This window comes from Subdoligranulum variabile, from assembly GCF_025152575.1.
GTDB lineage: Bacteria > Bacillota > Clostridia > Oscillospirales > Ruminococcaceae > Gemmiger > Gemmiger variabilis.
In genome coordinates this window covers 454,951-509,578 of record NZ_CP102293.1, presented here as the reverse complement: position 1 = coordinate 509,578, position 54,628 = coordinate 454,951, and the positions used below count along the sequence as shown (strand labels likewise).

The following is a 54,628-nucleotide window of genomic DNA, read 5'->3' as shown; positions in this document are numbered from 1 at the left end:
TTTACCGATTGCGGCGTGGAAGCACGGCATTTCTGGGGGTCCAGCGGCTACGGCGTCTGGGATGACAGCCGCAACAAGCTGGAAGAGGTCTTTGCCCGCTGCATGGGAGCAGAGGCTGCGCTGGTGCGTCCTCAGTTCATGAGCGGCACGCACACCCTGACGGTAGCGCTCTTCGGCCTGCTGCGCACCGGCGATACCCTGTTGGCAGCTACCGGCCGCCCCTATGATACGCTGGAAGGGGTCATCGGCATCGGCGAGGCCGGCAAGGGCTGCGGTACTCTGCGGGAGTACGGTGTGCAGTACGATGAATGCCCGCTGCTGCCGGACCATACGCCGGACTATGACCTGATTGCCCAAAAGGCCAAGACGGCGACGGTGGTGCACATCCAGCGCAGCCGCGGTTACACCCAGCGCAACGCCTTTGATCTGGAGACCATCCGTAAGGTGGCAGAAACGGCCCGCCAAGCCAACCCCAAGGCGATTATCTTTGTGGATAACTGCTACGGGGAATTCACCCAGACCCAGGAACCGCTGGCGGTGGGCGCGGATCTGATCGCCGGCAGCTTTATCAAGAATCCTGGCGGTGGCATCACCCCCACCGGCGGTTACATCGCCGGTCGCGCCGACCTGGTGGAAAAATGCAGCCACCGTTTCACGGCGCCGGGCATTGGCGCCGACCTGGGCTGCACCCAGGACAGCCTGCGGGACACCTTCCTGGGCTTTTATTACGCCCCCGGTGTTGTATGTGAGGCACTGAAAACGGCCATCTACGCCCAGTGTCTGCTGGAGCTGGCGGGGGTCCATCCGGTGCCCCGCTATACCGAGGATCACAACGACATTGTGACCTGTTTCGATTCCGGCAGCGCCGAGGCTCTGACCGGCTTCTGCGCCGGTATCCAGCACAACAGTCCCATTGACAGTTTTGCTTCTCCCGAACCGGCCGATGAGCCCGGCTATACCGATCAGGTGGTTATGGCCTCCGGCAGCTTTACCGAGGGCAGCACCATCGAGATTTCCTGCGATGGTCCGCTGCGCGCGCCCTATACCTGCTACCTCCAGGGCGGCGTCAACTTTACGGCGGGACGCGCTGCGGTGCTCAACGCCGTACAGAATGCCTTCTTTGCGTGATCAACCATAAAAAATCCCGTGTGCTGTCACAGCACACGGGATTTCTTTTTTTGGAGGATATTACCCTTTGACGTAATCGCGCACCAAGGCCTGCAGCAAATCGTCACGGTCAATGCGGCGGATGATCGCACGCGCATTTTTATAGGTCGTGATGTAGGTCGGATCCTCGGACAGGATGTAGCCTACCAGCTGGTTGATGGGGTTGTAGCCCTTCTCTTCCAGCGCGCGATAGACCTGCAGAACAGCCTGTTTGATTTCCATATCACGATCATCGCGGATGGAAAATACGGCAGTCGGCTCAGAGATCGGCATATCCAGTTCCCCTTTCTCAGCGTAATAATACCTATATTATAACAAAAGAGTATACAATTTGCAATGGCCTTGTCACAAATTTTTATACAAAATTGTGAATACTGTCAGTCGCTAATCACTTCACCCTTGCGGATGACCTGCAGAATGTTGAGCTTCTCGTCAGCCAGGATCACATTGCCCCAGCGACCGGCGTCCAGACTGCCGTAGTCAGCATCCACGCCGATGCTGCGTGCCGGGTTCAGGGAGGCTGCCCGCACAGCGCTGGCCAGGGGTACGCCCATCTCCAGAACCGCATGTTTCATGCAGTCATACAGGCAGGTGGCGCTGCCGGCGATGGTCCCGGGCTGCTCCGTGAGTGTGGCGCGGGGACCACGGACCGTAACGGCCTGACCGCCCAGAGAATACTGGCCATCCGGCAGACCGCAGGCCATCATGCTGTCGGCAATCAGGATCACGTGATCGTCGCCGAAGGTATTGAAGGTGAAGCGCACCACGGCGGGATGGATGTGCACGCCGTCGGTGATGAGCTCCACTTCTGCACCATCCTCCAGCGCCGCGATGATGGGGCCGGGGGCACGGTGGGTGATGCCGGGCATGGCGTTGTACAGGTGGGTCATGTGGGAGGCACCGGCCGCAAAGGCGGTTTTGGCGGTCTCATAGTCCACGCAGGTGTGGGCGATGGAAATCCGTACCTCGTTGTGGCATTCCTTGATGAAGTCCAGATTGCCCGGTACTTCGGGGGCTACGTCCACCAGCCGGATCAGTCCGCCGCTGCGCGCCTGCAGGCGGCGGAACATTCCGGCATCTGCGGCCATCACATACTTGGGGTTCTGGGCACCCACCTTGTCGGGGCTGATGTAGGGTCCTTCCATGTTGATGCCCACGAGGTCTGCACCTCGCTCGTTCTTGTGGGCAGCCGCCACATCCATGATCCCGTTGAGGATCTCCTCGCTGAAGGTCATGGTAGCGGGGCAGATGGCCAGCACGCCTTTGCTGGCCTCAAAATCGGCGATGGCCTGCAGGCCGGCTTCGTCGGCATCGCAGAAATCGTGTCCCACGGCGCCGTGAAAGTGGATGTCCACCAGACCCGGCAGGGCATAGGCGCCTTTGGCATCAATAACTTCCTCGCCTTCCTGGGGGGCTGCACCGAACACAATGCGCCCGTCGCGGATGACAAGATCCTTCTCCACAAAACGGCAGCCGTCGGAGAAGACCTTCGCATTACGGATAATCATATGGCTGTTCCTCCTGCCCTCAGATCAGGCTCAGGGCTTCCTCATCGCCGACCAGGATGAAGTCGGGATGCATCTGCAGGATGCTGGCCGGGACTTCCGGCGTAACGGGGCCAAAGAACGCCTTCTTGACGATCTCGGCCTTGTCCTTGCCGTTGGCGACCATCAGGACCTTGCGGGCCTGCATGATGGTCTTGATGCCCATGGTGTATGCTTGCTTGGGGACCAGATCCTCATTGCCTTCAAAGAAGCGTTTGTTGGCCTCGATGGTCTCGGGTTTCAGGTCCACGCAATGGGTGCCCAGCTCGAACGCCTCGCCCGGCTCGTTGAAGCCGATGTGGCCGTCGTGGCCGATGCCCAGCAGCTGCAGATCAATGCCGCCTACCCGTTTGATGACGTAGTCGTAGCGGGCGCATTCTGCCTCGGCATCCATATTGGTGCCGTCGGGCAGGTTGATGGAAGCGGGGTTGATGTTGACCAGGTCGAAGAGGTTGCGGTGCATGAAGCTCCAGTAACTCTCGGAATGTTCGCGGGGCAGGCCGCGGTACTCGTCCAGGTTGACGGTGGTCACTTCGGAGAAGTCCAGATCGCCCTTGTTGTACCAGTCCACCAGCTGCTTGTAGGTACCCACGGGGGTGCCGCCGGTAGCCAGGCCCAGCACGCAGTTGGGCTTCATGATGACCTGAGCGGAGATGATGTTGGCCGCCTTGCGGGACATATCATAATAATCTTTTGCACGGATGATTTTCATACGAAATACCTCCTGATGATGGTGGGGGAGAGGAGCCTCCTCCATACTTAATGCCAGTATAGCACAGAACCGTGAAGAAAGCATGTCCAAAGGGAACTGCTGCGAAAAAATGCCGGGGACAGGCTTCGCGCCCGCCCCCGGCGGAGGTGATAAAGGGAACCAGTACCTTTATCCTGGCGCTGTAAGAACTCTTACAGCATCTTCTTCAATTCGTCGTAGACAAACTGGACCTTGGGGCCGATGACGACCTGGCAGGCGTTCTTGCTGGGACGAATGACACCGGCAGCGCCGGCGGCCTTGACAGCCTTCTCATTCACAGCGGTGCTGTCCTTGACCTCAAAACGCAGGCGGGTCGCGCAATAGTCCACGTTGGTGACATTGCCCTTGCCGCCGATGGCAGCCAGAACGCCGCTGGCGATGGCAGTGAAGTCGTTGTTGGCGAGGGTGATATTGGCTTCGGCAGCATCGGCGTCCTCATCCTCACGGCCCGGGGTCACCAGGTTGAACTTGGTGATGGCGAAGCGGAAGACCACGTAGAAGACCACGAAAGCGGCAATGCCCAGAGGAATGATCATCCAGGTGTTGGCATGAGCCGGCAGGGAAGCGGAGAAGACCAGGTCAGTGGCACCGGCAGAGAACATGAAGCCGGCGCGGAAACCAACGTAGTAGGTGATGACGGTGAAGATACCGTACAGCAGAGCGTACACAACGTACAGGGGGAAGCAGAGGAACATGAAGCCGAACTCGAAGGGCTCGGTAACGCCGCAGACGAACGCGCAGATAGCAGCGGAGGTCACGAGGCCGATGGCAGCCTTCTTGTTCTTGGCGGTGTGGACCATAGCCAGAGCCGCACCGGGGATACCGAACATCATGCAGGGGAAGAAGCCGGACATGTACATGCCGAGGCTCCAGCCCACGTCGGCGGAGGTTTCACCGGCCCAGTAGTGGGTCAGGTCGCCAAGGCCGATGGTGTCGAACCAGAACACGTTGTTCAGAGCGTGATGCAGGCCGGTGGGGATCAGCAGGCGGTTGAAGAAGGCGTACAGACCAGCGCCAACGCCGCCCAGGCTGACGATGCCGTCGCCCAGCAGGACCAGTGCATTGAAGATGATGGGCCAGACGAAGAGCAGGATGACGGAAACAACGATGGAGACCAGGCCGGTGACGATGGCCACGCAGCGCTTGCCGCTGAAGAAGGCCAGCCAGTCAGGCAGCTGGGTGCTCTTGAACTTGTTGTAGCAGGTGGAACCGATGATCGCGGCCAGGATGCCGATGAAGGCGTTGCCGGCGGTCTTCTGGAAGGCGATGTAGGTGGAAGTGCCTTCCACGAGGTTCATGAAGGGGAGAGCGCTGACCACGCCGGTGCTCAGCAGCTGGGTCATCATCAGGTAGCTGACCAGGCCGGCCAAAGCAGAGGTGCCGTCATGGTCATCGGACAGGCCTACGGCAGCGCCAACAGCGAACAGCCAGGCCATGTTGTCGATCAGGGCGCCGCCGGCCTTGATCAGAATGAAACCGGCCGTGTAAGCAAAGCCGGTGGTGGCACCTTCAGCACCCATGGCAGCCGGAGCCAACGCGTAGCCCAGGCCCATGAGGATGCCGCAGATAGGAAGCGCGGCGACAGGCAGCATCAAGGCCTTGCCGAGCTTTTGCAGATACTTCATCATAAAAGCATTCCTCCAAAAATCAGATGGATTCCTCTAACGTGGTATGCGGCTTCCCTGGTTCTTAGAACCGCACACTTTGTTGTCACCATATTAACACATTCTTCACAAAAAAGAAAGCAAATTTAAACAATTTGTCAAAAGAACGAAAAAGTAACCTGAAAATTAGTCAAAACGTTAACAAAATAAGAAATTATACCTAAAAAAATAAAAAATCGAAACAATGGAATGAAAGTTATTTTTATAACGTCTTCAAATGGAACAAAAAATGCGTCCTGCCGGCACAGGACGCAAAAGATGAATTATTGCTGCTGGTCATGGAACAGTTGCGGGGCAGCTTTGCAGATCAGAACGGCGGCCACCGTGGTGAGGATGGTCTCGGGCAGCATGTAGCTGCCATTGTAGGTCAGGCTGTAGATCCAGGCGGGCAGACCATCGCTGAGGTTACCCCAGATCAGAACACCGGACAAAAAGCTGCACAGGAACCGCAGGACGCAGACGGCAGCGGTGCCTACCGCGACGCCAACAAGTCGGTTGGAGAATGGCTTCGCAATGGCACCGGCCAGGCCCAGCAGGGTGAAAGCCAGCACATAGTCCAGCAGGATCATTCCTACCAGCGGCAGCAGGCCAGGCGCCGGGGGTGCGTAGAAGCCCAGCAGCATCTGCAGCAGGCTGTTGACAAAGCCGGTGAACAGGCCCCATTTCACGCCGTGCCGGAACGAAATCAGGATGAACGGTAACATGCTGAACAGCGTGATGGAACCGCCGTTGGGCAGCTCGTAGATTTTGATGTTCGCCAGAACGGTGCCCAGGGCGATCATCAGGGCACACTCCACGAGAGTGCGCGTTTTGGAATAGGTCTTGGTCATTGAGATTACTCCTCCCCGAATTAACGGTACATAAAAACAAGAAAAGCGCCTGCAAAAACAGCAGGCGCAAACGCAGTATGACATCTATAGTGGGTCAAACTTCCTACGCCGGCATTATCCGGATCAGGTTCGAGGTGACCCGAAGCTGCGGTTCGCTTCGATCTCAGCCGAGGATGCCCCTCAGCGCCCCTGTTTTTATGTCCAGTACCCAGTATACACGTCCGCAGGCGTTTGTCAAGGCAAAAATCAGGCAATCAAAGTCCGGACTGCTGCTGAACGGACGCCTTATTATAAGGTATAAAGCGCAAAACCCTGCTGCGCAGGGCGAGCGAGCGCTGACGAAGGCGTGGTGGATGTGTACAATACAATCTGTGGTACCTGTATCGGCACAGGGCCCCCACATGGATGAGAAAAGAAGCAAATGTCAGGATTTTTGCCGCCAATTCGTGGGATTCCGTCAACAAAAAATTGTCAAAATTTTACAGCTGTTTCCAGCCGAAACAAGGTGTTTTCCCCTTGCAGAGCCACGCGCCTTTGTGGTATGATTTTACATGTAGTTTTATACCCATTCATTTTTTGATACAAGCAAACGGTGAGGTAAGGATGTTCAACAAGCGGAATCCCATGAAATATTTTTCCGGCAACGCCTTTGCGCGGTTGCCGCTGTACAAGCTGGTGGCGGGCAGTTCTGCGGTGGTGCTGACGGCGAGCATCGGCCTGGGGGTATTTGCGGCCTCCTTTGTGCCGGGCCCGGCGCCGGAAGCCACACCCACCCCGGAACCGGTGGTCACGGCCACACCCACCCCGTCCCCGACGCCCGAACCGGATATCGCACTGCTGGCGGATATCAGTGTGATCCAGCAGGATGTGGGCGTGCAGCTCTATACGATGGAGCAGACAACGGCAGAGAGCGCCCAGACGCCCTCTCCCTCGCCGTCCGCGCAGCCGGAGGAGGAAGCGGCCGGCAAGATCCCGCTGACCGGCGTGGAGGCTACGGTTACTCTGACCGATTCCGAGGGCAAGGCTACCGATTATGCGGTAGACACCGAGACCGGCACGGCACTGGCCGAGGAAGTCGATCCCGGCGACTATACCGTGACGATCCAGCCCATCGACGGGTACGTGGTGCCTGAGAGCACGACGGTGACCGTGGAGGAGAAAGTCGTCTACAAGGCGGATGTGAACGCGGTCAAGGACAAGATCATGCAGTCCAGCCAGGTCAATGAGAGTGCCGAGGACTCTGCGGTGAATACCGCCGGCGCGGCGCCCATCGCCGAAGAAGTGACCGATACGGTCCAGTATGCGGACAGTGCCAAGGAAGAGAAGAGCCGCACCACGGTGTACACGGCCAAGCTGAGCAGCAGCGGACACCTGCTGTTTACCGACGGCAGCGAGTCTTCCTACCTGCCGGTCTACAAGGACGGCACCCAGGAACTGACCGGTGCCAAGCGCGACAGCAGCTATTCCGCCTACAGCGCCATGTCGGTGTGGCTGCCCGGCGCCGCGGATTCCATTGTGAATCTGGGCAGCACCGGCCGCACCATGAGCATGGCCCATCGCACCAGCGAAGGCACCGCCTCCGGGGAAATCGATCTTCTGGGGGAGGAGGGCGAGACCAATGAGACGCCGGCTCCCACGGCCACGGTTGCGCCTACGGAAGTCCCTGCCACTCCGACGCCTACGCCTGAGGCAACTGCCACGGCAACGCCGGAACCCACACCGGAGGTGCCCCCCACCCCGACGCCCACGGCGGAACCCACTCCGACGCCTACGGTTACTCCGACGCCGACTCCGGTGGTCACAGCCACGCCCACGCCGTCCCAGGATCCCACGGCGGGCTGGCCGGATTCCATTGAGGCCAGCAAACTGGCCGAGTACAAGTTTGCCGTCACCAGCACCGAGAAGATCGAGTACGTCTACACCGGCTGGCAGGAAATCGACGGTGCTACATACTATTATGATCCGGCCACCCATGAGCCGGTCACCGGCAACCAGGTCATCCAGGGCGACGTCTACACCTTCGGTGCGGACGGTGCGCTGAACCGCACGGCCCGCGGCATCGACGTCTCCAAGTTCCAGGGCAACATCGACTGGAACGCGGTCAAGGCGGACGGCATCACCTTCGCCATCATCCGCTGCGGTTACCGCGGATACGGCACGGGTGCGCTGGTGGAGGATTCCACCTATCGGAAGAACATCCAGGGCGCCATCAACGCGGGCCTGAAGGTGGGCGTTTACTTCTACAGCCAGGCAATCAACGAGGCCGAGGCCGTAGAGGAGGCCAGCATGGTGCTGAGCCTGGTCAGCGGGTATTCGCTGCCGCTGGGCGTCTACTATGATACCGAATCGGTGGCCGGCGGTCGTGCCAATGCCATCAGCGCCAACGAGCGCACCGCCTGCGCCGTGGCTTTCTGCGAGACCATCCGCAACGCAGGGTACAAGGCCGGTGTGTACTCTTACGCCAGCTGGTTCTACAATGCGTTGAACTTTGCCAACATCAGCAAGTACAATACCTGGATTGCCCAGTATCGGGACACTCTCAGCTTCAACTACAAGTACAACATTTGGCAGTACACCGGTTCCGGCCGTGTGAACGGCATTTCTACCGCAGTCGATATGAATATCGGCTGATTCTGAACACAAAAACGGAGGCCCGAGATTTCGGGCCTCCGTTTTTTGCAGCAACTGGGTAAAGTCATGCCCCGCAGCACCACTTCCGGTGCAGCGGGGCATGGGTGTTTTTACAGAAAATCAGCCGCAGGGGGTCTGCAGCATTGACGCGGCACCGCCGCGGGTCTGACCGTTGCCCTGGATAATATACTTGTAGGTGCAAAGCTCTGCCAGTCCCATGGGACCGCGTGCGTGAAGCTTCTGGGTGCTGATGCCCATCTCGCAGCCAAGGCCGAACTCTCCGCCGTCGGTAAAGCGGGTGCTGGCGTTGATGTAGACCGCAGCGCTGTCCACGCAGGCGGCAAAACGCTGGGCCGCCACCTTGTCTGCGGTGACGATGGCATCGCTGTGATGGGTGGAATGCCGGGCAATGTGCGTGATGGCATCCTCCAGGGATCCCACCACCGCTACACTGAGTTTATAATCCAGATACTCTGTGTCAAAATCTTCCGGCGCAGCAGGAACTCCGTCAATGATGGCGGCGGCCGCGGGATCCAGGTGCAGTTCCACCGGCGTCATCCCGGCGGCAGCCCGGTCATCCACCAGGCATTTCTTCAGCCTGGGCAGGAAGTCGGCGGCTACATCACGGTGGACCAGCAGTGCCTCCTCGGCATTGCAGACACTGGGACGGCTGGTTTTGGCATTCTCCACGATGCGCAGGGCCATATCCAGGTCGGCGGCCGCATCCACATAGACGTGACAGATCCCGGTGCCGGTCTGGATGCAGGGAACGGTGGCGTTCTCCACGCAGGCACGGATCAGGCCGGCGCCGCCCCGGGGAATCAGCAGATCCACCAGCCCGTCGGCAGTCATCAATTCGTTGGCGCTGGCATGACTGGTGTCTTCAATCAGGCTGACGGCGCATTCCGGCAGATGTGCCTTGCGCAGACCGGCCCGCAAGGCCTGCACGATGGCGTGGCAGCTGCCCCAGGCATCCCGGCCGCAGCGCAGCACACAGACACTGCCGGCCTTGATGGCCAGGGCGGCAGCATCGCTGGTGACGTTGGGGCGGCTTTCGTAGATGATGGCGATGACGCCCATAGGCACCGCAGTCTTTTCAATGACCAGCCCGTTGGGACGGACGATTTTGCGCAGCACCGTGCCCACAGGGTCGGGCAGAGCGGCTACTTCCCGGATGCCTTTGGCCATATCGGTCAGACGGCTGGAGGTGAGGGCAAGCCGGTCCAGCATCACATCGCTGATGCGGCCGCGGGCGGCATCCAGATCCTTCCGGTTGGCTGCCAGAATCTCATCCTGGGCGGCAATCAGGGCTACAGCCATGGCTTCCAGCGCCTCATTCTTCACATGGGTGTCTGCCAGGGTCAGAGGCATGCGGGCGCCCTGGGCTAGCTGCAAAATTTCCCGGGTGGTCATTGAAATCCCTCCTTCTTTCCGATAAAACGTGTGCCGACGGGTTTGCCTTCCAGAATGTCATACAACACCTCTGCGTGGGCGCCGTTGGCAATGATCATATCCACACCGGCACTGGTGGCGCGCTTGGCGGCCACCACCTTGGTCAGCATGCCCCCGGTCCCCAGGGAGGAACCGGCGCCGCCGGCCAGACGTTCAATCTCGGGGGTGATCTCCTCCACCACCGGGATCAGGCGGGCGTGGGGATCGCTGTGCGGGTCGGCGGTGTACAGGCCGTCGATGTCGGACAGCAGCACCACCAGATCGGCGTGGATGCACTGCGCCACCAGGGCCGCCAGGGTGTCATTATCACCCAGGGAGTATTCCTCGATGGCGATGGGATCGTTCTCATTGATGATGGGAATCGCGCCCAGCTGCAAAAGACGTTCCAGCGTGCTGCGCAGATTGCGCAGCCGGTTTTCGTGGTCGAAGTCCTCCCAGGTCAGCAGCATCTGCGCCACCGTATGGTTGTACTGGCCGAACAGGTGGTCATAGGTATACATCAGTTCGCATTGGCCCACAGCGGCGGCTGCCTGCTTGGTGGTGATATCCTTGGGCTTCTGGATCTGCAGCTTGCCCACCCCCAGGCCGGTGGCTGCCGAAGAAACGACAATCAGTTCGTGACCGGCATTTTTGATATCGCTCCACACCTTGACAAGAGCTTCGGTATGGCGAATGTTGAGCAGACCGCTGGGATGGGCGAGGGTACTGGTGCCGACCTTGACGACGATTCGCATATGTTTATTTCCCCAATTCCTTCGTTTTTTCGTAGGCTGCCAGAACGGCGTCGGTCACCGCACCGCGGAAAGCCCGCTGCTCCAGCAGGCGTACTCCCTGGATTGTGGACCCGCCCGGGCTGCAGACGGCGTCTTTCAGGGCGCCGGGGTGCTGGCCGCTTTCCAGCACCATGCGGGCGCTGCCCAGCACGGTCTGGGCGGCATATTCCTGGGCCTTGGCACGGGGCAGCCCGGCGGCTACACCGCCGTCCGCCAGGGCCTCAATGAACTGATAGACCCAGGCCGGACCGCAGCCGGATACGGCGCTGGCGGCGTCGATCAGATTTTCCGGAACCTCATCCAGCTGACCGGCAGGAGCCATGGCGCACAGCCATTCCTGCAGCTGCTCGGGTTCCACATCATCGTAGCAGTACTGGATCATGCCGGCCCCCAGGGCGACAGGGGTGTTTGGCATCATCCGGATGATGGGGTAACCGCTGCCCGCCATCTGGCGGATCTGGTGCATCGACAGCCCGGCGGCCATCGTCACCAGTACAAAGGGCCGGCTCTCGGCGCGGGATTCCAGTACCGGGGCCAGCACGTCCAGCATATCTTCCATCATCTGTGGCTTGACGCCCAGAAAGATGAAATCGCAGATGCTCGCCACCTGTTCATTGGTGCCGCAGGCGCAGCCCAGTTCGTCAGCCAGTGCCTGCGCTTTGGCCGGCGTGCGGTTGGCAAGCAGTACATCGCCGGCACCGGCTCCTTTGCAAACGGCACGTGCGACGGCGCCGCCCATATTGCCGCAGCCGATAAACCCGTATTTCATGGCAGTATTCCTCCGTTGTAGTCTGGTGTTTATACGATTTCTACACTATTATTATATCATAATACATTACAGCTGTAATCGTATCGCACCTGTACGGTTTTGTCAATCAAAAGCTGCATGGGGACTGGAATTCCGCGGGAAATTTGCTATAATACAAACGTGAGCAAAAACTGCAAAAAGAGGCGAATCGTATGCAATATGTACAGTTGGGCCAGACCGGTCTGAAGATTTCCCGGCTGGGATTCGGCGGCATTCCCATCCAGCGCATTGACCAGCCCGGCACCCGGGCGTTGCTCAAGGCGGCCCATGAGGCGGGCATCAATTATATCGATACCGCCCGTGCCTACACCGTCAGCGAAAGCTGGATCGGTCAGTCCCTGGAAGAGCTGGGACTTCGGGATTCCTTTGTGCTGGCCACCAAGTGCCGCGCGCTGACCAAGGCTGACATGGAAGCGGAGCTGGCCGCCAGCCTTGCCAACCTGCGCACCGACCATATTGAACTGTATCAGTTCCACAATCCTAGCATGGAGGACCTGAAAAAGATCCTGGCGCCCGGCGGTTCGATGGAGGCGCTGCTGGAAGCCAAGGCCAAAGGTGTGGTGGGGCATATCGGCCTGACCGCCCATCTGGCGGCGGTGTTTGAGGCTGCTCTGGCGGTGCCGGAGATCGAAACCATCATGTTCCCGTACAACATTGTGGAGCAGCAGGGGGCAGAGCTCATCCGGCGCTGTGCCGAAGCCGGCAAAGGTTTCATTGATATGAAGCCGCTGGCAGGCGGTGCCATTGAGGATGGGCGTCTGGCCTTGCGGTACGTGCTGTCCAACCCCGACGTCACAGTGGCCATCCCCGGTATGGCGGCTGTTGAGGAACTGGAAGGCAACGTCAAAGGAGCGGAGAACGTCGCGCCGCTGACCGAGGAGGAACAGGCTGCCTGCCAGAAGGTGCGGGATGCGCTGGGGACCCAGTTCTGCCGGCGGTGCAACTACTGTGCTCCCTGCACGGTGGGCATCTCCATTCCCAACGTTTTTCTCTTCCAGGGGTATCTCAACCGCTACGGTCTGGCAGACTGGGGACGGGCGCGGTACGCGACCCTCCAGGTCAAGGCAAGCGCCTGTGTGCAGTGCGGTGCCTGTGAGACCCGCTGCCCCTACAATCTGCCCATTCGCAGCATGATGAAGAAGGCTGCAGAAGATTTCGGCGAATAAACGTACATTTTTGCCGCGGGACGGTGCTGCGCCGTTCCGCGGCATTTCTGTGCCAAAAAGCGGAAAAAATTTTGCGGGGGCGGTTGTTTTTCGGACGTCGGGCGTGTATAATTTATCCTGTATAATTTTGTGCAAAAATGTGAGGAATCAGTATGCTTTCCGACCCTCAGCTTCATTATCTGGACAATGCCGCAACCACCCGCATCGACCCGGCGGTGACCGAGGTCATCCACGATGCGCTGGTGGAACTGTGGGCCAATCCCAGCAGCCTCTACGACCCGGCGGTGGCTGCACAGGACGGCATCGAAAACGCCCGGGCCCGTATTGCCAAGACGCTGCACTGCCGCAGCGATGAGATCTACTTCACCGGCTGCGGCACCGAGGGAAACAATATGGCAATCTGGGGTGCGGCGATGCCCCGGCGGCAGTGGGGCAACAAAGTGGTGGTGTCCGGGTTCGAACACCCCAGCGTGCAGCTTGCGGCGCGCGCGCTGAAAAACGAGGGCTTTGAGGTAGTGGAAATCCTGCCTGAGGCCGACGGACATCTGGATACGGGGAAGTTCCTGGCCGCGGTGGACAAGAATACCGTACTGGCCTCCTGCATGGCGGTGAACAACGAGACCGGTGCCGTACAGGACATTGCGGCCCTGGCGGCGGGGATCAAGGCGCGCAACAGCCGTACCCATTTCCATGTGGATGCGGTGCAGGCGTGGCTGCGCCTTCCCATCGACCTGCAGAAGTGGGCCGGGGTGGATACGCTGGCAGTATCCGGCCACAAGATCCACGCGCCCAAAGGCATCGGGGCGCTCTTCATCCGGGACAGCCAGCGCCAGACGCTGCGCCCGCCCTACTGCGGCGGTCATCAGGAGCGGGGACTGCGTCCCGGCACCGAGAATACGCCCTATATTGTGGGGCTGGGACTCGCGGCGGCAAAAGGATACCAGGGGATGCGTACCCGGGCCAAGCAGATCGAGTCCCTCAACCGCCGTCTGCGGGAGGGGCTGGCCGCGCTGCCCGGCATCACCATCAACTCCCCGGCGGATGCGGTGCCCGAAGTGCTGAATTTCTCCACCGGCTGCATCAACAGCCAGACCTTCATCAACTACCTGAATACCCGCGGGGTTCTGGTGTCGGGCGGCAGCGCCTGCGACAAGGGCGACCCCAGCCATACGCTGGAGGCCATGGGCTGTGACGAGCGGATCATCCACACAGCGCTGCGGGTCAGCTTCTGTGCCGACAACACCGACGAAGACGTGGACGCACTGCTGGACGGCCTGAAGAACGGTCTGCAGAGTCTGCAGCATATCTGATATGAAAGGCAATACCCTATGAAAGAGATCATCCTGGCCTATCAGGGCGAAATGACCCTCAAAGGTCTCAACCGCGGCAAGTTTGAAGCGCGGCTTGCCAAGATCATCCGCTGGCGGCTGGAGCCGTTGGGCAAGTTCAAAGTATACCAGGCCCAGAGCACGGTTTTTATCGAACCGCTGGAGGACGACCTGGATATGGACGAAGCGTTCCGTCGGGTATCCCGGGTGTTCGGCATCGTCAAGATGAGCCGTGCCGTGGAATGCGGCAAGGAATTTTCCGCCATCTGCGAGACGGCGGAAGCCTACCTGGGCCAGACGCTGCGGGGGCTGCGCACCTTCAAGGTGGAAGCCAAGCGCGCCGACAAGTCCTATCCCATGAAGAGCCCGGAAATCTGCCGGGAGCTGGGGGCTTATCTGCTGGACAAGCACCATCATCTGCGGGTGGATGTGCACCATCCCCAGCTGGAGATCATGGTGGAGATCCGGGACCATGCCGCCTACGTCCACGGCCCCAAGGTGGAAGCGGCCGGCGGTTTGCCGGTGGGCACCAGCGGCCGGGCACTGAACCTGCTGTCCGGCGGCATTGACAGCCCCGTGGCAGCCTGGTGCATGGCGCGCCGCGGACTGGCCTTGCATCATATTCATTTTGCCAGCCCGCCCTATACCAGCCTGCGCGCCAAACTCAAGGTGCAGAAACTGGCGAAGGAACTGGTGGAATACACCGGCAACTGCACGCTGTTCGTCGTGCCCTACACCAAGCCCCAGGAATATATCCGCGATCATGCGCCTGATGTGCTGTTCACGGTTCTCATGCGCCGCAGCATGCTGCGCATCGCCAACCAGGTTGCCAAAAATCTGGAGCTCCAGGCACTCATCACCGGAGAAAGCCTGGCCCAGGTGGCCAGCCAGACGATGGCGGCGCTGGTCTGCACCGACGAGGCGCAGGACCTGCCGGTGCTGCGCCCCTGCATCGGAATGGACAAGACTGAGATCATTGCCCTTTCCCGCAAGATCGGCACCTTTGACACTTCCATCGAACCTTATGAGGATTGCTGCACAATCTTTACGCCGCCCCATCCCAAGACCAACCCCACACTGGCCGAGATTCTGGCGGCGGAGGAAGGAATGCCCGAACTGCGGGCTCTGGAGACCGAGGCAGCTGACGGTGTGGAAAAAATCGCCATTCGTATGGGAGAGGATGATTTGCTGTGACTGCAGAAATCATTTGTGTGGGCACGGAACTGCTGTTGGGAGACATTCTCAACACCAATGCCCAGTTTCTGAGCCGGGAACTGGCGGAACTGGGTATCAGTGTTTTGCATGAGCATGTCATCGGTGACAACCCCGAGCGGCTGCGGGAACTGGTGCGTCAGGCGTGCCGGCGCAGCGATCTGCTGGTGTTTTCCGGCGGTCTGGGCCCCACCGAGGATGACCTCACCAAGGAGACGGTGGCTGAGGCTTTCGGGGACACGCTGCATTTTGATGAGGAAGAATGGGATAAGATTCTGGCATTTTTTGCCCGCACCAACCGCACTCCCACCCCCAACAACCGCAAGCAGGCGATGGTGCCCACCCACGGGCATAAGATTCCCAACGACCACGGTACGGCACCAGGGGCCTGGTTTGAGGACAGCCAGGGACACTGCGCCGTGCTGATGCCCGGTGTTCCCCGGGAAATGAAAGCCATGTGGACCGAGCAAGTCCGCCCAGCGCTGCAGAAGCGTCAGAACTGCACCATCCATTCCCGCACGCTGCGGGTCCTCGGCGGGGAAAGCAGCATTGCCACCAAGGTGGCCCCGCTGTTTGAAAGCACCAACCCCACGGCGGCCATCTACTGCAAGACAGGGGAGAGCGAGATCCGGGTCACGGCGCGGGAAGCCACTGCTGAGGCGGCGGAGCGCGCCTGCAATGCGTATCTGCAAAAATTCCGGGACATCCTCGGCGATGCTGCCTACGATGTGGATGTGCCGGCGCTGGAATACACGGTGGTGCGCGTCCTGCGGGAAAAAGGGCTGCATGCGGCTACAGCGGAAAGCTGCACCGGCGGTATGATCGCCGAACGGCTGACCAATGTGCCGGGATCCAGCGAGGTCTTCGGCTATGGTTTCGTCACCTACGCCGAGGCCGCCAAGCAGAGGCTGCTGGGTGTGGACGCCGCCCTGATCGAGCGGTACAATGTGGTGTCCGGGCCGGTGGCGGTGGCCATGGCCTTCGGTGCTGCCCGGGCTTCGGGGGCCGAACTGGCGGTGGGCATCACCGGTCTGGCAGGCCCCGGCGGGGCGCTGCCCGGCAAGCCGGTAGGCACAGTCTATCTGGCGGGTGCCGATGCCCGTGCCAACACCGGCTGGCTGCTGCGGCTGGCTCTGGGCGGCTATCATGAGCGCAGCATCATCCGCACCAGGGCGGCGCTGTATGCGCTGGACCTGCTGCGTCGGATGGCTCTGGGGCTCCCGGTGCCGGACGGCATGGCGGTCACGCCCCAAACCCCGCCTGAAGAGAGCAATATCTGAGTACGGAAAGAAAGGCACATCATGGTCAACACACAACTCAAAATTCTGCGCGTATTCGGCCCCACTGCGGCCGAAGTGTCGGCTGTGCTGCGGCAGATCCGTGACGACGGCTGTCCGGGGCTGCGTTTGCTGGAGCGGGACGGCGAATTTGCCGTCTGCGTCCAGGTAAGTGCGCCTAACCGTGGGATGGCCGAACAATACTGTGATAAATGGGTGCAAAGACTCCGTGCCAAATTCGGTGACGATGTCTTTGCCACCGGCGAGACAAGCCTGGCCCAGGCAACGCTGGACCTGCTGCTGCAAAAGCGAAAGCTGCTGGTGGCGGTGGATGAGACCACCGGCCGTCTGCTGGGAAATCTGCTGCAGCCGCTGGCACACAGCGAAGCGGTGTTTGATTTCGGTACCGAGAGTTACGCCGACCCGCAGCGGGAACGGCAGATCAAGGTGCCGCAGCAGCTGTTGAAGAAATTCCCCGGCGATGTGGTCCAGGCGGCTGCAGGCAGGGCGGTATCGGCGATGCAGGTCACGGGGGCCGATTATGCGGCGGCCTATATGCCGGCCACCGTGGGGCAATGCCCCTTTGTGCTCATCTGTGACCGGCACGGTGCGGCGGCCTGCGCACTGCCGCCCGAGCTGACCGATGCGGCCATCGGCAACCAGATCCTCGATCTGCTGCGCCGTCGGATGCAGGGACTCCGGCTGACAGATTCCTGCATCACCTTCCGTCCCGGGCGGGAACATCCGTTGCTGCTGGTGTCGGAAGCCGGACGGGAACGCGGCAACACCGTACGGTTCTCCCTGCGCCGCCGTACACCGGCTACGCAGGACGCCGACCATACGGCGGATTTTGAGCCGATGATGGACTTCAATACCGCGGATCCGGTCATGCCGCCGCCGCACACAACGCGGCAGCGTACCGCGACCGCTGCCCCCACGGGAACCATCCAGTTTGAGACTGATCTGGATCCCATGGCGGAAACCAACACCGACCCTATGAACATCCGGACGGCCGGTCCGCAGGCAGCCACGGCCTCGCGCCGCCGCCGCACGCAGGAAACGGAGTCCTACGATACGCCGCTCTACCAGACGGAACGTCGGGAGCCGGCACCGTCCCTGCTGGATGATGAAATTCCGGATTTCTCGGCGGAAATTGATCCCGCGGCGCTGGCAGCGGCTCAGGCGGCGGATGAAGCCGACGCAGCCGCCGGCCGCACGACCACGGCGGAGGATTTCAGCAAGGCGGCCACCCGCCTGTTCTCGGAGGAGGACGAGGCGGAGCTGGCGGCGGCACAGACCAGGCGCCGTCCCGGAAAAACCGAGGCGGCAGCGCCGGCAAGACCCGAGACGCCGGGGGCCGCCAGCATCAAAAATCGCAGCCTGGCGATGATCGAGCGCACCGAGCGCCGCCGTAAGCGCACAGCGACGATCTTTCTGGTGGTGATTGTGCTGCTGCTATTGGTCGGCGCGGGGGCGCTTTGGTGGTTCTTCCGCAACGATCTGGGCACACGGCCGGCTTCCAAAAACTATGGCACTACGGTGTACGATGAAACGGTGGAAAGTTATCTGGCCAATGCGCTGGAAAAACGCCCCGGTGCGGTGGGGTATCTGGGGTGGCCGGGCCTGGACGGTACGCTGGTGTATGCAGCGGGTACGGAACCGCAGACCAAGGAAAATGCAAGCCCCACGGTGCTGACGCGTTTTGCTACGGCCAGCAATCTGGACCAGCCGACGCCCGGCAACACGGTGCTGGAATGCACCGGTGACACCTATGCCGTGCTGGCCCAGGAGGATGTCATCAAGGAGAACAGCGGCTTTACGCTCTATCTGCAAAATGGCACCTATCGCTTCAAGGTGGTATCCGTCTATTATCTGGATCCCACCGAAGAGGGAGAGGGAGCCTTTGACCTCTACGGCAGCACCGACCTGTCCAATTATTACGATTATCTGTCCTTCGTGGCGGGCATTCAGGCGCGCAGCCTGTGGCAGACCAACGTGGAAATCGGGGACGAGTCCCATTTCCTGACACTGACCAGCGCTACCAGTGAGGAAGGGGTTCTGCTCTGCGTAACGGGACGCCTGATTGGCGCGGACGAGGCGGCGGCTTTGGACGGCGCCTCCATCACCGCCACAGAGGAACCGCTGCTTACCGCGTTGCAGTATCAGCGCAAGGACCAGCCGATGCCGGCAGTCAGCAGTCTGCTCAGTGCCAGCGTGGATCGCTATGCCCAGCAGAGTGCGGCCAGCAGCGCCAGCCGCAACAGCGGCACGCAGGGGGAAGAGGAGAGCAGCGGCACGGATCTGGACAGCCAGATCGCAGCCATGCAGTCCCAGACGGATGCCATCCTGGCCAGCACGGATAAATTGCTGGCAGGCCTGACCGATGTGGCCGGTTCCGGAAATGCATCGGAATCTGATCTGAATCAGGGCGCCGAAGGCGGTCTGCCGGAACAGACTGTGACAGTGGACCAGGTGGCGGCCAGCCCCACCCCGGAGCCTACCGAAGTACCCGCCTCGGATTCCGCTTCCAGCGAAGGGGGCGACAGCGCTTCCACGGATTCCGGGAACAGCTCGTCGAGCGGGGAAACCATCAATGTTACCATGAACGGCACGGCCCAGACGATGGACCTTGTTCAATGCCTGGCCATGGTGGCTCAGAATGAGCTGGGACCTAACGCTCCGGCGGAAGCCTACAAGGCACAGTGCGTGGCAACCCATTGCTGGATTCTCAGCCAGTCGGGGTATCCCTCGGTGGCGGGAACCACACCGGGGGCAACGGCATTGGCCGCTGCCCAGGAAGTGGCCCGCGTACTGATTACTTACAACGGCCAGGTATGCTTTACACCCTACTTTGCCTCGGCCAGTACCGGTACTGCGTCGGCGGCCGATGTCTGGGGCAATGATCGCCCCTGGCTGCAGGCGGTGGACAGCCCCTATGACCAGTCGGTTGCTACCAATTGGAACACCAACGGCAACAGCAGCGGTACGGCACGTTTCTCCCGTCAGACGCTGCAGGACCGCATCCAGTCCGAGTTGGGCATTGACCTCTCGGGGGTGGATCCCAACAACTGGTTCAAGATCGTTTCGGCCAACCAGTATGGCTGGGTTGCCAAAATCCAGGTGGGCCCTGACGGCAACAGTCAGACCGTCAGCGGCCGCTGGTTCCGTGAGAATCTGCTGGCCCGCCAGAGCGTGGATGGCCGCAGTCTGCGCAGCCAGTGCTTTACCGTCAGCTATGATGCCGGTGTGGACTGTTTCATCTTTGATGTGTACGGCTACGGCCACGGCTGCGGCATGAGCCAGTGGGGAGCCATCGGCTATGCCCAGAACGGCTGGGGATATCAGGATATCCTGCTGCACTATTACCCCGGCACAACGATCACAACGTATTGATACCCCTATGCCCGCCCGGATCTTCCGGGCGGGTTTGGCGTGTGCATCCCTTGCCGGATGCGGTTGGCGCCTACATCAAAGCAACCGTTTCTGTGCAGCAGATGCTGTGAGAAACGAAAGGAAGTATCCATGATGAAAAAAATACTGATGCTGGCCACCGGCGGTACCATTGCCACTCTGAAAACGGAGGAAGGTAAAGTCCCCCAGCTGACCTCCCAGGAACTGCTGCGCACGGTGCCGGAAATCCGGGAAATCTGCCAGGTGGAAACACGGCAGCTTTTCCAGCTCGACAGCACCAACGTCCATCCTGAACACTGGAAGAAGATCGCCCGCGCCATTCTGGAACAGTACGATGCCTATGACGGATTTGTCATTACCCACGGCACCGATACCATGGCGTACACGGCGGCTGCTTTGAGTTACATGTTGCCCGATGCCCGCAAGCCCATTGTGCTGACGGGCGCGCAGAACTCCATCGGAGAGCGGGAAACCGACGGACGCCGCAATCTGCTGGATGCGTTTCTCTATGCTTCGTCGGATTGCGCCTGGGGGGTGACCATTGTCTTTGACGGTCAGGCGATGCTCGGAACCCGTGCCAAAAAATTGCGGACCAAAAGCTACCATGCTTTCTCCAGTATCGGCTACCCGGAGGTGGCCCGCATCCGGGACCGCAAAGTCTACCCGGTGCTGCCGGTTCCTGAAGGTCTGGGCCGACCGGTGGCCAACCTGGAACTGGACCCGTTGGTTTTTGTGCTCAAGCTGATTCCCGGTATCCAGCCCGATGTGCTGCGCCTGCTGCGTCCCGCTTACCACGCCTTGATCGTGGAGGGATTTGGCGTCGGCGGGGTGCCGTATTACGCCACGGCGGATTTTGCCCGGGAGGTGGGCGCCTGGATCGAGGCCGGCAAGGTGGTCATTATGACCACCCAGGTTATTTACGAGGGCAGCGATATGAGCGTGTACCAGGTGGGGCACCAGATCAAGCAGACCTACGGCGTGATCGAGGCCTATGATATGACGCTGGAGTCGGTGGTTACCAAGACCATGCATCTGCTGCCACGGTGCCGGGACCTGACGGAGTTCCGAACCCGCTTTCTCACACCGGTAGCACATGATATCCTGCTGCCCGCGGAACGCTGATGGCTTGAAAAAGGAGGAAAAGCAACATGAAAATCGTCAAGAATGTCTGCCGATGGATTCTGATCGTCTTGTGCTTGGGGACGTTGTTTTCCTGCGGGCTGTTCTCTGTATCCGGCCTGATGGGATTGCTTGTGGCTGTGCTGGCATTGCCCTTTGCACCGATCCGTGCGCTGTGGAAACGAATTCTTCCGCCGGACGCGCCGCGGTTTGCCAAGAGCGCCATTCTGGCCGCTGCTTTCCTGGTTATGCTGGCCGCTGTGCCGGGGACGGACGCCGAAAACGCCGAACCGCAGGCTACGGTTCAACCCACCGCCACGGCGGCGATCGAGACGCCTGCGCCCACGCCGACCGCGACTGTCACCCCTACGCCTACACCCTCGCCTACACCGTCGCCTTCGCCCACCGCTACGCCGGAGCCTACGCCGATCGCTACCCCGCAGCCCACCGAAGCGCCCGTGTCAACGCCTGCACCGGCCCCTGCGGCAGCCCCGGCACAGCAGGACGCTGCGGTTGCAGATAACGGCGGCGCCGCTGCTGCGCAGGCCCCTGCCGACACAACCTATACGGCTCCGCAAAGCGGTATGGTGTATATTGCAGGCAGTGGCAACGGGAGCAAGTATCACAGCAGCCCGAACTGTAGCAATATGAAAAATCCGGTAGCGCTTACGCAGGCCGAGGCGGAAAGTCGCGGCTACACACCCTGCAAAAAGTGCTACGGCTGATGAAACAGAACAAGAGCCCTGTCTTTTCGACAGGGCTCTTGTTGTTTTCATAAAAAATCAAAACCCGCGAACATCTTGCGATGCATCGCGGGTTTTGTTGGCGGAGTAAGAGAGATTTGAACTCTCGCGGCCCTTTCGGACCCTACGCCCTTAGCAGGGACTAAAATATTACGATGTGTAGATCATTATATGATTTGTGTGCACAATTTGATAACAATAGAATTGTATTTAAAACCAGAATTGATTTTAATTAAAACTTGTGTCCACTGTGGACACAAAAAAAGCCCTGGCTATTTCCCAAACGGAAACAACCAGGGCCACTTTTTAATATTATTCCTGCTGGTCGCTATCGTCCAGCTTACTTTCTGCCAGCTTTTTACCAACGGCCAGCAGCTTTACAAGCCCAGAGGGAACAGGCGCGCCCATTTTGGCGGCGTTCTCGGCAATGGAACCCAACTCGGTAAAAATGTACCACACCAGCACAATGGGCAAAATAAAGGCGCTGAACTGCAGGTCAAGACCCGGGATTTTGGCAATGATAACCTGCACAACGCTGTCAGCCAGGCAAGCCACAACGACCACCACGATCATGCCAGCCTTGTGCCAAACACCAGCATAAGCGGTATCACTGGACCATTGCCCTTTGGAAGCCGCCGCTGCGCTGCCGGTAATCCAGTCGATCACCATGCAGAGCAGCCAAGCCAGAAACAGCCAGCCCAGCCAGCCGAACGCGGCACCATAAGCGCCCATGACGGCCACAACGGCCGCTTTGATTACGAGAAAAATGTTGTTGTTGTCCATAGTTCATTCCTCCAAATCTTCGGCCCACACGCTGCGGTACAGGCCCTGCTTGTCCAGCTCACGCGAGTGGGCAGTTGCCAGGATGGCATCCGCGTCGCCCTGACTGACCGGGCCAATGATGATGCTCTGCGTGGCATGGCTGTCATTGTCCCACTTGCTGGTGTACAGCCCAGCGTCGGTCAGCTTGCGCTCTTTGCAACAAAGCATAATAGCGTTAGCGTCGCCCTGGGTAAGGTTGTCCAGGTAGATAATCTGCAACCGCCCTTTGGCAGGGGCGGGCAGATCTGCGGTATTGCCATAGGTGCCCGCCTTGTTCGGCACGCCTGCATAGGCCGTAGGATCAAGCCCGCGCCCGGTGGACGTGGCCCGGACTTCCAGATGGCAATGCTTGTATGGCGGGCTAGCCAGTGCCGCATTGCCGCTGTTGCCCATAATGGCCAGTTCCTGGCCGCTGATGACTGTCTGGCCCACTCGGACCAGCAGCCGCTCGCAGTGGCAGAAGTACAAGTAATTGACAGCGTCCGGGGTCTGGTTGGCGTCCAGTTTGACGCACACATACCAACCCCACTCCCATGTCAGATTGCCGGTGATGCGGTCTACCATGCGCGCCGTGACAACAGTGCCCCGGATGGGCTTTTGACTTCCGTCTGCCGCCGTGTAATACGGCATGAGAATTGTCGGGTCATCCGCGCCCATCAGGTCAATGCCGCCGTGCCAGGTTTTGCCGCCGCCCCGGGTATAGCCGTAGCAGCCATAAGAGTAGGGGACCAACACGCGGCCATTAAAAATACCAGTTTGAGACATCCGAAATTATTCCTTTCGTACCCAGTTGAAATACACGTTGACAGCCTCGTGCGGCAGGCCCGCATAGGCCACATCAACGGTGCAGATGTACACCTCTTTGTTGGTGGGGTCGCGGTAGTACTTGTCCTTTTCATAAGACATACCCGCCACAGCGTCGATGGGGTCATCCTCTGCGCCAGTCTGCCCGGTGGTGGGCTCGGTAACGGTTCCGCCCGCCTGCTCCACGGCAGCTTTGAGCGCGTCAACCTCCTCTGTCAGGATTTTAACGCTGGTTTCAAGCGCCACAACGCGGGCCAGCGTTTCGCCGTCTGCGGTGTTGGCGGCCAGATTATCCGCCTTGTCCATGAGCGTGTTGTACTCGTTTTCGGTCAGCATCTGCCTAGCGTACAGGTTAGAAATGGTGTTTTTCGCCGACACTTCGGTGTAGGCCCCGGCTTCCATTTGCTGGAGCATAGCGGTGTATGCGGTGCTGTTCATTACATGCCTCCTTGTGCAATTGTGACGGCGGCAGTCACCGCGTCGCTTATTTTTTCGTCAACAGTTTTTTCTTGCTGTGCAGTCTCAGGCGGCGTGCCCTCGACATAAAAAAGACAATCCTCGTATACATCCTCACGGTGCCGCAGCCCGTTGGGTGGGTAGGTTTTAACGCTGCCCTCCATCACCACGTCCCGGGTGCCCACTTTAATGCGGCCGGGGTAGGTGTAACCTTTGGAAATGTCCGGATTTTGGATTTCCTGTGTAGTTCCGGCAATGTATGTTTTCATATAAGCCCTTTATTTGGTAAATGTAGCGTTTCCGTAGAAGAATTTATTATTCCCTCCGGAAAGTCGAATGTTGCATCTGTAAACGTTTTTGACTGAGCACGAAAAACCGGTAACAATGCTGTGGTATTGTTCGAGCTGGTCGCCGTCTTTGCTGTACAGTGTAAGCGCTATGACTGGCCCATTGCCGGTATTAGATCCAAACAAAAAATTTGAATATCCGCCAAAGATATAAATATCTGTCCCTAAATTATTTTGCTCATAACTGCCATAAGTGGTAAGCGCCAAGTTGACAATCAGATTTTTGGGTAAATTTATCCCCCGAGCCGAAATCAACGGGAATTGTCCCATATCACTGCACCTCCGTCTTGAGCGTCCAGATAACCGGTACATCAACCGTCGGTTGCTCTTGTACAATGGTGGTAATTGTGCCGGCGCCTGACGTGCTGTTACCGTTGGCAATGATAGCCAGCGCATCACGCAGCGCGTTGTCCGTTTCAGCCACACCGGTGGGATCACAGCTGATGTACGGTTCAAATTCGCTGTTTTCCGTAACCGGCGGCGCGTTGGGGTTGAGCGGAGTCACCGTAATCGTCTGAGTATATGGGTAGCCGTTTCCCTGGTCCTCGGAGCTGGAAGCTGTCCAGCCGTCCAGGTCATACGTTGCAAGGTATCTATGCGGGATCGGCCCCAGGGCAATGGGGAAAACCGTCTGCAGGCCTGTCACCTGCAGCTGGTCCACCTGATAAGTTGCCATCGGCATCTCATAGATGGTGCCGGAACCGTTAATATCTTCCTGGGTCAACGCGGGCAAAGGTGTCTGCGCTTGTGTGATCCAGACGCCGGGCGCCTCGTCGATGGAAACGTCCAGGTGCAAGATCAGACGTCCATCCACTTCACCGCTGGTAGAAGGCGTGACAGTGATGGTTTCCTGCTGAATTTCAATCATCCGGCCCAGAATAATAATCCACCCGGCCGAGACCTGAATCTGTAAGCCGCCCAGGCTGGTGATTTGGCAGCCCATGATAACGCCGACCGCATTGCCGGACAGATATTCATACAGTTTGCCGTCAGCCAGTGGCGTGACTGTGCTGCCGGTTGCCTGGTATACAGTAATCATCGTTGTCTCCTTTGCAAAATGAGTTTTTTGGTCAACGATACCCGCACAGCACCAAACGTCAGCGTTACAGTACCGGAGCCAACGCTTCGGCCCGTCAGAATACTGGTATACGCAAGGCCGCCGGTATAGATCGTGCAGGGTGTCCCAATCTGCGCCTGTTCCGGGTTTACCAGAGCGTCTCCTGTCTTGTACTGCAGCGTGATTTCGTTATCATACTGCTGCGGGGACAAGGCTTCTACTGCCTGATCCAGCGCATCCTGGTCCCATGTATCGCTGTCGTCCAGCGTGGCCAGCGTCCAAAATACGGGCGTGATCCGGTTGTCGTCGGTGGTGTCTACTGTCCCATCGGGGTGCAGATAAAACACTATCTGCGACGGGTAGGTTACTTCTTCGGTTTCCTGGTCCGTTACTCGCTTGCGGATAATCATCTTGTTGGCACTGCCGTAGCTGTCGCCAAGGGTTACGCTTTTATCCAGGACGTTGTCCAGATCGGCCTCAAAAGTCCGTTGCGCTCCCGGGGGAATGATCTGCACGACAATCTGCATGGCTTTAAAGTCCAGGTGCGCGTCCACATAAATACCGTAGGTGGTCAGCGCCTGGGCCATAATGTCAATCAGATTGAGGGTGTCTTCATCCTCTGCTACCGTGAGCGGGTAAACTGTCCGCACCGTGTTGGCAATGCTGACGGGCCTGTTTTGCAGTGTGTCCGCGTTGGACACAAACTGTGTCTGGATCTGCTGCAGCAGCCAACTGGCAGCGTCGGGTATCTGGCTTGCAAACACATCCACATCAAAAAGAGCCTGCAGCGGCCGCATACTGATACTGACAGTGCCGGTACCGGGCTGCACATCTGAAACAATACAGTCCGCTACCGTTGTGCTATCCTGGGTGATGTGCGCGAAGTATCCTTTCTGGCAGCTCACGGTGGGGGCCGTCACGCTGAATGCGTTAAAAGTCAGATAGTCCAGGTCGATGGTCGGGGCATCAATTTCTACCGCGTCGGCAAAGGTCATTTGCTCGGTAAAAAGCTCCAGCTTATACACGTTTTTTGACCTCCACAAAAGCGTTGACTACACCAATACCGTCCTGGGTAAAGACCACACTGCACGGACCGGGCGGCAGCATAAACAGACGCGCGGTGGTAAAATCGCTGTCACCGTAACGGTTGGCAATAAACTGGTCGTTGCAGGTATATTCCGCAATTTCCATGGTAGCGGGATCGCTGTCAATGACCAGTTTGTTGCCGTCTGGCACGGTCAGATTCATCCGGCCCGTTTGCAATCGCGTGGCGCCCTGGTAAAGCGCCCAGAACGGATTTTGTACCGGCCCGAAGATCGTGATTTTTGGATAGCTTTGCAGCCCGCCGTTGACAATGTCTACGGTTCCCGCTGCGCTGCTGGTGTAAGTGTAGGGATAGGTATAATTGTAGGCCTTGCCGCCGCCTGCTCCGGTGGCCTGATATGTTACCAGCTTTTCATACCAGCCGGAAAGGGCGGTAAAATCTACATCGCACAGCAACTTCAGTGCATCCTTGTCAATTTCGCTTTTGGAGATTGATAGTGACACATCCAGGTAGATCCACTTGCCCAGCGTGTTGTAGCCAAGCGTAAGACCCCCAACCTGGACAAATGCCAAGAACTCGTTGTACTGGGCGTAACCGGCAAAAACCATCTGTCCGGACGGTGCCGGTGTTTGCGGCTCGGTATCCGTGACAACATAGCTTTCACCCACGGCCATGACGGTGGTATCCACACCCCAACCCAGGCCGTCCGGCTCGTTGAAAAACGCATCTTTGCGCATCAGGTCAAATACCTGGCCGTTGGCATTGGTCAGGTTAAACTGTCGTACACTCACATCAATTTCCCCAATTCAATGTCAATCGTTTTTGCCAGGCTTCGGCCGTCCTGCGGTGTGTATCCGTAAAAGTTCATACGCTCGATTGTGATGGCTCGCCCGGGAGCTACGGATTTTTGGCTTGTAGTAAGCGGCTGTACAACCGTGCCGCCGGGGCCGACGGTCAGCAGCTCCGGCCCAGCTTCACCGACAATGGCGCTGCCAGAAAGTACCGTGCCGCCCTTGGCTAGATAAGGGAGAGTCCCCAAATTTGGAATATCAAATCCAAGATGCATACCGCCGACGCCCGGAATTTCATCCGGAACATCAATACTGATGCTGTTCAAACCGTCAATCATGGCATTGATGCCACCAATCACGCCGTTGATCATCCCGATGATGGCATTGAGCGGCGCTTTTGCAATAGCGATAAGGGAATAAAAGACACCCTTGAAGATTTGCTTGATACCGTTCCACGCTTGTGTCCAATTTCCCGCAAAAACGCCCGTAACAAATGTGATAATGCCACCCAAAATGGTATAAATGGAATTCCACAAATTTTGCAGGTTTGCAATAAAGGCATTGATGGTTTCGCCTAAAATGGGACCAAAAATCATTGTCCAGTTTATAGCAAATACATTTTGCAAAAAATCATTTACAGCCTGGAGGGCGGCAGTAATAGCTGCGGCGTTTTGGTTGATGATTACCGCCAAACCAACCACTGCAGCAATAATAGCTGCAATTGTAATCACAATGGGGTTTGCCACAATAAAAGCGAATAGCCCTTGCAAAGCAGTAATAATACCAGGAATAACAGTTCCCGTTATAAAAGTAAAAAGAGTTGTTACTACAGAAGAAATTACCCCTGCAGCTGCGGCAATACCGCTTCCAATCAATCCAACAAAAGAAATGATTCCCGATACAACCGCTCCGATTACAGTAGCAATTCCACCAAATACAGTTGCAATTACTTTTAAAACGGCAGCAAAACCTGTGGCGGCTGCCGGGGCAGTAGTGATAGCTCCAGTAAACAAGGCAATTCCGCTTGATACTGTGCCTATTACGTTTAAAAAGCCACCAACAAAAGTTAGCAAAGCAGGCAGTGCAGCAATAACGGCCCCAACTGCAACAACGACTTTTTGCTGTTCATCACTCATTCCGGCAAACGCGGCGACAAGTTCGGAAATATTTCCGACAATCTCATCAATAATAGGCATTAGTTGCTCACCCAAAGGGGTTAAGATGTCTAATCTTATAGTGCGTCCAACTTCCTGCAAATCATTGATTAGGTTTTCGTATTTTTCTTCTTTGATCTCTTCAAGGTTGTCTTTTGCAGCATATGCCGAATCCGAAATATCGCCCAATGCTAAAGTGGCCGTCGACCCCAAATCTTCCCACATAGTTCCAAACAGATCTACGCCAGCAATATTTTGCTGCACGGGGTCTTCCATAGCAGCCAGCGCAGCAATAGTTTGGTCAAAAGCCTTCCTGGCGGTATCGCCTCCTTGGGCAAACTTTTTGGCCATTTCATCCGCATTTAACCCAATAAGATCAAAACCTTGCTGCGTTGTGTCAGACCCATCAATTACGCGGATAGACAGCTCTTTGATGGCATCGCCCACTTTATCCAGATTAAAAGCAGAGTTTTGAGAGCCGCTTTGCATAATGTTAAAAAAATCATCGGCAGAAAAACCTACTTTTCCAAACTGAACGCTGTACTCGCTGATGGTATCCAGCAGTTCTCCAGAGTAGTCAAGGCCATTCTGAGCGCCAGTGGCAATCAGGTTAAATGCTTGATGGGCGCTTACCCCAAAGTTATCCATTAGCGCCTTGGCAGCCCGTGTGCTTTCGTTTACTTCGTAGCCAAAAGTGTCGCGCAACGCAATGGCATCTTCTGTGAGCAGCTCAATGTTACTGGGGTCAACATCGTCCAGCGTTTTCTGCACGGTAGCCATGGAGTTAGCAATATCTTCAAAGTTTTCTCCATAGTTTTCTTTGTAGATGTTTTCCAGCGCCTGCTTCCAGTCTTCTGTCTGTGATTCAGCGGCGCCGGTCTGCGCCAAAAAGCTGCCAACTGCACTATCAACATCAGAAACAGTTTTTACAGCAAGCGTACCACCGCCAACCACAGCCGCAGACGCCACTTTTGCTTTGCCATTCAGGTTGTCAATGCTGTCCGCTAGGTCATTGGTTCCATCAGCGACGGCTTTTGCTGCGTCACCAATTTTTCCTACAACCGTATTGGTGGTTTTGGCCTGGGTTTGCAAAGACTTAAGCTGATTTTCTGTAGAGACAATCTCTCGCTGCAAAGCATCATACTGGGCTTGGCTGACTTCACCGCGTTCAAACTGCTGCTGGACTTGCTTTTCGGCCTCTTTTAAAGAATCCAGTTTACCTTTGGTTAAGGCAACCGCATCTCCTAAAAGCCGCTGTTTTTGTGCAAGCAGCTCCGTATTGGTCGGGTCCAGCTTCAGCAGCTTTTCCACATCTTTCAGCTGTTTCTGGGTGCTGTTGATGTCCTTATTTACGCCGGACAGCGCCTTGCTCAAACCCTTGGTATCGCCGCCCAGTACAACGGTAATACCCTTGATTCTGTCGGCCATCTTTAACCCTCCTTAGCCAAAAAATGCGTCAATGTCGGCCTGTGTGGCCTTGTAGTTGTACTTCTCGTGGTCGTTGGCCCGTTCGATCAGCATATCGTAGACCATGCCCATGGTCATGCTGTCCAGATCCTCGGCACTAAGACCCAGCTCTGCGCAGCGCAGCATAAAGGTTGCGCCGGTTTCCTCACGGACCGTAGGTCTTATTTTTTTTTAGGCACGCTGGTGGTCTGCTGTGTCAGCTGCCACAGCTCCAAAATCTGGGGAAGCACCTCATAAATGGAAAACGTGCCGTCGATGCTGTCCAGCCATTTGTCGGCGGTGTCCGGCAGCGTGGGATCATACTGCCGGGCCATGATGTAGGAGACATTTTCAAAAATCTCCAGATCCATCACGTCAAGCTGCGCGCTACGGATTGCCTCCTCATACTCTTTTTTCTGCCATTCGGCAGCGTCTTCTTTGGGCGGCTGCAGGTTCTGGACCTCTACGGCCTTTACAAAACTGCGCTGCAGCTGGTTCATATCGCGCACAATGTCGCGGCCCATTTTGTGGCGGTACAGGCGGGGCGTCAGGGCCGTGGCCCTGAACCCCACCTCCTTCCCGCTCACGGTGATGATTTTATCCATGGCGTATCCTTTCTTTGGTTACGTGTCCACTATGGACACATCAGCCGCCCACACCGGCGGCAGCAGGCATATACACAGAATCAAACCATGCAGAGATGACGCCTTCCGTCGTGGTGGACGTGGTGTTAGCGCGCACATTGCCGTCCGGCAGGGGCACGGCCGAGATCGTGCAGGTCTGCGTTTTCGGTTCTTTGCTCTCGTTGGTGGTTTCGCCTTCGATGTTGGGGCGGGTGGCCGTGCAGTTGTACAGGCAGTACAGCGCATTATTCACGTCGCCGTCGATCTGGAAAAGCAGCGCAAAAGGATTGGGCTGGGTGTTGGCGTTTTCAACCAGCACATTGTCGGTGGCCGACAGCGTATCGCCCCAGATGTCCTGATGCATCTTCTCCGGGAATCGGGCCATCTCCAAATCGCCCTCATAGCCGTTGTTGGAGCTGCTCTGATAGTAGACAATGCCGTCCGCGTAGAACTTGGTGATCTCACCCTGCTGCTCCAGCGACAAACTGACAGCGCCGGGAACAGGTACAGGCGTATCCCAGGTGGGCGTAGGGGACAGGGCAGTCAGCACGGCGTAGTGTACATTCTTCAGGTTAAACTGGACTTTGTTTTCACCAGTTGCCATAGTTACACCTCGATTTCATAGATGGTCTGGTAACACTTTTCAGTGTCCAGGTACGTTTGATCTTTCTCCCAATACAAAGAGGACAAGGCCGCTTCGACCTTGCCCTCTGATACGGGATCTTTCAGTTGTGTGTACAGTTCAATCTGCACATGGTTGGCGACAAAATAGGTAGTACCATCTGCCGCAAAGTTGTTGGTATACGGAAAAAGGTATACAAGATAGGGCATCGGCGGCGCAGCACCTTCCTGCCATTGCTGGAATACCACCGGAAGTCCGGTAGTCTCCAGTAGGGCAGCAATCTGTTCAAGGGTCATCCGCGCACCACCACCTTAATGCCGTTTGTCAGCTTTTTTTCAGCTTCCTGTTCGGCCGGTCCAATATGCGGCTTACCGTTGACGCGGCCGCCATTCTGTTTGGCGTGGCCATGTTCCAACAGGTGAGTCAGCTGGGGCTTCTTAGCGTTGTATACCCGTTCTCGGATATCTTCGGCGCTTTCAAACTCGGTTTTTTCCCGCCATCCAGCGGCGTATTGGCCGCTGTCCTTGGGGGAAGTCTGCTTCAGCTCCTGGACCATTTCCTGAGCTACCTGCCGGACCTCTTTCTTGACGCCATCGGCCACATCCTGGTTGTAGTTGGCCAGCTCTTTGGCCACCGCATCCGCCAGGCCGTCAATGCTCACTTTAGACATCAGATGCCCGCCTTTCTTTCCAGGTAAAGCTCGATTGTTTCGTTTTTCCCAAGGTAGGTGCGGTATACACCATACCGGGTGCCGTTCAGCACGGCAATGGTTTCGCCGTTATAGTCCGGTGCAAACATTGTCACGCGCCATTCGGGATTCAAACCCGCCTGTCCGGCGTCAAAAAACTCCTGGGCTGATACGCTGGAAATGTTGCAGAACACATCCCGCGTCGTTTCCTGCGGCACCTGCTGATTGAGAGCATCAGTGATATAGCTCACATCTACCAGGGTAAGCACATTGGATCTATCCATCAGAATGCACCCCCGGTATTTTCCGTGTTGGTGGTATTTCCCCAGTCGGTATACCCGGTTGCAGTCATGAGCTGCGCCTTCTGCTCGTCGTAGGAACCTTTCAGACGGTCGTAGTCATCCGGCTGTCCAAAATGCAGTCTGCAATAGGTGGATACGGCCCGGATGATCAGCGGGTCGGTTTCTGTCAGCGTCGTAACGCCAGCCAGACCAAGGTCAGCCAGCGCAGCAGCAATCAGGTCATTGATTTCGCTGTCAAACGCCGTGGTTGTGATCCGCAGCGCCAGCTTAACCTTGTCCAGCATTCAAATCACCTCGATCAACCCGCGTTGGTGAGCTTCGCAAATGCGGAGCTGATGCCGATGGCAACAGCAAACATGACAACGCCCAGGTACTTGTAGCTGTTGGTGTCGATGTCGTAGCCTTCGCGCACGGTGATGTCTTCGCCCATGGCGCCGATGACCTTGGCCATATCACCAGCCAGAACGGTATCGTCTGCCATGTTGTCATCCACCAGCACATCGTAGCCGTAAACCCGTGCGCTGCCGTAGGTGCCGGTAAAGGTAACAATGTTATTGGTACCGTTATCCTGCAGGGGAAGCAGCTGAGTGTACAGGGTCTTGCGGTTGCAGATAACCGCGACGTCCTCACCTTTGACGGAACCCAGCAGCGCCTGCACACCTGCGGCGTTGATGGTAGTACCGGCAGATGCAGCGACGCCGGAGATTGCCGTAATGATCTGGCCGTTGATGTAGCGGGCAATGGCCTCGCCGATCATGGTGGTCAGCCAGGTGTTGAAAGCCGGAATGCTCATCTGCCGTGCGCTCTCGGAAACCTGCACCATCTTGGTGATCTCGGAAGGGGTCAGAGTCACGGGCGTCAAGGTGTCGGAATCCGGCGTGATCGTCGCGTTATCAGTGTGGGCCTGCGCGGGGTTGATGGTGCCCTCAACATAGTAGGTGATTTTGGACGCGCTGTACACCATGGTGATGCGCTCCATCAACGGGGCGTGATCACGCACAACGGTCATGATGTCGTTGACAACCAGCTGAGAGACTGCGCCATTGGCAACAGTGAATGCACGCTGCTCGGCGGCACTCAATTCCTTGCCCTGCAGGTGCTTCAGCCAGGCAGTGCGGTATTCCTCGGTGTCAACGCCAAACGGCTTTTCCTGGCCGTTGCTGGGATTGAAATCGCGGGTCACAACGCCCAGACCAGCGTTGACTTCACTGCGCAGTTTGCTGCGCTTTTCGGCAGCTTGCTCGATTTCCTGCAGCTCAGCTTTGAGCTTGCGGGTTTCCTCGGTCAGAGCGTCGATGTCGGCGTCGGGGCTATCCACAAGGCCGCGAATTTCGGCCAGGCGGGCTTCGATCTGTTCTTTACGGTTCATGTCATACCTCCAACATGAGAATGAGTTTTTTGCGTTTATTGTCCCGTTCCAGTCGCTCCGCCTTGATGCCGTCGATCACTCCGTCGGCGTATCTCCGGGCACTGATAGACGTCATATCGTTTGCCGGAATGGAAACGGCGCTGACGTCGTACAGCTTTTTGATTTTGGTGATGGTACGCAGCACAGTTTCCACGCCGGTGTTGTAGTCCATGGTGGATGTGCGATGATCTTCGGCCACCACGAAGCCGAAAGACATCTTGTCTGTGTAGCCGCCTTTGATTTCCTGGTACACCTGGCGGCCAATGTCGGTGCCGCCCAGGTCTGCGGTTACTTTCAGGCCGGTGGTATCAACAGAAAGGGCCAGGGTGTTGTTGCGGTTTCTTGCAAACACCCGGCCCTCATGGTCGTATTGCATGATGACGTCGGTCATATCGCACTGGGCAAACGCGGTGGGCGCGACCTGTTCCATAACGCGGTAGTCACGGCCGTCATAAAGCAGATACGGCTGGTTGAAAGTAGTGGCATAGCCTTCCACGATCATGGCGTCGCTGTCGCCCAGCGCCCGCATGGTCATGGCGCGATATTCGCGCCCATCATTCAGGCGGCGCAGCTGTTTGTTGTTAAGTTCCATTTGTCGGTTGACCTCCTTGTTTGGATGCGCTGCCATCGGCGCCCAGCAGGTAATACTCTCCGCGGATGGTATAGGCTTGTCCCTGTCCATCCGGTAGAGGCGGCAAATTCCAGATGGCCCGGATTTCGTCGCGGTTCATGATCCCGCGATCTGCCATTTGGGCCGACACGTTGAGCTTGTCGGCGTTGCTCATGTACTGCAGCCGGTTGGCTGTGGCCATCAAAAAAGAGCCGGAGGCACGCTCCCGCTCTGTAAAAAGCATTTTAGTTGTAACGTCAGAAAATTGGATGGAAAACTGCTCAATAGCGCCTTCGTAGAACGCGGCCCAGGCGTCACCATAGGCTTTATTCTGCAGCACGTCCTCATTGACGCCGAAATAGTTGTAGACGTTGGTCTGGATGAGCTTCATCTGGTCGGCATCTACCACAAACGGTGCGGACTTGATTTGCTGAATATCGCTGTAGGTGTTTGGAAACAGCAGAATACCGCCGTCTCCGGCCTGAAGGTTGTCTTTTGTAAAGCGCTGGCGTTCTTTTGCCAGATCCTCCGGTTTGGTGAAGTTGTTCAGCTTCGCCATGAACCGGTAAGTGGCGGCGCTTTTGACTGCTTCGTTAATGCCCTGGTTCTGTACGTTGATCAGCTCCATGGTCGGGCGCAGGGCGTTGTTGTCTTCGCCAAAAAAGTCGTCCGAGTATTGGAACTTTGTCATAATTCCGCAGTAGCGCATTTCAATGCTGGCATACTGGCCGGCTTGAAACTGATACCGCAGCCACGGCTCTCCGTTGTACTGGACAATCTGGCACTGCGTCGGAAGTACCGGAAAGATGCCGGATACTTCCAAGTAATCATCCATGACCGGTACAATAAACGCAGTATTGTTGACGTCCAGGATCGTAGACAGCCGATAGAGAAACTGTCCCCAGGTCTGCCACTCGTTAGGGCCGGTGCGCAGCTTTGTCTGCAGCTTAGGCTTTGCTGTGCCTTGTACCTGCACCTGCAGCTTACTGATATGCGTTGCCCGGGCATTGATGGCCGCCCGCACAAGCTCGCTTTCATAGATCTGGCCGCCCCAGGTTGTAAAAACTGGGGCATAGGCGGTCAAAGTCTTAAAAAAGCCCTGCGGATTGCTGCGCGGCCCGGGCCGCTTGAAAATTTTGTCAAACAGACCCATTTTGTTTACCTACCTCCACAATGAGCAGCCGGGTGCTTCCGTCTTTGCAGATTTCAGAAACAATTTTTTTATCTTTGTTTTCTTCGAGATACATCTCAATAATTCGGAGACATTTGAGTGCCGTTTTTGCATCGACACATACTTTTACCGAAATGTCAATGGAAAGTTCGTTGTTCACTTTATTTTCCTTTCTCTCGAAACTTGAAGAAATTTCGCTTTCACGGTTTGGAGGGCAAGTTGTTGGGATTCTTTTTGGTTGATACCCATTCTTACGACGCATTTTTCAGCTGTTCTCCAATCTCTGCATAGTATTTTTGCCGGACGGTCATGGCGTCCAGCAATGCGGCACCGCCGTCAATATGCGCTTTGGCACTTAATTTGACCGGCCTGCATCTCCCGCTTTCAGCTTCAGTCTTTGTGGCCATATCCAACAGGTGAACTTTCAGTAAATCATTGTCCCCGATGTCAAAGGCACCGTCCCGCATAAGTCCTTCCGTTTCGCAGATAACCGGCGTCAGGTTAAATCCCTGAAAAACATCATCCATATGGAATCCGTATTGCTTCATATCCTGGACAAGATACTGTGCCGTGTACCGGTCATACCCAACCTTCAGGGGATAAATCTGGTACTGTTCAACCAGCGCTCGGAACCAGTCAAAGCAATCATGGTAGTTTACAAAGTTGTCGCCTGACAGCGTGAGGAAACCGCGCTGCACATAGATGTCGTACGGCAAGCCGTCGCGGGCCGTTGCTTCTTCCAGTCGCTCTGCTGGAAGGAAAAAGTGGGCAAATACATATAGGCGTCCATCTTTCTCAATGACCGCCGTGCACGCTGTCAAGTCTGTTGTGCGTGAAAGGTCGATCCCGCCGACACAGTAGCAATCGCGGAACTGTGCAAGGTCAAGCGGATCTCCGCAGGCTTTTTCAACCGCCTGGTTGGAAAGCCAGGCCTGGCTGCTGTTTTGCTTGATATTGCAGTACTTTGTAAGAAACTCAGCTTTTTTAGATAGGCTGCCTTCTGCTACTGCAATTTCTTCCAGCAGATAGTCTACAGAAACGGAAACGCCCAGGTTTGGGTTAGATTTCCGCAGTTCGTTAATATCGTTCCACTTGTCAATATCATCGATCATATAAAGGAACGGAGCCAGGCGGCGCTCCCTGCTGTCACCCAGCAAAAAGCGGGTGCTGCGCTTAATTAGTTCATCATAAATGCCCTCATTTTCATAACCAGAAGTGGAAATAGACAGGATCAGCGGTTGTTTGCGGGCGCCCAGGGCCGACTTCATGACTTCATATTGTTTGAGTCCGGCCTGCCCAGGCCAGCTTGCAATCTCGTCGCATACCGTCAGCGACGGGTTGAAACCATCCGACTTTTTTGCATTGAACGCAATCTTTTTGACGCTGCTGTTAGTTTCAGCAATGTAAAAATCCGATTTTCTGCGTTTTATTCTGGCGGCCAGCTCAGGCTCTTTCTGAATCGTCTGCCAGAAAGCAGAATAAACAATTTCTGCCTGGTCCAATTTGGGGGCCACACAGTAAACTTTTGCGCCGTATTCACCATCCAGATAGATGCAGTATGCAATGATGGCGGCTGCAAAAAGGCTTTTTCCGTTTTTTCGGGCAATGATCAGAACGACTTCGCGAAACTGTCGGAGACCATCAGCGCCAACCACGCCAAACACTACCGAGACAAAAGCCTTTTGCCACAGCTCCAGCTTTAAAAGATCATTCCGGCCCTCGCAATGGTGGCAAAACGTCTCAATAAAGCGGATCGCTTTGTTGGCTTTTTTCTGGTCAAAGAAAAAGGACTGCGACTGCAGTCCTTTTACCACATATTCATACATCAGGCGAACCCAGCGGCCCACGACTTCGCTGCCGTTCTGTATTGCCTGGTAGTACGCCAGAATGTAATTAAGCATCCTTCATCAGCTCGGCCAGTTTGCCCTCGGGAGCGGGAGGCTTACCCAGTTTTGTAAGGATCTCCAGCATAACACCCAGAGTTTTATTGGCGCTGTCCACGTGCTTGGGAAGTTCTCTGATCAAGGGATGAGCGCAAATATTTTCGCGGCCCTTGACATATTCCTTGCTGGTGATCAGATTGCTGTCCCGTTGCAAGGTCCGTTTGATCTGTTGGATGACTGCGAACTGCATGGAATACTGTTCGGCGGCCTGAATGAACAGGGCGTTATTGTCAACGCCATATTTCTTGGCTTCTTCCATCAAATCCTGGTAAGTTTTGGTTTTTGCTGCCATGTCGGCCTCCTTTCCAAAAATTTCCACGTAATTCGGGAGAGGAAATTTGAACTCCACCCACCGGTCTCCACCGGCCCAAAATTTTTTCTTGATAGGGGGGAGGGTCATTTGATTATGACGCGCCCCATTTCATCCACTTTGTATCTTTTTAAAGATCCATGCGCCTTTGCATGACAATCACGGCAAAGCAATTCAAGGTTATTCCATGACAGACTGACCTCCGGGTCGTTGATATTGTCCGGAGTCAGGTGTACTTTGTGGTGTACGATCTCGCCAGGTTTTACCAGGCCAGTCTTTAGGCATTGCTCGCACAGACCGCCCACGCTTTTGGCGTATGCTGCCCGGCATTGCTGCCAAGCCTTTGACTTGTAAAAGGATTCTGCAAACGCTTTCACTGTTTTGTGTCCACATTGGACACAGACGCCGGAGGGATGTAATTGGGATTCGGTTTTCTTTCGCTTGGTATAACAATAATACTTACACCCATATTACTATCCTTTCATGTGTTCACATTGGACACGCGCCCGCCGGGCCGTGTCAGTTTATTGGTGCGCCCGACAGGAATCGAACCTGCAATCCTTTCGGCAGTCCGCTTTTGAGGCGGCGTTTGCCAATTTCGCCACGGGCACATAATAGAGCGTTATCGCACGCTGCTGCGTCTGACTCTCACAGATGGGAGCTACCCAGTTGTAGACATTGCTGATGTCCGCTTGCTCTATGCCCGGCAATCAAAAGCATTAGCATACAAGGATTGCCGCAAGTGGTGGGCCAAAAAGGACTCGAACCTTTGGTGTATCTAACGTGGCAGATTTACAGTCTGCTGCCTTCGCCGCTAGGCTATTGACCCATAAAAACCGGCAGGCCCTGCTCGCTTGGCCTGCCGAAAGAGGTATCTGTTATTATCATGTCCCCATACATTGCGGCATACAGTAGCTACTTATAGCCGGTCGGATATCGCCGTTGTCTGCGGATCATGGGAATATACGTCCAGCTGCTCATGCGGAAGGGACAACCGCATAAAGCCCGCCGGGAAATGCGGCACACAATAACAGGGATAAACATCCACCACTTGTACATTGTGTCACCGCCTTTCTCAATAGAACCCGGGCAGCGCGAGACGGAGCGTCTGCGTCACAGATAGGTGAGTCTCTCCCGCCTGCCCGGGTGCCTGTCATCGCCTCTTGCGGCGTTGACGGGTACAAAAATACGGGCTGGTGCATGCACCCGCCCGCTAAAACCGAAATTTCCGGTTTTGTTCAGTTGGCACTGTCTGGGCCGTGCCACGCCCCGCGCTTAGGAGGAATATGGAGTTGCAATGGTCAGCTCTGCCCTGATCTGACGCTACCAATGTACCACAGGTAAAAGGGACATTCAAGGACATTTAGGGACATTTATGGACATCTTTTGGAGCGCCCAGTTGTGACGCCGCCGGATCTGCTTGCAAGAGTAGTGCATTTCCTCCGAGATGGTTTCCCATCTTTGGCCCAGCAAATACCGGCGCCGGAAAATTTCGTGGTCCCTGGCATCAGGTATCTGATTGATGGCTGCAACCACTTCCCGCCGGGTGGCGCCGCACACATTGATCTGCGCCTCCAGTTCCTGGCGCGCTTTTGTGATCTGCTCCACGGCCCGGGGCAATGCTTGTCCATCATTTTTCCCGCCGGGCATCCCGGAAAGCAGGGGAGTAACACGGCACGCATCAGACTGCACTTGTTCCAGTTCATCGGCCAGAACTTTCATTTCTCGCCGGGCGTCTAAGTATCGAAAAAGATACTTTGTCTTTTCTGCATAGGTCATTTATCCACGCTTTCTTTGGCTTTGGCTTTTTTAATATCGGTTTTCAGAAAATCGTCCAGCAATGCACCGCTGCGCCAACAAGTAAAATAATTTAACGGAGACGGCTTTCCATCGTGGACATCTACGCGGTTTCCATCAGCATCAAATCGCGCATAAAAATAAACATCATAGGGCAATCCAACCCAACCCGTTTTCCGACTGGTTTCATCGACCCCAACAACGAAATGGGTTCCATCGTGCAGCGGGTATTCTCTGAATACCAGGCCCAGCTCCTTGGCATAAGCGACTTTTTTCCAGTTGTCGTAATCCCCCAAAATTGCCACAACTTCCGCTTCAAGTTCTTTTTCGGCGGCAGCAGCGGCGGCTTTTTGCGACTTGTCACTTTCTTTCTGCTGATTTTCAGCCTGCCGATCTTCATCACTCATATACAGGCATTTGGCACGCTGGTAGAGATCCCGCAAATAAAAGCCCTTTTCTGCAATGACTTCTTCCGGGTCAGATGGGTCAAGCTGCTGGACAACCATGTATTCACTGCCTCGAAAATCTCCCCCAGCTTTAAATGACTGGCCGTCAATCTCGGTCGTCTGTTCAAACTTTTCTATCTTCACACGGTTCAGATAGTTCCACTGGTTTGAGTTGGGTCCGTAATCAGCAACCTGGAGATAAGGCTTCAGCGCTTCTTTCAAAAGCCATTTGCGGATTGATTTCTGGTATGCTTCCTCAATTTCCGGCATTGAATTGTATCCGCATCGGGCATATGTGACCTGCTGAACCTTGTACAACTTGCTGCACTCATAAGCCCGGGTAAAAGTGATCTCACCTTTTTCCAGCATTTCCTTGACCTCAGGAATGCAGCGGGCCGAGATGGCATTGAGACGTGCCAACGTGCCGGACCCCTCACCGGTCCGCCGGGCCAGTTCTTCGCGCACACGGCCGTCCACTTTTCCCTCAGCTTTCAATCTGGTCAGCGCGCCCTTCAATGCTTCATACTGCCGAAGCCGTTCGCCGTCAGTCAGCTCCCGGGCCGTGGCGTTGGACGTGATCAGCGCCACCAGCTCCTCATCCGGGTCACCGTAGTCGGTGATCACGCAAGGCAACAGATCAAAGCGCTTGTCTCCAGAATCATGCAGCCCCAGACAGGCAGTGTGACGGCGGTGCCCTGCAATGAGCATATATTTGCCGCCCTGGGCCGGAGCCACTTCCAGCGGGGTGCGCAGCCCGTGTTCTGCAATGTCCGCCTGCAGCATTCCCACGTCACCAATCTCATAGATGGCGTTTTGCGGGTTGGGCTGAATATCACCGATTGGCAGCATGACCACTTTCATGGGCTGCCCCGCCGGGGCGCTGGCTTTGGATTGTTCCCCCAAAATATCCGTGACCGAAAAACCTTTACTCATTGTCAGCTTCCTCCTTTTTGGCTGTTGCATCTTCTTCATCAGGTCCACGCCATTCCCATTGAGAACCATCTTTACACTTTACACAAGGTACTCGGTCCGTGTAATGAATACAGCAAAGACACTGAACTCGCAACAGCGAAGCACATTCAAGCAGCTGTTTACAAGCTGAATTCCGTTCCATTGCTACTTGTACAAGATCCTTTTGCAAGTTGTTGCAAATCAGCTGCTCTTGTACCAGCTTTTGATGAAATTCTTGTACAATGGGCAGCGTTTCGGGGTCGATGGTATTCGGTTTATGGCTATCGGTTCTGACGCACAAATCCATGAGTGTCTCAGCGCCATGCTTTGCACTCACGTCGCTTTTGAAATACGGGCTTTCGCATAGTTCCTTAAACCCAATTTCAACTTTGTCGGCATCAATCAACCTTGGTTCATACACTGCCATCGTCCTCCTTTGGTTTAAAATCGCTGCAAAAATCGTTTTCGTTTTTTGCGCATTCGTCAAGATCGCAATAAATAGTACTTGAAATAATTTTTTTGTGTTTGCAATCTTTACACCGACCGATCGGCGGCACAGAGCGGGTGTTCCAGTACGAAATCGCTTCATTTTCCGTTCTGTGCGCACATCCGTATGCCCCACAGTAGTGCTTTTTGCAAGAAACAGCATACAGCGGCCGTCCAACATTGCTCACCTGCTTTGCCTCCGCTTCTCCACCGCAACGCCAACACGGCAACACAATCCCCTTCCGCGTGCATTCTTCCTGCGCCTGCTTATCTCCCAGCAGCGCGCGGCGCACAATATCAGTCATTGCCGTCACCACCATTCTTTGTGTCCACATTGGACACATTCAGCCCCACAATCTCCAGCAGCTCATCGGCCAGATCACTGTAATCCTGGGTAGCAGTCCCGCCGGGGGCATATTCACGTAGCGGTTTGTGGGCGCTTCGGGCCTCTTTGACTTTTACGGTGTACCGAATCACAGACTTAAGCAGGGGAGCGCCAGAATCAGAAACATCTTTCGCTACTTGCTTTTCAGCGTTGGTGCGGTTGTACTTGGTCAGCAGCACGCCCGCCAGCTTCAGCCGGGGATTGTAGTACATGCGCAGCTTTTCCATCTGATCCAGCACTTCCTGCAAGCCGTCAGTGGCCCATTCGTCGCAGTCCACCGGAATGATCACCCAGTCAGCGGCACACAGAGCGTTGATACTGCCCATATCCAGGTCCGGCGGGCAATCCATCAGACAGATATTATATTCATCCTCACCAAAAGGCAGCTCAAGCATAATATTATCCAATGCATCCCGCAGACGTGTCTGCTGCGGCTCGCTTGTGTCCAAAAGTACCTGCTTATTGGCCATCAGCAACCGCATATTTGCGGGGATCATATCAACATTTTTAACAGGCGTCATTTGAATCATATCTCCAATACTGACGGTACAAGTCAATAAATCAGCAGTACTGGGGCTATCATAATCCAGGGCATTAAAAAACTTTGTGGTGTTGGCCTGCTTGTCCAGATCTACCACAAGCACCTGGAGGCCACGGGCACCAAACTCAGCCGCCAAATTGATAGTGGTGACGCTTTTGCCCACTCCGCCTTTCAGGTTAATAATTGCAATCTTTTCCATAGTTTCCTCCTAAAACTCATTCCTCCGGAAATCTCGGCCCGGCCTCTCCGCCCTCATCCTGGGGATAAACAGATCCTTCAGGAAGCCAATCATGGTACTGGGGTCGCCACTGCATGGAGATCTCACCCAGGCCGCCTTCCCGGTTTTTCCCGACCAACACCCCGCTGGGGCGGTAGTCGTCCGTGTCGTGCAGCTCATCGGATGTATCCGCCGGGATGTTCTGCACAAACATAACCACATTGGCGTCCTGCTCAATCGTTCCACTGCCTCGGAGATCTGCAAGTGACGCATACCGGCCACCAGTGCGGACCACCTGCCGGTTCAGCTGGCACAGCTCCACAATTACAATTCCCATCTGCATGGCCAGAACTTTCAGCTGTCGGGTAATATCACTCAGCCGTTCATATTCCTTGGCGCGGGGATCGCCGGAGATCAGACCGATGTGGTCGATAAAAGCAATATCGGGCTTGTGTTTCAGCAGACGCGCCCGGATGCCTTCCACCGTCATACCGGCCCCGTCCTCCAGCACCATGTTATGGTGGTGCTTTAAAGCCTGCCGGGCATTGTCAATGATGGCAAACTCGTCCGAGTTTAAAGTTTTGTCCCGCATCTTGGCTGCATCAATCCGGCACGCCTTGGAAAGTATACGGGTCATTAGCTTTTCGGCGGTTTCTTCCAGAGTCAGATAGTAGGTGCGATACCGTTTGGAAAATCGCGCCGCCAGATTGATACCAAAATCTGTCTTTCCGCAGCCAGGCCGACCGGCCAGGACCACCACATTGGTGCGCTCAAACATTCCATAGCGGTCCACCGGTTTCCATCCGGTTTTCAGGGTATTGTCCGGTTTGTGCAGCCCTTCCACAGTCCGATCCAAAACAGCATCAAATTCCTGGGCGCTGCTGTCCAGCTGCTGGGCCGCTATCGCGTCCTGGATATTCAGCGCCGCCCGCAGCTTGGTGCAGATCGCGTCGTTGCTGTCTCCACTGAGCTGTGCTTCAGCCAGGGCAGACTGCAGCAGGCTCTGGCGCCAGTCTTCCACAATCAGCGTTTCGTAGTCAGCTACATGGCTGACACTGGGGCAGGTCTGGGCGGCATTCATGATCAGCTGTCTATGCTGATCACCGGCCCGATAGGCAACGGTAAGCGGATCAATGCCTTTACCCTCAAACGACAGCTGATAAATGGCGGTAAATACATCCCGCAGCGCGCCCTGTTCAAACATAGCCGGGGACATCCGCATGATACTGTCCCTGGCTTCCTTGGGCACCAGCAGGGCAGCGCCGATAAAAGCCATCTGGTGCTGCTGGGCCGGTGACAGTTTACTCATGGTTTACTCCTCCCGTTTTCCGCCCGCCGGGCGGTCACGCTTATGTTTTGGGATCTTCCTCCGGAACGTAGCCCGGTCTTTTCCTTCCTTGGCATGAGCGGCCATCATCGTCTTGTACTGACGATAGGCCCCGCCATCATGGCGTCTCTTGCTATTATTCATGGCGACATATCCTCCACATATTGTATGGAGCGTGGTATAGCATTCCGTTAAATGTTCGGACCATAATCTGTTGTGCGCTGGCTGTGGGAGTGTAAATTTTAACAACTATTCCACAAACTCCTGTATCGCAAACGACAAAATCTCCAATTTTCACTTTGCAACCTCCAATCTCTTTTCCAGCATTTCCCATGCGTCATCGGTCAGCGGGCGGCCACACATAGGGCAAAACAAGAAGTCTCCCTCGATTCGGCTTTCAAACGAAATTCCCGATTCTGTCTTAGTTTCTGCGCTTGCCCATCCAGAAATAAACTTTGCGCCTTTGCAATATTCGCACGGTTCCCACGCCGAACAGTCAAGGTGGATAGGCTTTTTGGCTTCCGGCTTCAGCATTTCTTTCCAGATGTCGTCAAGCTGTTCATCTGTCAGCAACTTTCGTTTACTCATAAACAACCTTCCCTCAAAAATACTGGCTGATATCCTCATCCGGCCGGATCTCCCTGGGCGCCGGTGCCGGGCCTCCAGATCCTGTATGTACAACCGGCTGCCGGTCCTCAAACTCATATTTCAGCGGGAACAGCCCGTCCCAGTTGTTGAGCATACTCTGATCAAGCACCGCCACTTTGTACCCATCTACATCAGTGACGCCTGCTTCTTTGGCCAGAGCATCCAGACGCTTGCAAACGCGGGAAGCACCTTCGATGGAAAGCGGCTTCTTTTTCCCATCCCGGTACCGGGTGAAATCAGCCAGGGTATTCAGCAGGGAAGTTTTCCCACAAGCGTACTCGCTGAATACGTCCTCAGGAGATCGCTCCTCGCGCGCGCGTTTATTGTTATATCTTGTATTGTTATACTTGTATTGTTCTGGCGGACAATTTTGTCCGGGGGGGCCGGACATTTTTGTCCGGGGGGGCCGGACATTTTTGTCCGGGGCGGACACTGGGTGTCCATCCGATTCAGGCATCCCGCCGGGGATAATGCGGCGCTGCTGGGTGTCACCGGCTTTTTCGTACTCGATGCGGATATAGCCCAGCTGCTCCAGCTGATGAATCCACCGGCGGATTGTCCGCTCATCCACCTGGTAGAGCTGTGAGAAATACCCGTTCTGGGCGTGACAATACCCGTTCTGGTCTGACAGCGCGGTGATCTCACAAAAAAGGATTTTCTCGGCAGCTTTCAGGCGGTTATCGTACCGAACACTGGCGGGAAGTATCGCATAAAATCCAGGAGTTTCCATCTGTTTACCTCTAAAATTGGCCGACCTTAATACAGGGGTGCGCCGCGCTCTTTTTAAGCGCATCCCTGTCAGGTCTTTTTCAGTTCATCGGGAATCAGAAGGGCAGATCTCCATCATCCTCAATCACGGCAAAATCATCATCACCTTCTCCCGTCAATTTCGGCTCATTGGTATCCGCCGGGCGCTGCACAGGCGCAGCATATCCGGCACCCTGCTGCGTATTCGCAGCGGCCTTGCTGCCCACAAAATCCAGGCTGTTGGCGACGATCTCCACGGCTGTCCGGTTGTTTCCGTTCCGGTCCTGATAAGACCGGCTCTGCAACCGGCCGGTGACAGCGATCATCTGGCCTTTCTGAAAATACTGGCAGACAAACTCGCCCAACCGCTCCCACGCCACCACATCCAACCAATCGGTCAGCATCTGGCCCCGGGCATCCTTGCGGCCACGATCACAGGCAATGCGGAAGGTGGCCACGCTCTTGCCGGTGGTGGTCTGCCGCATCTGAGGATCAAAAGCCAGACGGCCAACAATAGCAACTACATTCAGCATCTAGGCACCTCAGATCATAACGACAACACGGTGAGCATCAATTTCTGTCGCCAGTTCCTTGCTCAGCCAGGCCGCAATGCTGCGTTTGGCTTCCAGCTTCCAGGCGCCGCCGTCGGCCTCAAACAGCCCTACTTTGCCGTTTTCATCCACCCGCAGCAGGAACTTGCTCACCGGCTGGTCAACTTCCAGGAAGGTGCGGTACGGCTGCAACGCCACAATGGGCTTGACGGGCACCGTATCTTTCAGCACTACGCCGGTCTTAACCGTTGCCTCCTGGGTCACGCCGTTGTCGGTGCTCTTGACGCCCTGGGTCACGTCGATCTTGCTCAACAGGTCCAGAAGGTAGTCACGGTCCGGGGTGGCGTTGTGCAGGCTCTGCAGCTCAATGATAGCCTGTTTCTGATCCATGTAGTTGCCTACCGTGATACGGGGGACATCCGCCTCTGCGGTGTAAAGGCGCCAGCGCTCATACGTGCGGGCACGGTCGACACGTGTGCCAAGATAATCACTCCACACCGCCACATGGCGCTGACCTTCCACCTGCACCAACAGTTTCACGTCCAGCTTGGAACCTTCCTCCTTGATGATCCGCACCAGGCCGCTGAGCGTATCCACGCAAAAATCCTTCGGCCGGCTGGGCTCAGTATCCACCAAGGTCAGGTCCTGAGACGCATAGATGTACGGCCCAATCTTGTACGTCTGCGGTTTCGCCAGCTCCACAATACGGTTGATAGCATCTTCCAAAAAACTTTCTCCCACGGTATATACCTCCTTAGTATGTCATGCGCCCCACACGGGCCATTGCCGGTTCAGGGGCTTCATCGCCGTCCATGTCGATTTGGCCGGGCACCTGGGGCAGCATCTCGGCCATCAGCAACTCGCCGCCGCGGCCCTTGGTAATGCACAGATCTGTCTTGAGGGGCGCCACGGGGGCCAGCGTGCTTTTTGCCTGCACATCCATGTCCAGGCGGCTCCGGGTTTCGTCCGGATTAAAGGTCAGCGTCAGTACGATCTTCCGTTTGGCGGTAGCTTTGGTGCTGGGGTCCAGCACATTGCAGATTACCCGGTCAACCTCACGGTCTACCACCTCGGCAATTCCGCCCATAGCCATCTCCAAAACGCTTTTTTTATTGGCTATTTGCAAAATCAATTCCTCCTTTGCGAATCAACTTTCCATCCATGTACGTTTTGTACCCTGCCGCCCGCATATCGGACAACAGGGAAGCGGACGGTACACAGCAAACGTCCACGGTCCACATCACCACACGGTCGGTCTTGTCCCGAATCTCAAACCGCATCGGCTTTGTCCTCCTGCACCTTCTTGATCAGCTTGTCCAGCATCCCGGCGCCGTGCCGCTGATCAAAGGCACGCTTGGCATCCCGCTCCAACCTCCAGCGGGCCGTGGCGTCAAAATGGACGCCCGTGGGCGGCTCGTTGTGGTGGCGGTGGCAAAGATATACCTTCAGGCCGTAATGCTCGGAGAGGGAACGCAATGGACCACCAAACACGTGATGTTCTTCCAGATTTGTTGTGGTGTACAGGTTGTACTCCTTTTTGCAGATGTAGCAATACCGTCCCACCTGCATGATGCTCCTAGCCATCCCGCTGCAACCTCCAATCTCTATACTGCTGGGTGGTCTCGGCGTCGCTCACGCCCATCTCGGCCAGGCGGTCAAATATGCGGTCGATAAACTCGGCCATCTGGTGCCGGTCAAAGTGGCTGGACCCCAGCCCGATGCGCACCGTGCATTTCTCGTCATCCAGCAGCTCCACTACCTGCACCACCCGGAAAGCCCGCCGAAGGTCCGCCAGCGCCGCTACCGGTACCTGCCAGTAGCTGATCTCGCCGCCGTCGTACTCGGCCAGCATATCCAGATAGCAGGTTTCCGGGGTGGTCTGGCCATAGGCGCGGGCCATCTTGGTGAGCAGCGCCCACATGAGCCGGTTTTGATCCAGCGTGCGCCGGTTGCGCACCGGCTTGATCTCCACCACCACCGGGATGGGCTGGCCACGTGCCTTGGCTTCCAGTTCAGCATACATTCGCTGTTCTTCAAGCAGATATCCGCCGTCTGTCACAAAAACACCGCGGCCGCCCGCCGGGCCGGGTTTGTACCAGGCGGCCAGATGCGCGATCAATGCTTTTGCCACAGAAGTTTATCTCCGTTCCGTTTGGTAAACTGTGCCAGGCTGATCTTCCCATATTCGTAAGCCAGCTCGGTACAGGTCAAAATGTCCGCCAGCACATAGCCTTTAATGCGCTGGCCGTCCGGCGTCGCCACCGGGTTGATCTGCACCTTATCCGCTCCAAACCGAAAAGCGGGCATCCGCAGCACCGGCGCCGCCACGCCCCACAAAGCGGCCGCAGCCAAAAAGCTAGAATCACACTCGTTTTGCGCAGGGTCAGCGTTCAGATGGTAGCTGCCAATTGCGCAAGCATCGCGGTACACCCGGTCGTTCTCCCAAACACCGCACAGCCCTACGCTGCAATAAAGCGATCTTCCGCAGGCATAATGCCGGGAAGAATAGGGGCTAATGTCCGTTGCTTCTTCGTATTCGTGCAAAATGTTTCGCACCGCGTCCACTTTGGGCCACAGCTTCAGCTTTGCCCAATCCTTGGTTACCTCCAGCACCTGCAGCACAACTTCGTCCGCTCGCAGCGGGCGATCCAGGCGCGGAATGCCACTTTCTACAAGTCCGTGTTTATTTTCTTCAGCCATCAATGTCTCCTTCCCGGGGGCCGGTATAGCACCCCTCGTCATCGTAGTGGGCCGGGTCCGCATAGGGGCTTTCCCAACCCTTGGTAGCGCCGCCCATCATGGCGGCCTCGGTGCGCCGATCCACACCATGGCGTGCGTTCAGCGCGTCCACGCTCTCCCGCACGTGCACCCCGTACAGGGTGCTGTCGCCTCTGTAGATCTGCACAGGAGCGCCGGTGCGCGGCCCGATACTGTAGCAGCTGTCCGGCAGACCCACCGGGATCTGATTGCTCATAATACGACCTTCTTTCTCTTTGCATAATATTTTCGATTGTATTCGGCCACCTTATCCCGGTTGGCTTCCCGATAGGCCCGCTGCTGGGCGGCCACCTTATCCCGGTTGGCTTCATACCAGGCCCGCTGCTGGGCGGCCACCTTATCCCGGTTGGCTTCATACCAGGCCCGCTGCTGGGCGGCCACCTTGCAAGCGTGAAGCTGGGCGACGACAGCGGCATTCCCCTTAGCCCGGAAAAGGTCTTTGCGGATCTCTTCCATCTCTTCGGCCGAAAACCGCCGGGAAATATAATTCCTCATGCCGGGGCGTCCTCCTTCACGTAGGGGCTGCGTTCGCGCAGCCAGGCCCGGAAGGGCAGGGCATAGATGATGTATTCATCCTTGCCTTTGGGGCTGCTGGCCGCTATGTAATCCGCCCAGGGCCACCGGCCCTGCCGGATACCGGCCCGCAGCGTTTCCAGCCCAATGCCGGAAAGCCCCGCGTCCTGCATCATATCCCAGGCATCCCGGGGCCGGATGATCAAACCCGCCACGCTTCGCACCTCCTTACTGGTCCATCAATTCAAGCATTTTCGGGGTGGGGCAGATGGGAACCCCATCCACTGAATACTCCCGGTTATGCGTGTGGTGACACTGCAAACCGCATCCCATTTTCCGGCACAAAACATTCTTTGCCGGGGAACACAGGTAAACTGGACCCAGACAGCCCCGGCAATACGGCTTCCCGCTGGCGGGGCAAATAATCTCAGGTTTCATGGTCTGCATCCTTTCCGCCATGCAGTTCCGGGAACACATCGGCCAGGGTCGGGTCTTCCTGTTCATACCGGTCTACCCGATTCAGACGGCAGCAATCGCTGCAAGGGCGCTCATCCCGTTCGCAGTCGATGTGCATACATCCATCGCAGCTGCCCTCGATTTCCTGGGCGGTCTGTGCAACGGCATCCGCGTATTTCCAGGGCTTTTCCGGAAGTCCAAGTTCAGCCCGGACAGATTGCAATACCTTATTGGCATCCTCCGCACACCTACGAAAATACCGGGCAATATTGGGATGATCGGCAGACAATTCGATATCTTGCATCATATAATCCCGGTAATACTCCAACGCGTTGGCAATCACTACCAGATCAGCGGGTTGAAAATTGTTCTCCATAGTTTCCTCCCTGGTAAGGACATTGATGTCCCTACCCGCTTACGTGTCCAATGTGGGCACCATTGCATTAAAAGAATTAGCGCAAAAAATTATCCCGGATGAGTTGGCGAAGCCTGACGGCAGCATCGGCCTCTTGCTGATGATAATCAGCCATAGACTTTGCCAACGCGGCGTGTTTATCGCGGTAATCTCCCAACGCACTAAGAATTGTCAGCCAATCGCTAATGGAAATGTCCTCCATCGCCATCACCTCCCCGTGTCCAATGTGGACACATCATCACGCCGACTTGGGCGTGTTGTTGTCTTCGTGCAGGGCCAGCGCCATATTGACAGCGCCCTCCACGTAAGCCAGTGCACGCGGCGAAAGCCGCTGCATCTTTTCCGCAATCTTTGCCACGTCGGCAATCTGCTCGGTGGAAATGTTATACGGCATATATGTCACCTCCCTAAATTTGCACCCCCATGTCCTGCATGATATAATCAGGCTGGAAAGGAGGTGATCTTTTGTGATCGATTTTGATATCACGTTCGAAGCAAAATCGCTTCTGAAACTTTTGTATGGCATCTATCTGGGTAGACGCCATGAAGGAAAAGGGCGTACAGAGTCAAATCAATTTGGAAGTTCTGCGGATATACAAAAATCGTATCTGCCAAATATGAAAACCAAAGATGTGACTGATCTGTGCTTTGAATTGGCCCACGCTGGCTGCATCCACTATTCAAGGGGAGATAATCTTGCCAACTTCATCTCCCTTACCTATGAAGCTCTCGTTTACTGTGAACAAGAATTCAAACGGAACTTCAAAGAAATGGCAGAGTGGATTTCCTCAATCAAAGGGATGCTGCCGATCTAACAGAGTTTTAGTGCAAATCGGTTTTCCGTCAGTCGAACATTCTGCTTTGGATGTATAGCCGCATTCATGGCAGAATGTTTTTTTGCACGTATGGTTTTTGGCTGGATCGCATACATACATCGGACCATTGCAGCCTTCACACAACACCTTTCCGGTAATGCAACAAACCATCCGCTTCACCTCCCTTGTTAGCTCAGTTATAGTATATCATAACCTAGATACGATTGCAAGAACTTTTTTATAACTAGGCTATATTTTTCTATTTACTTTTTTCTTCGTTCATGGTAATATAATCACAAGGGAGGTGATTGCTTGGATAACTTGAATGAGCGACTTTCTTGGCTTATTAAAGAATTAAATATTACTAAGACTGCTTTTGCAGATAAATTGAATGTATCACAGGCTTTTGTCTCTCAGATTTGTTCCGGAGTTAAACAGCCCAGTGATCGAACACTTGCAGATATTAGCCGAGAATTTTCTGTATCGGAAGAATGGATTCGCACCGGAAAGGGAAAACCTTTTATAGAAGTTTCTCCCGATGAGGAACTGGACTATATCTTGGGCCAGATCGGCGCCGGTGCTGATGAAACTATTGTCCGTATCATCCGGGCCTACTGGAAGCTGGACGAAAAAGAAAAGGCTGCCGTCAGAAAACTGATCGACAACCTTGCAGAAAAAGAATAAAGCCCCGGCACCGCCGGGGCAATCTTTTAAGGGTTCTGTTGTTTATGTTCCGCTTTTTCTCTGCCCAGAGCATAGGCCAGCAGGGCACGGAGGAACGCTTCATTGTTCCTGTGAATAATTCGCAACAATTCTTCCAAGTACATGACCGGTTCCTCCCGTCAAAACATAATTGAGTTTGACATTATTATACACAACGTTAAGTTGTTTGTATATGCGCAATTTTAACAGGATTCATCTTTATATTTTGAACAATTTACAACTGTAGGTTGTTTGATGACGCGAAGAAGGAGGCTGTCTATGGGGTTCCGTATGCGGAAAAGTATCAATCTTGGCGGTGGCGTCCGCCTGAACCTCAGTAAAAAGGGGATTGGGTACTCTGTTGGAACGAAAGGATTTCGAGTTACCAAAAAGGCAAGAGGTGGGGTACGGACAACTGCTTCAATTCCAGGGACCGGAATTTCCTTTGTAACCGACAGCAAGAAAAAGAGAACCACAAAAAGACGGAAACCGGCAGAGGCCAGTTCTACGAAACAATATACAAGAACAATCGTGTCGTCTGTTCCTGCAAAGAAAAGTGGCTTGTCCGCTGCAGATCTTAGAGACCCGCAAAAGGCCCTTGCAAAATATCAAAATTGCCTCCGGAACAGAATGACGGTCATGGCAGTTTTTGTTATCGTTTGTGCGGTCTTTGCTCTTGCCAGTCAGCAAGTCTTGTCGGTCATATCGCTATTACTTGCGGTTATCGTGTATGCATGCAAAGGAACCTGGGAAAAGAATGTTCAGGAACTTGAAAGAATTCTTTCGTCTGATGACGAAGAAGCTGGACAGGAGGACGGGACCGGGAAGGACGAAAGCGTTGTACCACTTACTCCCGAAAAAGAGCAGAAACCTAAAAAGGCTATTTCTCAATCGGCAAACTTCCATGTGGCGGGCGTCAGTTTTCACGAAAAGGATATTGAAAATCTTGGTTCTGATAATATAGAATACGAAATGTCCAAAACCGAGATTGTGGAAGAAGGCATGGAAGAAGAACGGATTTATAAATTTCTGTTCGCGCCTCAGCAGGTAGAGCTGGTTCCGGAGCCTGAGAATCCCCACGATCCCAACGCAATCAAAGTCTGTATGGACGGAGTCCATGTTGGATACATTAAAAAGGGCAGTATTTCCCGCGTAAAAAACCTTTTGGCCGGTAGCGGAAAGGTCAGCGGAGAAATAACGGGTGGCCCTTACAAATATGTATACATGGATGAGGATAGCGACAAATACGAAATGGAGAATGGAACAGCTCCTTATTCTATCGTTATCAGCATTACAAAATAAAAAGCCCCGCCGGGAGACAGCCGACGGGGTTGAGGTGAATACCATACCGGGGGTGGCCCCCAGTACATTATTATAATACCACCACCTTCGGTATCTTGCAATCGGAGGTGGTTTTTTATGTTGTGCTGCCGGACAGCTTGCGGCCGGGAAATCCCGGACGATGCTATATACTGCCCGTACTGCGGTAAAAAGCAGACAGTGACCGACCGGCCCGCCGGGCCGAAGGGGAGAATGCCCAACGGGTCCGGCACCGTGATCAAGCGGGGGAGGACCTACACTATCATTTACCGCAAGGTGCAGGGCGGCCGCATGGTCATGCGCAGCAAAGGAGGATTTGTCACCAAGGCGGCGGCCCGGGCTTACTATCCTATGCTGGCCAATCCTCAGGACAATCCCCAGACGACCACCGTGGCACAGCTCTGGATTATGCTGCAGAAACAGCGCAAATGGCAGGACATCAGCCAGGACAAACGCGGCCACTATGCCACCGCATACAAACGCCTGGCTCCGATCCACGACCGGGAGATTGGCTCTCTGCGGTTTTGGGAGCTGCAGGATCTGGTGGAAGATCTTCCGGGCGCCTTTTACCCGAAGCGGGATGCCAAGACGGTGCTGCAAAAGATTTACGATGTCGCGGTCATCAATGAGTTTATTTCCCCGGCCAAGGCGCAGCTGATCAGTTACCTGGAATTGCCCAGCAAACCATTGACGGCCCAGGATGCCCGCACACCCGCCGAAATGCAGGCTATTTGGGACGATTGGACCGCCGGGCATGATGTGGCCGGGTATATGCTTATCATGGCGTATTTGGGCCTCAGAACCGGGGAGCTGATGGCCATTGACCCCGATGCCGTAGATCTGGACGCCCGCTGCGTGGTGGGCGGCATCAAGACCGAGGCGGGCCGCAACCGGGAAATTCCCATTGCCCGGGCCGTGCTGCCTGTGATCCGCCAGCTGCTCCCCCAGGCCAAAAGCGGCCTGTGCGCCTACGGCATTGAAAAGCTGTACAGCGAGTACGGTAAAATGATAGAGCGCACCGGCATCCGGCAACTGCGCCCCTACTGCCAGCGGCATACCTGTTACACTCGGCTGCTGGAAGTCAAGCCGGAAATTCCTCAGGCCGTCATAAACGCCATTGTGGGGCACTCTAACGGAAAGCTGGCGGACACCTACGGCCACATTAGCTTGGACGCCAAACTGGCCGCCGTAGACGCCATGCAGATGCTCCCCACGGATGTAAACAATTAAGTATACAGTTTTGTAAACAATAGTGTATACAGTTACACGGTGCTGCATCCTGCTGCACCGTGTTTTAGTTTATAATCGCCGCCCCGCCGGGGACAGAAAAGCAAAAGAAAACAGGCCACAAACTAACGTTGCTACGTTAATTTGTGGCCCGTGTGGCGGAGTAAGAGAGATTTGAACTCTCGCGGCCCTTTCGGACCCTACGCCCTTAGCAGGGGCGCCTCTTCGACCTCTTGAGTATTACTCCACAAGTCAAAGTGATTGGGATATTCACTTGTTATACAAAATGGCGGAGAGGATGGGATTCGAACCCATGGTCCGCTCGCGCGAATCGCTGGTTTTCAAGACCAGTTCCATAAACCACTCGGACACCTCTCCACAGTGGCTGCCGCCAAATGCGAGTATTATTTTAGCATGGAAAGCCGGACTTGTCAAGCCCGGCTTTCATTTTTTCTTTATTTTTTTTCTGTGTTCTCACGGGAAGCCTTTTTGGCCCGGTTCCGGGCGAGACAGGCCCAGCCGAAGACCGCGGCGCAAAGCCATTCTCCATTGGTAAAAAAGCCGGAGAGCAGTGCCCAGCAAGCTGCCCCCAATTGGGCAAGAGGCAGTTCGGTGGTGGCTGCCACAATCACAAGTTCCATTGCGACCAGGCACAAAGGCAACAAGCCTAACCCGCACAACAGCAGGGAAGCCCCATAGCCGCTGCCCGCACGGGGGTTGCGCCAGGTGGGCAGCAAAAAGCCGCCAACACATCCCAGCAACCAGGGCAGAACACTGATCAGACTCTGGGCAGGGGAGGCACTTACGTAAATGGATGTGGGACCGTCCGCA

66 protein-coding genes, 4 tRNA genes, 1 pseudogene and 1 riboswitch (2 of these 72 running past the window's edge) are annotated in these 54,628 nt (G+C 55.8%); of the genes and pseudogenes, 14 read left to right on the top strand and 57 right to left on the bottom strand.

Going from position 1 to position 54,628, the window contains the following annotated elements:
- Positions 1 to 1,128 carry the 3' portion of a methionine gamma-lyase family protein gene (locus tag NQ490_RS02545; RefSeq protein ID WP_007047261.1) on the top strand. Its footprint begins 132 nt before the window's first position, so 1,128 of the gene's 1,260 nt are visible here — the last part of the coding sequence; its start codon lies off the left edge, out of view; its stop codon occupies positions 1,126 to 1,128.
- 60 nt (positions 1,129 to 1,188) lie between these two features.
- On the opposite strand, the gene NQ490_RS02540 is transcribed toward NQ490_RS02545, so the two are convergent.
- The 5 genes from NQ490_RS02540 to thiT form a co-directional block, all read right to left on the bottom strand.
- Positions 1,189 to 1,440, bottom strand: a complete 252-nt coding sequence (locus NQ490_RS02540; RefSeq protein WP_007047260.1) for an IreB family regulatory phosphoprotein — start codon at positions 1,438 to 1,440, stop codon at positions 1,189 to 1,191.
- 104 nt (positions 1,441 to 1,544) lie between these two features.
- A complete protein-coding gene (gene nagA, locus NQ490_RS02535; RefSeq protein ID WP_007047259.1) occupies positions 1,545 to 2,675 on the bottom strand; it encodes an N-acetylglucosamine-6-phosphate deacetylase in 1,131 nt (376 codons plus the stop codon).
- A gap of 19 nt (positions 2,676 to 2,694) precedes the next feature.
- Positions 2,695 to 3,423 carry a glucosamine-6-phosphate deaminase gene (gene nagB, locus NQ490_RS02530; protein ID WP_040917780.1) on the bottom strand — a complete coding sequence of 243 codons (729 nt, stop codon included), beginning with the start codon at positions 3,421 to 3,423 and terminating at the stop codon, positions 2,695 to 2,697.
- A gap of 191 nt (positions 3,424 to 3,614) precedes the next feature.
- Positions 3,615 to 5,090: a PTS transporter subunit EIIC gene (locus NQ490_RS02525; protein WP_007047257.1), complete on the bottom strand. Its 1,476-nt coding sequence runs from the start codon at positions 5,088 to 5,090 to the stop codon at positions 3,615 to 3,617.
- A gap of 299 nt (positions 5,091 to 5,389) precedes the next feature.
- Positions 5,390 to 5,956, bottom strand: a complete 567-nt coding sequence (gene thiT, locus NQ490_RS02520) for an energy-coupled thiamine transporter ThiT (protein WP_007047255.1) — start codon at positions 5,954 to 5,956, stop codon at positions 5,390 to 5,392.
- Between the two features lie 83 nt (positions 5,957 to 6,039).
- Positions 6,040 to 6,157, bottom strand: a riboswitch (TPP riboswitch).
- 423 nt (positions 6,158 to 6,580) lie between these two features.
- Here thiT and NQ490_RS02515 point away from each other — a divergent pair.
- Positions 6,581 to 8,587 carry a GH25 family lysozyme gene (locus tag NQ490_RS02515; protein WP_147644683.1) on the top strand — a complete coding sequence of 669 codons (2,007 nt, stop codon included), beginning with the start codon at positions 6,581 to 6,583 and terminating at the stop codon, positions 8,585 to 8,587.
- 120 nt (positions 8,588 to 8,707) lie between these two features.
- Here the strand turns inward: NQ490_RS02515 and NQ490_RS02510 are convergent, their stop codons facing one another.
- From NQ490_RS02510 to proC, 3 genes are read right to left on the bottom strand one after another with little or no spacing between them, the layout of a single operon-like run.
- Positions 8,708 to 10,000 carry a glutamate-5-semialdehyde dehydrogenase gene (locus tag NQ490_RS02510; RefSeq protein ID WP_007047253.1) on the bottom strand — a complete coding sequence of 431 codons (1,293 nt, stop codon included), beginning with the start codon at positions 9,998 to 10,000 and terminating at the stop codon, positions 8,708 to 8,710.
- Positions 9,997 to 10,773 carry a glutamate 5-kinase gene (gene proB / locus NQ490_RS02505; protein WP_007047252.1) on the bottom strand — a complete coding sequence of 259 codons (777 nt, stop codon included), beginning with the start codon at positions 10,771 to 10,773 and terminating at the stop codon, positions 9,997 to 9,999. Before proB ends, NQ490_RS02510 begins: the two co-directional genes overlap by 4 nt.
- A 4-nt stretch (positions 10,774 to 10,777) precedes the next feature.
- Positions 10,778 to 11,581, bottom strand: coding sequence for a pyrroline-5-carboxylate reductase (proC, locus tag NQ490_RS02500; RefSeq protein ID WP_007047251.1), 804 nt, complete (start codon positions 11,579 to 11,581; stop codon positions 10,778 to 10,780).
- Between the two features lie 191 nt (positions 11,582 to 11,772).
- On the opposite strand from proC, the gene NQ490_RS02495 reads away from it, so the two are divergent.
- The 7 genes from NQ490_RS02495 (at position 11,773) to NQ490_RS02465 (ending at position 21,858) form a co-directional block, all read left to right on the top strand.
- Positions 11,773 to 12,786, top strand: a complete 1,014-nt coding sequence (locus NQ490_RS02495) for an aldo/keto reductase (RefSeq protein WP_007047250.1) — start codon at positions 11,773 to 11,775, stop codon at positions 12,784 to 12,786.
- Between the two features lie 152 nt (positions 12,787 to 12,938).
- Positions 12,939 to 14,096 carry a cysteine desulfurase family protein gene (locus tag NQ490_RS02490; protein ID WP_007047249.1) on the top strand — a complete coding sequence of 386 codons (1,158 nt, stop codon included), beginning with the start codon at positions 12,939 to 12,941 and terminating at the stop codon, positions 14,094 to 14,096.
- 18 nt (positions 14,097 to 14,114) lie between these two features.
- On the top strand, positions 14,115 to 15,308 hold the full coding sequence (thiI, locus tag NQ490_RS02485; protein WP_007047248.1) for a tRNA uracil 4-sulfurtransferase ThiI: 1,194 nt from the start codon (positions 14,115 to 14,117) through the stop codon (positions 15,306 to 15,308).
- Entirely contained in the window at positions 15,305 to 16,606 is a 1,302-nt protein-coding gene (locus NQ490_RS02480; RefSeq protein ID WP_007047247.1) for a competence/damage-inducible protein A, read from the top strand. The genes thiI and NQ490_RS02480 overlap by 4 nt, the downstream gene beginning before the upstream one ends.
- A gap of 21 nt (positions 16,607 to 16,627) precedes the next feature.
- Entirely contained in the window at positions 16,628 to 19,996 is a 3,369-nt protein-coding gene (locus NQ490_RS02475) for a SpoIID/LytB domain-containing protein (protein ID WP_007047246.1), read from the top strand.
- A gap of 129 nt (positions 19,997 to 20,125) precedes the next feature.
- A complete protein-coding gene (locus NQ490_RS02470) occupies positions 20,126 to 21,136 on the top strand; it encodes an asparaginase (RefSeq protein WP_007047244.1) in 1,011 nt (336 codons plus the stop codon).
- A gap of 26 nt (positions 21,137 to 21,162) precedes the next feature.
- Positions 21,163 to 21,858, top strand: coding sequence for a hypothetical protein (locus tag NQ490_RS02465; RefSeq protein ID WP_007047243.1), 696 nt, complete (start codon positions 21,163 to 21,165; stop codon positions 21,856 to 21,858).
- 330 nt (positions 21,859 to 22,188) lie between these two features.
- Here NQ490_RS02465 and NQ490_RS02460 read toward each other — a convergent pair whose 3' ends face one another.
- From NQ490_RS02460 to NQ490_RS02235, 46 genes are all read right to left on the bottom strand, one after another.
- On the bottom strand, positions 22,189 to 22,659 hold the full coding sequence (locus NQ490_RS02460) for a phage holin family protein (protein ID WP_007047242.1): 471 nt from the start codon (positions 22,657 to 22,659) through the stop codon (positions 22,189 to 22,191).
- Positions 22,660 to 22,662: 3 nt separating this feature from the next.
- Positions 22,663 to 23,463: a M23 family metallopeptidase gene (locus tag NQ490_RS02455; protein ID WP_007047241.1), complete on the bottom strand. Its 801-nt coding sequence runs from the start codon at positions 23,461 to 23,463 to the stop codon at positions 22,663 to 22,665.
- A gap of 6 nt (positions 23,464 to 23,469) precedes the next feature.
- Positions 23,470 to 23,940, bottom strand: coding sequence for a hypothetical protein (locus tag NQ490_RS02450; protein WP_007047240.1), 471 nt, complete (start codon positions 23,938 to 23,940; stop codon positions 23,470 to 23,472).
- On the bottom strand, positions 23,940 to 24,227 hold the full coding sequence (locus NQ490_RS02445; RefSeq protein ID WP_007047239.1) for a hypothetical protein: 288 nt from the start codon (positions 24,225 to 24,227) through the stop codon (positions 23,940 to 23,942). The genes NQ490_RS02450 and NQ490_RS02445 overlap by 1 nt, the downstream gene beginning before the upstream one ends.
- 9 nt (positions 24,228 to 24,236) lie before the next feature.
- On the bottom strand, positions 24,237 to 24,575 hold the full coding sequence (locus NQ490_RS02440; RefSeq protein WP_007047238.1) for a hypothetical protein: 339 nt from the start codon (positions 24,573 to 24,575) through the stop codon (positions 24,237 to 24,239).
- Between the two features lies 1 nt (position 24,576).
- Positions 24,577 to 25,344, bottom strand: coding sequence for a hypothetical protein (locus NQ490_RS02435; protein WP_007047237.1), 768 nt, complete (start codon positions 25,342 to 25,344; stop codon positions 24,577 to 24,579).
- Positions 25,341 to 26,387, bottom strand: a complete 1,047-nt coding sequence (locus NQ490_RS02430; protein WP_007047236.1) for a hypothetical protein — start codon at positions 26,385 to 26,387, stop codon at positions 25,341 to 25,343. Before NQ490_RS02430 ends, NQ490_RS02435 begins: the two co-directional genes overlap by 4 nt.
- Positions 26,380 to 27,198, bottom strand: coding sequence for a phage distal tail protein domain-containing protein (locus NQ490_RS02425; protein WP_007047235.1), 819 nt, complete (start codon positions 27,196 to 27,198; stop codon positions 26,380 to 26,382). The genes NQ490_RS02430 and NQ490_RS02425 overlap by 8 nt, the downstream gene beginning before the upstream one ends.
- A complete protein-coding gene (locus tag NQ490_RS02420) occupies positions 27,195 to 29,780 on the bottom strand; it encodes a phage tail tape measure protein (RefSeq protein ID WP_007047234.1) in 2,586 nt (861 codons plus the stop codon). Before NQ490_RS02420 ends, NQ490_RS02425 begins: the two co-directional genes overlap by 4 nt.
- A 12-nt stretch (positions 29,781 to 29,792) precedes the next feature.
- Positions 29,793 to 29,945 (bottom strand): hypothetical protein, encoded by a 153-nt coding sequence (locus tag NQ490_RS02415; protein ID WP_007047233.1) that lies wholly within the window; start codon positions 29,943 to 29,945, stop codon positions 29,793 to 29,795.
- A 35-nt stretch (positions 29,946 to 29,980) separates the two neighbouring features.
- Positions 29,981 to 30,403: a hypothetical protein gene (locus NQ490_RS02410; protein ID WP_007047232.1), complete on the bottom strand. Its 423-nt coding sequence runs from the start codon at positions 30,401 to 30,403 to the stop codon at positions 29,981 to 29,983.
- A gap of 40 nt (positions 30,404 to 30,443) precedes the next feature.
- On the bottom strand, positions 30,444 to 31,025 hold the full coding sequence (locus NQ490_RS02405) for a major tail protein (RefSeq protein WP_007047231.1): 582 nt from the start codon (positions 31,023 to 31,025) through the stop codon (positions 30,444 to 30,446).
- Between the two features lie 2 nt (positions 31,026 to 31,027).
- Positions 31,028 to 31,339, bottom strand: a complete 312-nt coding sequence (locus NQ490_RS02400) for a hypothetical protein (RefSeq protein ID WP_007047230.1) — start codon at positions 31,337 to 31,339, stop codon at positions 31,028 to 31,030.
- Positions 31,336 to 31,713: an HK97 gp10 family phage protein gene (locus NQ490_RS02395; RefSeq protein ID WP_007047229.1), complete on the bottom strand. Its 378-nt coding sequence runs from the start codon at positions 31,711 to 31,713 to the stop codon at positions 31,336 to 31,338. Before NQ490_RS02395 ends, NQ490_RS02400 begins: the two co-directional genes overlap by 4 nt.
- On the bottom strand, positions 31,713 to 32,015 hold the full coding sequence (locus tag NQ490_RS02390) for a hypothetical protein (protein WP_007047228.1): 303 nt from the start codon (positions 32,013 to 32,015) through the stop codon (positions 31,713 to 31,715). Before NQ490_RS02390 ends, NQ490_RS02395 begins: the two co-directional genes overlap by 1 nt.
- The gene (locus NQ490_RS02385) at positions 32,015 to 32,317 is read right to left on the bottom strand and encodes a phage head-tail connector protein (protein WP_007047227.1); all 303 of its coding nucleotides are present in this window, start codon (positions 32,315 to 32,317) and stop codon (positions 32,015 to 32,017) included. Before NQ490_RS02385 ends, NQ490_RS02390 begins: the two co-directional genes overlap by 1 nt.
- 14 nt (positions 32,318 to 32,331) lie before the next feature.
- Positions 32,332 to 33,402: a phage major capsid protein gene (locus tag NQ490_RS02380; protein WP_007047226.1), complete on the bottom strand. Its 1,071-nt coding sequence runs from the start codon at positions 33,400 to 33,402 to the stop codon at positions 32,332 to 32,334.
- 1 nt (position 33,403) lies between these two features.
- Positions 33,404 to 34,033, bottom strand: coding sequence for an HK97 family phage prohead protease (locus tag NQ490_RS02375; protein ID WP_007047225.1), 630 nt, complete (start codon positions 34,031 to 34,033; stop codon positions 33,404 to 33,406).
- Positions 34,023 to 35,204: a phage portal protein gene (locus NQ490_RS02370; RefSeq protein WP_007047224.1), complete on the bottom strand. Its 1,182-nt coding sequence runs from the start codon at positions 35,202 to 35,204 to the stop codon at positions 34,023 to 34,025. Before NQ490_RS02370 ends, NQ490_RS02375 begins: the two co-directional genes overlap by 11 nt.
- Positions 35,191 to 35,484, bottom strand: a complete 294-nt coding sequence (locus NQ490_RS02365; RefSeq protein ID WP_147644682.1) for a hypothetical protein — start codon at positions 35,482 to 35,484, stop codon at positions 35,191 to 35,193. Before NQ490_RS02365 ends, NQ490_RS02370 begins: the two co-directional genes overlap by 14 nt.
- Positions 35,474 to 37,123: a terminase large subunit gene (locus NQ490_RS02360; RefSeq protein WP_007047222.1), complete on the bottom strand. Its 1,650-nt coding sequence runs from the start codon at positions 37,121 to 37,123 to the stop codon at positions 35,474 to 35,476. The genes NQ490_RS02365 and NQ490_RS02360 overlap by 11 nt, the downstream gene beginning before the upstream one ends.
- The gene (locus NQ490_RS02355) at positions 37,116 to 37,457 is read right to left on the bottom strand and encodes a hypothetical protein (RefSeq protein ID WP_147644681.1); all 342 of its coding nucleotides are present in this window, start codon (positions 37,455 to 37,457) and stop codon (positions 37,116 to 37,118) included. Before NQ490_RS02355 ends, NQ490_RS02360 begins: the two co-directional genes overlap by 8 nt.
- A gap of 104 nt (positions 37,458 to 37,561) precedes the next feature.
- Entirely contained in the window at positions 37,562 to 37,780 is a 219-nt protein-coding gene (locus tag NQ490_RS02350; RefSeq protein WP_242655005.1) for an HNH endonuclease, read from the bottom strand.
- A 223-nt stretch (positions 37,781 to 38,003) separates the two neighbouring features.
- Positions 38,004 to 38,086, bottom strand: a tRNA-Leu gene (locus NQ490_RS02345).
- Positions 38,087 to 38,218: 132 nt separating this feature from the next.
- Positions 38,219 to 38,304: transfer RNA gene (locus tag NQ490_RS02340), tRNA-Tyr, on the bottom strand.
- 524 nt (positions 38,305 to 38,828) lie between these two features.
- On the bottom strand, positions 38,829 to 39,254 hold the full coding sequence (locus NQ490_RS02335; RefSeq protein ID WP_007047219.1) for a sigma-70 RNA polymerase sigma factor region 4 domain-containing protein: 426 nt from the start codon (positions 39,252 to 39,254) through the stop codon (positions 38,829 to 38,831).
- Positions 39,251 to 40,651 carry a ParB/RepB/Spo0J family partition protein gene (locus tag NQ490_RS02330; RefSeq protein WP_040917772.1) on the bottom strand — a complete coding sequence of 467 codons (1,401 nt, stop codon included), beginning with the start codon at positions 40,649 to 40,651 and terminating at the stop codon, positions 39,251 to 39,253. The genes NQ490_RS02335 and NQ490_RS02330 overlap by 4 nt, the downstream gene beginning before the upstream one ends.
- On the bottom strand, positions 40,644 to 41,096 hold the full coding sequence (locus NQ490_RS02325; protein WP_147644680.1) for a hypothetical protein: 453 nt from the start codon (positions 41,094 to 41,096) through the stop codon (positions 40,644 to 40,646). The genes NQ490_RS02330 and NQ490_RS02325 overlap by 8 nt, the downstream gene beginning before the upstream one ends.
- Complete coding sequence (locus NQ490_RS02320) at positions 41,083 to 41,460, bottom strand: Lar family restriction alleviation protein (RefSeq protein WP_187118513.1); 378 nt, start codon at positions 41,458 to 41,460, stop codon at positions 41,083 to 41,085. The genes NQ490_RS02325 and NQ490_RS02320 overlap by 14 nt, the downstream gene beginning before the upstream one ends.
- On the bottom strand, positions 41,453 to 42,280 hold the full coding sequence (locus NQ490_RS02315; protein ID WP_007047215.1) for a ParA family protein: 828 nt from the start codon (positions 42,278 to 42,280) through the stop codon (positions 41,453 to 41,455). The genes NQ490_RS02320 and NQ490_RS02315 overlap by 8 nt, the downstream gene beginning before the upstream one ends.
- A gap of 16 nt (positions 42,281 to 42,296) precedes the next feature.
- On the bottom strand, positions 42,297 to 43,607 hold the full coding sequence (locus tag NQ490_RS02310; RefSeq protein ID WP_007047214.1) for a replicative DNA helicase: 1,311 nt from the start codon (positions 43,605 to 43,607) through the stop codon (positions 42,297 to 42,299).
- A gap of 3 nt (positions 43,608 to 43,610) precedes the next feature.
- Positions 43,611 to 43,769 (bottom strand): hypothetical protein, encoded by a 159-nt coding sequence (locus NQ490_RS02305; protein WP_007047213.1) that lies wholly within the window; start codon positions 43,767 to 43,769, stop codon positions 43,611 to 43,613.
- A 150-nt stretch (positions 43,770 to 43,919) separates the two neighbouring features.
- On the bottom strand, positions 43,920 to 44,213 hold the full coding sequence (locus tag NQ490_RS02300) for a hypothetical protein (RefSeq protein WP_007047212.1): 294 nt from the start codon (positions 44,211 to 44,213) through the stop codon (positions 43,920 to 43,922).
- A gap of 13 nt (positions 44,214 to 44,226) precedes the next feature.
- Positions 44,227 to 45,003 carry a helix-turn-helix domain-containing protein gene (locus NQ490_RS02295; protein ID WP_007047211.1) on the bottom strand — a complete coding sequence of 259 codons (777 nt, stop codon included), beginning with the start codon at positions 45,001 to 45,003 and terminating at the stop codon, positions 44,227 to 44,229.
- A gap of 94 nt (positions 45,004 to 45,097) precedes the next feature.
- Positions 45,098 to 45,553 carry a single-stranded DNA-binding protein gene (locus NQ490_RS02290; RefSeq protein WP_007047210.1) on the bottom strand — a complete coding sequence of 152 codons (456 nt, stop codon included), beginning with the start codon at positions 45,551 to 45,553 and terminating at the stop codon, positions 45,098 to 45,100.
- Between the two features lie 9 nt (positions 45,554 to 45,562).
- Positions 45,563 to 46,312 carry a hypothetical protein gene (locus NQ490_RS02285; RefSeq protein WP_007047209.1) on the bottom strand — a complete coding sequence of 250 codons (750 nt, stop codon included), beginning with the start codon at positions 46,310 to 46,312 and terminating at the stop codon, positions 45,563 to 45,565.
- Between the two features lie 13 nt (positions 46,313 to 46,325).
- Positions 46,326 to 46,697: a hypothetical protein gene (locus NQ490_RS02280; RefSeq protein WP_242654989.1), complete on the bottom strand. Its 372-nt coding sequence runs from the start codon at positions 46,695 to 46,697 to the stop codon at positions 46,326 to 46,328.
- Positions 46,698 to 46,840: 143 nt separating this feature from the next.
- Positions 46,841 to 47,155 carry a hypothetical protein gene (locus NQ490_RS02275; protein ID WP_007047206.1) on the bottom strand — a complete coding sequence of 105 codons (315 nt, stop codon included), beginning with the start codon at positions 47,153 to 47,155 and terminating at the stop codon, positions 46,841 to 46,843.
- Complete coding sequence (locus NQ490_RS02270) at positions 47,148 to 47,702, bottom strand: recombination protein NinB (RefSeq protein ID WP_040917768.1); 555 nt, start codon at positions 47,700 to 47,702, stop codon at positions 47,148 to 47,150. The genes NQ490_RS02275 and NQ490_RS02270 overlap by 8 nt, the downstream gene beginning before the upstream one ends.
- Entirely contained in the window at positions 47,687 to 48,271 is a 585-nt protein-coding gene (locus tag NQ490_RS02265) for a hypothetical protein (protein WP_007047204.1), read from the bottom strand. Before NQ490_RS02265 ends, NQ490_RS02270 begins: the two co-directional genes overlap by 16 nt.
- On the bottom strand, positions 48,264 to 48,545 hold the full coding sequence (locus NQ490_RS02260; RefSeq protein ID WP_007047203.1) for a hypothetical protein: 282 nt from the start codon (positions 48,543 to 48,545) through the stop codon (positions 48,264 to 48,266). Before NQ490_RS02260 ends, NQ490_RS02265 begins: the two co-directional genes overlap by 8 nt.
- On the bottom strand, positions 48,542 to 48,844 hold the full coding sequence (locus tag NQ490_RS02255) for a hypothetical protein (RefSeq protein ID WP_007047202.1): 303 nt from the start codon (positions 48,842 to 48,844) through the stop codon (positions 48,542 to 48,544). Before NQ490_RS02255 ends, NQ490_RS02260 begins: the two co-directional genes overlap by 4 nt.
- Positions 48,841 to 49,077, bottom strand: a complete 237-nt coding sequence (locus NQ490_RS02250; protein WP_007047201.1) for a hypothetical protein — start codon at positions 49,075 to 49,077, stop codon at positions 48,841 to 48,843. Before NQ490_RS02250 ends, NQ490_RS02255 begins: the two co-directional genes overlap by 4 nt.
- A gap of 212 nt (positions 49,078 to 49,289) precedes the next feature.
- A complete protein-coding gene (locus NQ490_RS02245; RefSeq protein ID WP_007047199.1) occupies positions 49,290 to 49,694 on the bottom strand; it encodes a hypothetical protein in 405 nt (134 codons plus the stop codon).
- Positions 49,695 to 49,770: 76 nt separating this feature from the next.
- Positions 49,771 to 49,935 (bottom strand): hypothetical protein, encoded by a 165-nt coding sequence (locus NQ490_RS02240; protein ID WP_156793905.1) that lies wholly within the window; start codon positions 49,933 to 49,935, stop codon positions 49,771 to 49,773.
- A gap of 36 nt (positions 49,936 to 49,971) precedes the next feature.
- A complete protein-coding gene (locus tag NQ490_RS02235) occupies positions 49,972 to 50,127 on the bottom strand; it encodes a hypothetical protein (protein WP_007047197.1) in 156 nt (51 codons plus the stop codon).
- 73 nt (positions 50,128 to 50,200) lie between these two features.
- Here NQ490_RS02235 and NQ490_RS02230 point away from each other — a divergent pair, with 73 nt between their 5' ends.
- The 5 genes and pseudogenes from NQ490_RS02230 (at position 50,201) to NQ490_RS02215 (ending at position 53,800) form a co-directional block, all read left to right on the top strand.
- A complete protein-coding gene (locus tag NQ490_RS02230; RefSeq protein ID WP_040917767.1) occupies positions 50,201 to 50,548 on the top strand; it encodes a hypothetical protein in 348 nt (115 codons plus the stop codon).
- A 312-nt stretch (positions 50,549 to 50,860) separates the two neighbouring features.
- Positions 50,861 to 51,232, top strand: coding sequence for a helix-turn-helix domain-containing protein (locus tag NQ490_RS02225; protein WP_007047194.1), 372 nt, complete (start codon positions 50,861 to 50,863; stop codon positions 51,230 to 51,232).
- A gap of 297 nt (positions 51,233 to 51,529) precedes the next feature.
- On the top strand, positions 51,530 to 52,552 hold the full coding sequence (locus NQ490_RS02220) for a DUF4236 domain-containing protein (protein WP_084759126.1): 1,023 nt from the start codon (positions 51,530 to 51,532) through the stop codon (positions 52,550 to 52,552).
- Between the two features lie 117 nt (positions 52,553 to 52,669).
- Positions 52,670 to 52,720: pseudogene (locus NQ490_RS15440) on the top strand (hypothetical protein); the annotation flags it as partial.
- Positions 52,721 to 52,783: 63 nt separating this feature from the next.
- A complete protein-coding gene (locus NQ490_RS02215) occupies positions 52,784 to 53,800 on the top strand; it encodes a tyrosine-type recombinase/integrase (RefSeq protein WP_007047192.1) in 1,017 nt (338 codons plus the stop codon).
- Between the two features lie 153 nt (positions 53,801 to 53,953).
- Here NQ490_RS02215 and NQ490_RS02210 read toward each other — a convergent pair.
- The 3 genes from NQ490_RS02210 to NQ490_RS02200 form a co-directional block, all read right to left on the bottom strand.
- Positions 53,954 to 54,044: transfer RNA gene (locus NQ490_RS02210), tRNA-Ser, on the bottom strand.
- Between the two features lie 40 nt (positions 54,045 to 54,084).
- Positions 54,085 to 54,175: transfer RNA gene (locus NQ490_RS02205), tRNA-Ser, on the bottom strand.
- A gap of 77 nt (positions 54,176 to 54,252) precedes the next feature.
- Positions 54,253 to 54,628 carry the 3' portion of a sodium ion-translocating decarboxylase subunit beta gene (locus NQ490_RS02200; RefSeq protein WP_007047191.1) on the bottom strand. 365 nt of this gene lie beyond the right edge of the window, so 376 of the gene's 741 nt are visible here — the last part of the coding sequence; its start codon lies beyond the right edge, outside the window; its stop codon occupies positions 54,253 to 54,255.

Coding starts and splice junctions, on each gene's coding strand:
- NQ490_RS02395 (WP_007047229.1), bottom strand. CDS start 31,713: ATGTCTAAAGTGAGCATTGACGGCCTGGCGGATGCGGTGGCCAAAGAG.
- NQ490_RS02370 (WP_007047224.1), bottom strand. CDS start 35,204: ATGGGTCTGTTTGACAAAATTTTCAAGCGGCCCGGGCCGCGCAGCAAT.
- NQ490_RS02235 (WP_007047197.1), bottom strand. CDS start 50,127: ATGCCGTATAACATTTCCACCGAGCAGATTGCCGACGTGGCAAAGATT.
- NQ490_RS02360 (WP_007047222.1), bottom strand. CDS start 37,123: ATGCTTAATTACATTCTGGCGTACTACCAGGCAATACAGAACGGCAGC.
- proC (WP_007047251.1), bottom strand. CDS start 11,581: ATGAAATACGGGTTTATCGGCTGCGGCAATATGGGCGGCGCCGTCGCA.
- NQ490_RS02240 (WP_156793905.1), bottom strand. CDS start 49,935: ATGGAGGACATTTCCATTAGCGATTGGCTGACAATTCTTAGTGCGTTG.
- NQ490_RS02245 (WP_007047199.1), bottom strand. CDS start 49,694: ATGGAGAACAATTTTCAACCCGCTGATCTGGTAGTGATTGCCAACGCG.
- NQ490_RS02300 (WP_007047212.1), bottom strand. CDS start 44,213: ATGAGTAAACGAAAGTTGCTGACAGATGAACAGCTTGACGACATCTGG.
- NQ490_RS02255 (WP_007047202.1), bottom strand. CDS start 48,844: ATGAGGAATTATATTTCCCGGCGGTTTTCGGCCGAAGAGATGGAAGAG.
- NQ490_RS02265 (WP_007047204.1), bottom strand. CDS start 48,271: ATGGCTGAAGAAAATAAACACGGACTTGTAGAAAGTGGCATTCCGCGC.
- nagA (WP_007047259.1), bottom strand. CDS start 2,675: ATGATTATCCGTAATGCGAAGGTCTTCTCCGACGGCTGCCGTTTTGTG.
- NQ490_RS02365 (WP_147644682.1), bottom strand. CDS start 35,484: ATGCGTCGTAAGAATGGGTATCAACCAAAAAGAATCCCAACAACTTGC.
- NQ490_RS02220 (WP_084759126.1), top strand. CDS start 51,530: ATGGGGTTCCGTATGCGGAAAAGTATCAATCTTGGCGGTGGCGTCCGC.
- NQ490_RS02445 (WP_007047239.1), bottom strand. CDS start 24,227: ATGAAAACATACATTGCCGGAACTACACAGGAAATCCAAAATCCGGAC.
- nagB (WP_040917780.1), bottom strand. CDS start 3,423: ATGAAAATCATCCGTGCAAAAGATTATTATGATATGTCCCGCAAGGCG.
- NQ490_RS02460 (WP_007047242.1), bottom strand. CDS start 22,659: ATGGACAACAACAACATTTTTCTCGTAATCAAAGCGGCCGTTGTGGCC.
- NQ490_RS02380 (WP_007047226.1), bottom strand. CDS start 33,402: ATGAACCGTAAAGAACAGATCGAAGCCCGCCTGGCCGAAATTCGCGGC.
- NQ490_RS02415 (WP_007047233.1), bottom strand. CDS start 29,945: ATGCTGCGCTGCGCAGAGCTGGGTCTTAGTGCCGAGGATCTGGACAGC.
- NQ490_RS02470 (WP_007047244.1), top strand. CDS start 20,126: ATGATGAAAAAAATACTGATGCTGGCCACCGGCGGTACCATTGCCACT.
- NQ490_RS02310 (WP_007047214.1), bottom strand. CDS start 43,607: ATGAGTAAACTGTCACCGGCCCAGCAGCACCAGATGGCTTTTATCGGC.
- NQ490_RS02405 (WP_007047231.1), bottom strand. CDS start 31,025: ATGGCAACTGGTGAAAACAAAGTCCAGTTTAACCTGAAGAATGTACAC.
- NQ490_RS02435 (WP_007047237.1), bottom strand. CDS start 25,344: ATGATTACTGTATACCAGGCAACCGGCAGCACAGTCACGCCACTGGCT.
- NQ490_RS02465 (WP_007047243.1), top strand. CDS start 21,163: ATGAAAATCGTCAAGAATGTCTGCCGATGGATTCTGATCGTCTTGTGC.
- NQ490_RS02455 (WP_007047241.1), bottom strand. CDS start 23,463: ATGTCTCAAACTGGTATTTTTAATGGCCGCGTGTTGGTCCCCTACTCT.
- NQ490_RS02305 (WP_007047213.1), bottom strand. CDS start 43,769: ATGAATAATAGCAAGAGACGCCATGATGGCGGGGCCTATCGTCAGTAC.
- NQ490_RS02510 (WP_007047253.1), bottom strand. CDS start 10,000: ATGACCACCCGGGAAATTTTGCAGCTAGCCCAGGGCGCCCGCATGCCT.
- NQ490_RS02515 (WP_147644683.1), top strand. CDS start 6,581: ATGAAATATTTTTCCGGCAACGCCTTTGCGCGGTTGCCGCTGTACAAG.
- NQ490_RS02420 (WP_007047234.1), bottom strand. CDS start 29,780: ATGGCCGACAGAATCAAGGGTATTACCGTTGTACTGGGCGGCGATACC.
- NQ490_RS02400 (WP_007047230.1), bottom strand. CDS start 31,339: ATGACCCTTGAACAGATTGCTGCCCTACTGGAGACTACCGGACTTCCG.
- thiI (WP_007047248.1), top strand. CDS start 14,115: ATGAAAGAGATCATCCTGGCCTATCAGGGCGAAATGACCCTCAAAGGT.
- NQ490_RS02290 (WP_007047210.1), bottom strand. CDS start 45,553: ATGCTGAATGTAGTTGCTATTGTTGGCCGTCTGGCTTTTGATCCTCAG.
- thiT (WP_007047255.1), bottom strand. CDS start 5,956: ATGACCAAGACCTATTCCAAAACGCGCACTCTCGTGGAGTGTGCCCTG.
- NQ490_RS02260 (WP_007047203.1), bottom strand. CDS start 48,545: ATGAGCAATCAGATCCCGGTGGGTCTGCCGGACAGCTGCTACAGTATC.
- NQ490_RS02475 (WP_007047246.1), top strand. CDS start 16,628: ATGGTCAACACACAACTCAAAATTCTGCGCGTATTCGGCCCCACTGCG.
- NQ490_RS02385 (WP_007047227.1), bottom strand. CDS start 32,317: ATGCTGGACAAGGTTAAGCTGGCGCTGCGGATCACAACCACGGCGTTT.
- NQ490_RS02390 (WP_007047228.1), bottom strand. CDS start 32,015: ATGGATAGATCCAATGTGCTTACCCTGGTAGATGTGAGCTATATCACT.
- NQ490_RS02375 (WP_007047225.1), bottom strand. CDS start 34,033: ATGGAACTTAACAACAAACAGCTGCGCCGCCTGAATGATGGGCGCGAA.
- NQ490_RS02495 (WP_007047250.1), top strand. CDS start 11,773: ATGCAATATGTACAGTTGGGCCAGACCGGTCTGAAGATTTCCCGGCTG.
- proB (WP_007047252.1), bottom strand. CDS start 10,773: ATGCGAATCGTCGTCAAGGTCGGCACCAGTACCCTCGCCCATCCCAGC.
- NQ490_RS02540 (WP_007047260.1), bottom strand. CDS start 1,440: ATGCCGATCTCTGAGCCGACTGCCGTATTTTCCATCCGCGATGATCGT.
- NQ490_RS02440 (WP_007047238.1), bottom strand. CDS start 24,575: ATGGGACAATTCCCGTTGATTTCGGCTCGGGGGATAAATTTACCCAAA.
- NQ490_RS02325 (WP_147644680.1), bottom strand. CDS start 41,096: ATGGCAGTGTATGAACCAAGGTTGATTGATGCCGACAAAGTTGAAATT.
- NQ490_RS02335 (WP_007047219.1), bottom strand. CDS start 39,254: ATGACCTATGCAGAAAAGACAAAGTATCTTTTTCGATACTTAGACGCC.
- NQ490_RS02490 (WP_007047249.1), top strand. CDS start 12,939: ATGCTTTCCGACCCTCAGCTTCATTATCTGGACAATGCCGCAACCACC.
- NQ490_RS02330 (WP_040917772.1), bottom strand. CDS start 40,651: ATGAGTAAAGGTTTTTCGGTCACGGATATTTTGGGGGAACAATCCAAA.
- NQ490_RS02355 (WP_147644681.1), bottom strand. CDS start 37,457: ATGGCAGCAAAAACCAAAACTTACCAGGATTTGATGGAAGAAGCCAAG.
- NQ490_RS02295 (WP_007047211.1), bottom strand. CDS start 45,003: ATGGAAACTCCTGGATTTTATGCGATACTTCCCGCCAGTGTTCGGTAC.
- NQ490_RS02215 (WP_007047192.1), top strand. CDS start 52,784: ATGCCCAACGGGTCCGGCACCGTGATCAAGCGGGGGAGGACCTACACT.
- NQ490_RS02275 (WP_007047206.1), bottom strand. CDS start 47,155: ATGGCTAGGAGCATCATGCAGGTGGGACGGTATTGCTACATCTGCAAA.
- NQ490_RS02320 (WP_187118513.1), bottom strand. CDS start 41,460: ATGACTGATATTGTGCGCCGCGCGCTGCTGGGAGATAAGCAGGCGCAG.
- NQ490_RS02450 (WP_007047240.1), bottom strand. CDS start 23,940: ATGAACAGCACCGCATACACCGCTATGCTCCAGCAAATGGAAGCCGGG.
- NQ490_RS02410 (WP_007047232.1), bottom strand. CDS start 30,403: ATGGATAAAATCATCACCGTGAGCGGGAAGGAGGTGGGGTTCAGGGCC.
- NQ490_RS02315 (WP_007047215.1), bottom strand. CDS start 42,280: ATGGAAAAGATTGCAATTATTAACCTGAAAGGCGGAGTGGGCAAAAGC.
- NQ490_RS02525 (WP_007047257.1), bottom strand. CDS start 5,090: ATGATGAAGTATCTGCAAAAGCTCGGCAAGGCCTTGATGCTGCCTGTC.